At 71.4% G+C, this 55,663-nt stretch carries 52 protein-coding genes and 1 pseudogene (1 of these 53 cut by a window edge); 24 read left to right on the top strand and 29 right to left on the bottom strand.

The window, feature by feature from the left end:
• Positions 1 to 412, top strand: partial view of an alpha/beta fold hydrolase gene (locus Apa02nite_RS41720; RefSeq protein ID WP_203830012.1) — the 3' portion only. 278 nt of this gene lie to the left of the window's left edge; 412 of the gene's 690 nt are visible here — the last part of the coding sequence; its start codon lies off the left edge, out of view; it ends in the stop codon at positions 410 to 412.
• A 6-nt stretch (positions 413 to 418) separates the two neighbouring features.
• On the opposite strand, the gene Apa02nite_RS41715 is transcribed toward Apa02nite_RS41720, so the two are convergent.
• The 5 genes from Apa02nite_RS41715 to Apa02nite_RS41695 form a co-directional block, all read right to left on the bottom strand.
• Complete coding sequence (locus Apa02nite_RS41715; protein ID WP_239164926.1) at positions 419 to 985, bottom strand: SigE family RNA polymerase sigma factor; 567 nt, start codon at positions 983 to 985, stop codon at positions 419 to 421.
• On the bottom strand, positions 982 to 1,602 hold the full coding sequence (locus tag Apa02nite_RS41710; RefSeq protein ID WP_203830011.1) for a permease-like cell division protein FtsX: 621 nt from the start codon (positions 1,600 to 1,602) through the stop codon (positions 982 to 984). The genes Apa02nite_RS41715 and Apa02nite_RS41710 overlap by 4 nt, the downstream gene beginning before the upstream one ends.
• 77 nt (positions 1,603 to 1,679) lie before the next feature.
• Positions 1,680 to 2,948, bottom strand: a complete 1,269-nt coding sequence (locus tag Apa02nite_RS41705) for a vanadium-dependent haloperoxidase (protein ID WP_203830010.1) — start codon at positions 2,946 to 2,948, stop codon at positions 1,680 to 1,682.
• A gap of 109 nt (positions 2,949 to 3,057) precedes the next feature.
• Positions 3,058 to 4,380, bottom strand: coding sequence for an FHA domain-containing protein (locus Apa02nite_RS41700; RefSeq protein ID WP_203830009.1), 1,323 nt, complete (start codon positions 4,378 to 4,380; stop codon positions 3,058 to 3,060).
• A 78-nt stretch (positions 4,381 to 4,458) separates the two neighbouring features.
• Complete coding sequence (locus tag Apa02nite_RS41695) at positions 4,459 to 5,358, bottom strand: hypothetical protein (protein WP_203830008.1); 900 nt, start codon at positions 5,356 to 5,358, stop codon at positions 4,459 to 4,461.
• Positions 5,359 to 5,515: 157 nt separating this feature from the next.
• Here Apa02nite_RS41695 and Apa02nite_RS41690 point away from each other — a divergent pair, with 157 nt between their 5' ends.
• Positions 5,516 to 8,407, top strand: a complete 2,892-nt coding sequence (locus Apa02nite_RS41690; RefSeq protein ID WP_203830007.1) for an ATP-binding protein — start codon at positions 5,516 to 5,518, stop codon at positions 8,405 to 8,407.
• A 5-nt stretch (positions 8,408 to 8,412) separates the two neighbouring features.
• On the opposite strand, the gene Apa02nite_RS41685 is transcribed toward Apa02nite_RS41690, so the two are convergent.
• Complete coding sequence (locus Apa02nite_RS41685; RefSeq protein WP_203830006.1) at positions 8,413 to 8,685, bottom strand: DUF4242 domain-containing protein; 273 nt, start codon at positions 8,683 to 8,685, stop codon at positions 8,413 to 8,415.
• Positions 8,686 to 8,767: 82 nt separating this feature from the next.
• Entirely contained in the window at positions 8,768 to 9,610 is an 843-nt protein-coding gene (locus tag Apa02nite_RS41680; protein ID WP_203830005.1) for an SDR family oxidoreductase, read from the bottom strand.
• Between the two features lie 87 nt (positions 9,611 to 9,697).
• On the opposite strand from Apa02nite_RS41680, the gene Apa02nite_RS41675 reads away from it, so the two are divergent.
• Positions 9,698 to 10,390, top strand: coding sequence for a TetR/AcrR family transcriptional regulator (locus Apa02nite_RS41675; RefSeq protein ID WP_067684639.1), 693 nt, complete (start codon positions 9,698 to 9,700; stop codon positions 10,388 to 10,390).
• A gap of 6 nt (positions 10,391 to 10,396) precedes the next feature.
• On the opposite strand, the gene Apa02nite_RS41670 is transcribed toward Apa02nite_RS41675, so the two are convergent.
• A complete protein-coding gene (locus Apa02nite_RS41670; protein ID WP_203830004.1) occupies positions 10,397 to 12,541 on the bottom strand; it encodes an MMPL family transporter in 2,145 nt (714 codons plus the stop codon).
• A 185-nt stretch (positions 12,542 to 12,726) separates the two neighbouring features.
• Between Apa02nite_RS41670 and Apa02nite_RS41665 the strand changes: the two genes are divergently transcribed.
• Both Apa02nite_RS41665 and Apa02nite_RS41660 read left to right on the top strand, forming a co-directional pair.
• Positions 12,727 to 13,896 carry a sensor histidine kinase gene (locus Apa02nite_RS41665; protein ID WP_203830003.1) on the top strand — a complete coding sequence of 390 codons (1,170 nt, stop codon included), beginning with the start codon at positions 12,727 to 12,729 and terminating at the stop codon, positions 13,894 to 13,896.
• Positions 13,893 to 14,573 (top strand): response regulator, encoded by a 681-nt coding sequence (locus tag Apa02nite_RS41660; RefSeq protein ID WP_203830002.1) that lies wholly within the window; start codon positions 13,893 to 13,895, stop codon positions 14,571 to 14,573. The genes Apa02nite_RS41665 and Apa02nite_RS41660 overlap by 4 nt, the downstream gene beginning before the upstream one ends.
• Here the strand turns inward: Apa02nite_RS41660 and Apa02nite_RS41655 are convergent.
• The 3 genes from Apa02nite_RS41655 to Apa02nite_RS41645 are packed head-to-tail and all read right to left on the bottom strand — an operon-like array spanning position 14,566 to position 16,981.
• Positions 14,566 to 15,420 carry an amino acid ABC transporter permease gene (locus Apa02nite_RS41655; RefSeq protein ID WP_203830001.1) on the bottom strand — a complete coding sequence of 285 codons (855 nt, stop codon included), beginning with the start codon at positions 15,418 to 15,420 and terminating at the stop codon, positions 14,566 to 14,568. The two genes, Apa02nite_RS41660 and Apa02nite_RS41655, sit on opposite strands and share 8 nt — an antisense overlap.
• Positions 15,417 to 16,049, bottom strand: coding sequence for an amino acid ABC transporter permease (locus Apa02nite_RS41650; RefSeq protein WP_203830000.1), 633 nt, complete (start codon positions 16,047 to 16,049; stop codon positions 15,417 to 15,419). The genes Apa02nite_RS41655 and Apa02nite_RS41650 overlap by 4 nt, the downstream gene beginning before the upstream one ends.
• Positions 16,046 to 16,981 carry a glutamate ABC transporter substrate-binding protein gene (locus tag Apa02nite_RS41645; protein ID WP_203829999.1) on the bottom strand — a complete coding sequence of 312 codons (936 nt, stop codon included), beginning with the start codon at positions 16,979 to 16,981 and terminating at the stop codon, positions 16,046 to 16,048. The genes Apa02nite_RS41650 and Apa02nite_RS41645 overlap by 4 nt, the downstream gene beginning before the upstream one ends.
• A gap of 715 nt (positions 16,982 to 17,696) precedes the next feature.
• Here Apa02nite_RS41645 and Apa02nite_RS41640 point away from each other — a divergent pair.
• The 8 genes and pseudogenes from Apa02nite_RS41640 to Apa02nite_RS41605 all read left to right on the top strand — a co-directional run bounded on the left by Apa02nite_RS41640 (position 17,697) and on the right by Apa02nite_RS41605 (position 23,816).
• Positions 17,697 to 18,017 carry a MerR family transcriptional regulator gene (locus Apa02nite_RS41640; RefSeq protein WP_203829998.1) on the top strand — a complete coding sequence of 107 codons (321 nt, stop codon included), beginning with the start codon at positions 17,697 to 17,699 and terminating at the stop codon, positions 18,015 to 18,017.
• Positions 18,018 to 18,159: 142 nt separating this feature from the next.
• A pseudogene (locus Apa02nite_RS41635) lies at positions 18,160 to 18,957 on the top strand (SigB/SigF/SigG family RNA polymerase sigma factor); the annotation flags it as partial.
• 71 nt (positions 18,958 to 19,028) lie between these two features.
• Positions 19,029 to 19,685, top strand: coding sequence for a hypothetical protein (locus tag Apa02nite_RS41630; RefSeq protein WP_203829996.1), 657 nt, complete (start codon positions 19,029 to 19,031; stop codon positions 19,683 to 19,685).
• Between the two features lie 267 nt (positions 19,686 to 19,952).
• A complete protein-coding gene (locus Apa02nite_RS41625) occupies positions 19,953 to 20,723 on the top strand; it encodes an SDR family NAD(P)-dependent oxidoreductase (RefSeq protein ID WP_203829995.1) in 771 nt (256 codons plus the stop codon).
• Between the two features lie 117 nt (positions 20,724 to 20,840).
• A complete protein-coding gene (locus tag Apa02nite_RS41620; RefSeq protein WP_239164925.1) occupies positions 20,841 to 22,004 on the top strand; it encodes a glycosyltransferase family 4 protein in 1,164 nt (387 codons plus the stop codon).
• Positions 22,005 to 22,049: 45 nt separating this feature from the next.
• Positions 22,050 to 22,358 carry a PadR family transcriptional regulator gene (locus Apa02nite_RS41615; RefSeq protein ID WP_203829993.1) on the top strand — a complete coding sequence of 103 codons (309 nt, stop codon included), beginning with the start codon at positions 22,050 to 22,052 and terminating at the stop codon, positions 22,356 to 22,358.
• Between the two features lie 2 nt (positions 22,359 to 22,360).
• Positions 22,361 to 23,338 (top strand): hypothetical protein, encoded by a 978-nt coding sequence (locus Apa02nite_RS41610; RefSeq protein WP_203829992.1) that lies wholly within the window; start codon positions 22,361 to 22,363, stop codon positions 23,336 to 23,338.
• A 46-nt stretch (positions 23,339 to 23,384) separates the two neighbouring features.
• Entirely contained in the window at positions 23,385 to 23,816 is a 432-nt protein-coding gene (locus Apa02nite_RS41605) for an ester cyclase (protein ID WP_203829991.1), read from the top strand.
• Positions 23,817 to 23,829: 13 nt separating this feature from the next.
• Here Apa02nite_RS41605 and Apa02nite_RS41600 read toward each other — a convergent pair whose 3' ends face one another.
• The 6 genes from Apa02nite_RS41600 to Apa02nite_RS41575 all read right to left on the bottom strand — a co-directional run bounded on the left by Apa02nite_RS41600 (position 23,830) and on the right by Apa02nite_RS41575 (position 29,798).
• Complete coding sequence (locus Apa02nite_RS41600) at positions 23,830 to 24,003, bottom strand: hypothetical protein (protein ID WP_203829990.1); 174 nt, start codon at positions 24,001 to 24,003, stop codon at positions 23,830 to 23,832.
• Positions 24,004 to 24,373: 370 nt separating this feature from the next.
• On the bottom strand, positions 24,374 to 24,847 hold the full coding sequence (locus tag Apa02nite_RS41595; protein ID WP_203829989.1) for a DUF3592 domain-containing protein: 474 nt from the start codon (positions 24,845 to 24,847) through the stop codon (positions 24,374 to 24,376).
• A gap of 24 nt (positions 24,848 to 24,871) precedes the next feature.
• Entirely contained in the window at positions 24,872 to 25,429 is a 558-nt protein-coding gene (locus tag Apa02nite_RS41590) for a dihydrofolate reductase family protein (protein ID WP_203829988.1), read from the bottom strand.
• Between the two features lie 271 nt (positions 25,430 to 25,700).
• Positions 25,701 to 26,816, bottom strand: coding sequence for an alpha/beta hydrolase (locus Apa02nite_RS41585; protein ID WP_203829987.1), 1,116 nt, complete (start codon positions 26,814 to 26,816; stop codon positions 25,701 to 25,703).
• 415 nt (positions 26,817 to 27,231) lie between these two features.
• Positions 27,232 to 27,876, bottom strand: a complete 645-nt coding sequence (locus tag Apa02nite_RS41580) for a response regulator transcription factor (protein WP_203829986.1) — start codon at positions 27,874 to 27,876, stop codon at positions 27,232 to 27,234.
• Positions 27,867 to 29,798: a sensor histidine kinase gene (locus Apa02nite_RS41575; RefSeq protein WP_203829985.1), complete on the bottom strand. Its 1,932-nt coding sequence runs from the start codon at positions 29,796 to 29,798 to the stop codon at positions 27,867 to 27,869. Before Apa02nite_RS41575 ends, Apa02nite_RS41580 begins: the two co-directional genes overlap by 10 nt.
• A 107-nt stretch (positions 29,799 to 29,905) precedes the next feature.
• On the opposite strand from Apa02nite_RS41575, the gene Apa02nite_RS41570 reads away from it, so the two are divergent.
• The gene (locus Apa02nite_RS41570) at positions 29,906 to 30,481 is read left to right on the top strand and encodes a hypothetical protein (protein ID WP_203829984.1); all 576 of its coding nucleotides are present in this window, start codon (positions 29,906 to 29,908) and stop codon (positions 30,479 to 30,481) included.
• An 83-nt stretch (positions 30,482 to 30,564) separates the two neighbouring features.
• On the opposite strand, the gene Apa02nite_RS41565 is transcribed toward Apa02nite_RS41570, so the two are convergent.
• Both Apa02nite_RS41565 and Apa02nite_RS41560 read right to left on the bottom strand, forming a co-directional pair.
• Positions 30,565 to 30,780 (bottom strand): mycothiol transferase, encoded by a 216-nt coding sequence (locus Apa02nite_RS41565; protein WP_203829983.1) that lies wholly within the window; start codon positions 30,778 to 30,780, stop codon positions 30,565 to 30,567.
• Positions 30,781 to 30,944: 164 nt separating this feature from the next.
• Entirely contained in the window at positions 30,945 to 31,898 is a 954-nt protein-coding gene (locus Apa02nite_RS41560; RefSeq protein ID WP_203829982.1) for a hypothetical protein, read from the bottom strand.
• Positions 31,899 to 32,029: 131 nt separating this feature from the next.
• Here Apa02nite_RS41560 and Apa02nite_RS41555 point away from each other — a divergent pair, with 131 nt between their 5' ends.
• Positions 32,030 to 34,105, top strand: a complete 2,076-nt coding sequence (locus Apa02nite_RS41555; protein ID WP_203829981.1) for a M14 family zinc carboxypeptidase — start codon at positions 32,030 to 32,032, stop codon at positions 34,103 to 34,105.
• A 62-nt stretch (positions 34,106 to 34,167) separates the two neighbouring features.
• Here Apa02nite_RS41555 and Apa02nite_RS41550 read toward each other — a convergent pair whose 3' ends face one another.
• From Apa02nite_RS41550 to Apa02nite_RS41540, 3 genes are all read right to left on the bottom strand, one after another.
• Positions 34,168 to 35,358 (bottom strand): MFS transporter, encoded by a 1,191-nt coding sequence (locus Apa02nite_RS41550; RefSeq protein ID WP_203829980.1) that lies wholly within the window; start codon positions 35,356 to 35,358, stop codon positions 34,168 to 34,170.
• 153 nt (positions 35,359 to 35,511) lie between these two features.
• The gene (locus tag Apa02nite_RS41545) at positions 35,512 to 37,128 is read right to left on the bottom strand and encodes a xylulokinase (protein WP_239164924.1); all 1,617 of its coding nucleotides are present in this window, start codon (positions 37,126 to 37,128) and stop codon (positions 35,512 to 35,514) included.
• A 45-nt stretch (positions 37,129 to 37,173) separates the two neighbouring features.
• Positions 37,174 to 37,965, bottom strand: a complete 792-nt coding sequence (locus Apa02nite_RS41540; protein WP_203829978.1) for a hypothetical protein — start codon at positions 37,963 to 37,965, stop codon at positions 37,174 to 37,176.
• Between the two features lie 161 nt (positions 37,966 to 38,126).
• On the opposite strand from Apa02nite_RS41540, the gene Apa02nite_RS41535 reads away from it, so the two are divergent.
• Complete coding sequence (locus Apa02nite_RS41535) at positions 38,127 to 38,495, top strand: nuclear transport factor 2 family protein (RefSeq protein WP_203829977.1); 369 nt, start codon at positions 38,127 to 38,129, stop codon at positions 38,493 to 38,495.
• Positions 38,496 to 38,513: 18 nt separating this feature from the next.
• Here the strand turns inward: Apa02nite_RS41535 and Apa02nite_RS41530 are convergent, their stop codons facing one another.
• Entirely contained in the window at positions 38,514 to 40,127 is a 1,614-nt protein-coding gene (locus Apa02nite_RS41530) for an AMP-binding protein (protein ID WP_203829976.1), read from the bottom strand.
• Between the two features lie 136 nt (positions 40,128 to 40,263).
• Between Apa02nite_RS41530 and Apa02nite_RS41525 the strand changes: the two genes are divergently transcribed.
• The gene (locus tag Apa02nite_RS41525) at positions 40,264 to 41,913 is read left to right on the top strand and encodes a methyl-accepting chemotaxis protein (RefSeq protein WP_239164923.1); all 1,650 of its coding nucleotides are present in this window, start codon (positions 40,264 to 40,266) and stop codon (positions 41,911 to 41,913) included.
• A 10-nt stretch (positions 41,914 to 41,923) separates the two neighbouring features.
• Here Apa02nite_RS41525 and Apa02nite_RS41520 read toward each other — a convergent pair whose 3' ends face one another.
• A complete protein-coding gene (locus Apa02nite_RS41520) occupies positions 41,924 to 43,588 on the bottom strand; it encodes a glycoside hydrolase family 99 protein (protein WP_203829975.1) in 1,665 nt (554 codons plus the stop codon).
• Positions 43,589 to 43,818: 230 nt separating this feature from the next.
• Between Apa02nite_RS41520 and Apa02nite_RS41515 the strand changes: the two genes are divergently transcribed.
• From Apa02nite_RS41515 to Apa02nite_RS41505, 3 genes are all read left to right on the top strand, one after another.
• Positions 43,819 to 44,688 carry a hypothetical protein gene (locus tag Apa02nite_RS41515; protein ID WP_203829974.1) on the top strand — a complete coding sequence of 290 codons (870 nt, stop codon included), beginning with the start codon at positions 43,819 to 43,821 and terminating at the stop codon, positions 44,686 to 44,688.
• Between the two features lie 30 nt (positions 44,689 to 44,718).
• Positions 44,719 to 45,369: a hypothetical protein gene (locus Apa02nite_RS41510; protein ID WP_203829973.1), complete on the top strand. Its 651-nt coding sequence runs from the start codon at positions 44,719 to 44,721 to the stop codon at positions 45,367 to 45,369.
• Between the two features lie 150 nt (positions 45,370 to 45,519).
• Positions 45,520 to 46,443, top strand: coding sequence for a S66 peptidase family protein (locus Apa02nite_RS41505; protein ID WP_239164922.1), 924 nt, complete (start codon positions 45,520 to 45,522; stop codon positions 46,441 to 46,443).
• Here Apa02nite_RS41505 and Apa02nite_RS41500 read toward each other — a convergent pair.
• Entirely contained in the window at positions 46,437 to 47,399 is a 963-nt protein-coding gene (locus tag Apa02nite_RS41500) for an endonuclease/exonuclease/phosphatase family protein (RefSeq protein WP_203829971.1), read from the bottom strand. The genes Apa02nite_RS41505 and Apa02nite_RS41500 overlap by 7 nt on opposite strands.
• A gap of 100 nt (positions 47,400 to 47,499) precedes the next feature.
• Here Apa02nite_RS41500 and Apa02nite_RS41495 point away from each other — a divergent pair, with 100 nt between their 5' ends.
• Positions 47,500 to 48,504, top strand: coding sequence for an NADPH:quinone reductase (locus Apa02nite_RS41495; protein WP_203829970.1), 1,005 nt, complete (start codon positions 47,500 to 47,502; stop codon positions 48,502 to 48,504).
• Between the two features lie 304 nt (positions 48,505 to 48,808).
• Here the strand turns inward: Apa02nite_RS41495 and Apa02nite_RS41490 are convergent, their stop codons facing one another.
• The 3 genes from Apa02nite_RS41490 to Apa02nite_RS41480 form a co-directional block, all read right to left on the bottom strand.
• Complete coding sequence (locus Apa02nite_RS41490) at positions 48,809 to 49,648, bottom strand: patatin-like phospholipase family protein (protein ID WP_203829969.1); 840 nt, start codon at positions 49,646 to 49,648, stop codon at positions 48,809 to 48,811.
• Between the two features lie 173 nt (positions 49,649 to 49,821).
• Positions 49,822 to 50,541 carry a glycosyltransferase family 2 protein gene (locus tag Apa02nite_RS41485; protein WP_203829968.1) on the bottom strand — a complete coding sequence of 240 codons (720 nt, stop codon included), beginning with the start codon at positions 50,539 to 50,541 and terminating at the stop codon, positions 49,822 to 49,824.
• A 37-nt stretch (positions 50,542 to 50,578) separates the two neighbouring features.
• A complete protein-coding gene (locus tag Apa02nite_RS41480) occupies positions 50,579 to 51,883 on the bottom strand; it encodes an MFS transporter (RefSeq protein WP_203829967.1) in 1,305 nt (434 codons plus the stop codon).
• A gap of 124 nt (positions 51,884 to 52,007) precedes the next feature.
• Here Apa02nite_RS41480 and Apa02nite_RS41475 point away from each other — a divergent pair, with 124 nt between their 5' ends.
• The 3 genes from Apa02nite_RS41475 to Apa02nite_RS41465 all read left to right on the top strand — a co-directional run bounded on the left by Apa02nite_RS41475 (position 52,008) and on the right by Apa02nite_RS41465 (position 54,867).
• A complete protein-coding gene (locus Apa02nite_RS41475; RefSeq protein WP_203829966.1) occupies positions 52,008 to 52,625 on the top strand; it encodes a 5-oxoprolinase subunit B family protein in 618 nt (205 codons plus the stop codon).
• Positions 52,622 to 53,491: a 5-oxoprolinase subunit C family protein gene (locus tag Apa02nite_RS41470; RefSeq protein ID WP_203829965.1), complete on the top strand. Its 870-nt coding sequence runs from the start codon at positions 52,622 to 52,624 to the stop codon at positions 53,489 to 53,491. The genes Apa02nite_RS41475 and Apa02nite_RS41470 overlap by 4 nt, the downstream gene beginning before the upstream one ends.
• A 119-nt stretch (positions 53,492 to 53,610) precedes the next feature.
• The gene (locus Apa02nite_RS41465) at positions 53,611 to 54,867 is read left to right on the top strand and encodes a L,D-transpeptidase (protein WP_203829964.1); all 1,257 of its coding nucleotides are present in this window, start codon (positions 53,611 to 53,613) and stop codon (positions 54,865 to 54,867) included.
• Positions 54,868 to 54,939: 72 nt separating this feature from the next.
• Here the strand turns inward: Apa02nite_RS41465 and Apa02nite_RS41460 are convergent, their stop codons facing one another.
• Positions 54,940 to 55,422, bottom strand: coding sequence for a hypothetical protein (locus tag Apa02nite_RS41460; RefSeq protein ID WP_067700353.1), 483 nt, complete (start codon positions 55,420 to 55,422; stop codon positions 54,940 to 54,942).
• Between the last annotated feature and the right edge of the window lie 241 nt (positions 55,423 to 55,663).

Raw genomic sequence — 55,663 nt, 5'->3', positions numbered from 1 at the left:
GGACGCCGGTGAGTCGGTGAACACGCTGATCGCCGACCCGCCGCCCGGCGCCCCGGTTCCACCGATCCTGCCGCCGCGCGACGGGTTCCTGCTGCTCGACGCGGGGAAGTTCCACGCCTCGTTCGCCGCCGACCTGGCGCCGGCCGAGGGCCGGTTCCTCGCCGCCGCGCAGATCCCCTGGGGTGTCGAGGCCCTCGCCGGCACGGTGACCGACCCGGCCTGGCGGTCGAAGCCCAGCTGGTATCTCGTCGCGGCCGACGACCGGATGATCCCGCCGCCGGCCCAGCGGGCGATGGCCGAGCGGGCCGGCGCCACGACCAGCGAGACGCCGGGCAGCCACGCGGTCTACATGTCCCGGCCGGACACCGTCGCCGACATCGTCCGGCTCGCCGCCAAGGCGGTCACCGCCTGATCCGGCTCAGTCCTCCAGGGGGTGCCCGTCGAGCAGGGTGCGCAGCCGGGCCAGCGCGCGGGCGTTGCCCATCTTGACCACCGACGCGGACACCCCGAGGATCGCGGCGACCGTCTCCACGCTGTGGTCCTCGGCGTGCCGCAGCACCAGGATCGCCCGGTCCCGCACCGGCAGCCGGGCCAGCGCGTCGACGAGCGTGACCCGCAGCTCCGGCGTGCCCGGCGCGGTCCGGTCGGGGTGCTCGGGCAGCTCGGCGAGGACCACCTCGGAGCCGCTGCGCCGCCGGCGCTGGTCGAAGACGGTGTTCATCAGCACCCGCCTGCTGTACGCCTCGAGGTTGGTGTCCTGCCGGATCCGGCCCCAGACCGCATACATCTTGGCCAGGGTCTGCTGGGTCAGGTCCTGGGCCAGATGCCAGTCGCGGCACATCAGGTAGGCGCTGCGGCGCAGCCGGGTGCCGGCCGCCTCGACGAACGCGGTGAACTCCTCGTCGCGGGCCGCTGTGCCGCGGCGGCGGGCGCCGATCCGGAGCGGGGCGGGATCGGCGGTGGTCACGGTGGGCGCCTCGGTCACTGGATTCCTCCGATCGGGGCGTCCGATGAGCACGTACGACCGACGACCTGCTCGACGCCGGACACGGTGGCGTAGCGCGCCCGGAACGGCGGGTACTGGGTGGCGTCCAGCAGCCGGATCAGGAACGCCTCGGGGAACTTGTCCGGGTCCACCGCGGCGAGCAGCTCCGGCTTGTCCGCCCACCGGAGCTTGAAGCTCTCGTACGCCTGCTCCTTGGTGTCGAAGGCGGTCGCCTGTATCCGGCTGTCGGTGTCGAGCTTCGCCACGAGCGCCATCCGTTGCTTGTCCGTCGTGCCGTCGCGGAGGAACAGGACCACGTCGGTGGCGGTCTGCTGATCCGGCTGCTGGGTGCAGGACGGCGCGGTGGCCGGCGCCATCGCGGCCTCGAGCGTGACCGGCTGGTTCTCCGGCGTGCGCGGGCCGTGCAGCAGGGCCACCCCGGCACCGGCGCCGAGCACCGCGACCAGACCGGCCGCCATGCCCACGCCGGCCAGCCGCTGACGCCGATGGCGGATCCGGCCGCCGTCGGCGATGGCGGCGCGCGCCAGCTCACCGGGGTCAGCCCCGGGGTCACCGCTCACCGCCATGTCGAATCGCTGTCGCAGGTCCTGGTCCACGTCGCTCCTCGCTGTGCCGTCCGGGTCTCTGCCGGTTATGACTGGGCGGAGACCCGATCCGGTCACACGCGAGAGTGTCAGGGCTGGAAGTAGCGGTCGAGAGCCCAGTCGGCGACGGCGACACCGACGTCGCGGGCCGCCACGTCGGCGGTCCGGAAGTGGATGCCGAGCCAGACCCGGGCGTCGACCACCTCGGCACGCAGCACCGCCCCGCTGTCGTAGTGCCGGACCGCGCCGGGCACCGCGGTCGACGTCAGGGTCAGGTCGAGCGGATGCCGGCCGACCACCCGTTCCAGTGCCCGGGACGCGGCCGCCATCACCACGTTGTAGCCGCTGATGTAGTCCGGGTACGGCGGGTTCACCAGCAGCGGCGTCCACGACGGGTCCGCGGCGGTGGCCGGGTTCCCGTCGGTGCCGGCCAGCTGGATCGCCGTGCTGGGCCGCCAGACGCCGTACCCGAGCTTGGCCCGCCAGGCGACGATCAGCGCGTCGGCGACGGACAGGTTCACCGCGGCCGTCATCCGGGCGGCGTCCACGATGTCCCGGTGCCGCACCGCGATCTGGTCCCGCAGCCCGGCGTTCACCTGCACGGCCGCGTTGCCGGAGTAGAACCGCGCGGTGGCGGTCTGCTCGGCGGTACGCCGGGTCGAGGTGGCCGAGCCCATCGCCTTCACCTCGGCGAAGTCCCGGGTGTACCGGCCGGAGGTCAGCGCCGGCGGGGGCGGCGGCGCGAACTGCGCGGCGCGGCGGATCAGCAGCGGTGTCACCGCACCCAGCCAGGGCGCGGCCATCGGCGCGAAGGCGGGCGGGGTCGGCCGCCAGACGCCCGGCGCCGGCGCCTTGGTGTACGTCACCGGGGCGTTGCGCCCGTCGCCGGCCCGCAACCGGATCAGGTGCCGGGCCACCTCGGTGCCGTACGCCACGCCGGCGTCCTCACCCGGCCCGTCCGGGACGGCGGCCAGGGACGTGGCGAGGTTTGCGTCGAGCGCGGTCCGGGCGTACGGGAAATAGGTCTGCAAGATCGTGTGTGCCGCCGCCGCAGTAGCCGCGATGGCCGAGGCGCCGTGCGGAGCACGGCCGTGGAACGCGTAGGGCCGGTAGCGGCCGCGCACCCCGACCACCGCGTCGTAGATCGCGGCGTGCACGAAGCCCAGGTAGAGGAAGGCTTCCGGGGCCGACTTGGTGGTGTCGCCGAGCAGGGTGGTCATCGCGATCGCGTTCCAGTCGGACACCGCCGTCCACGGTTCGGCGGCCGGATGGGCGGCGGTCGGTGCCGGCAGCGCCGAGACCGCCAGGACGCCGGTCAGGGCGGCACCGAGCAGGCGCCGCGGTGGAGACTTCAACATCAGGTCAACTCCTCACGCTCGTCCTCAAACGGGGGCCGCTCCCGACGGTGCTCGCACAACCCATCGAGGCACATCGGTCTACCGCCCCGGAGCGCCTCGATAGATCGGCTCAACCCGTCCGCCGGTCGGCCGCCATCGCGTTGTCCGCCATGGCCTGCTCATGGGCCTGCGGTGTGACGCAGACCTGGTCGTCCGGAACGGCCTCGCGCCGGACGAAACCGCTCAGGCACGCGCCGTCGGCCTGCCGCCGGTCCGCGGACCGGTTGTCCTCGGCGGTCTGGGCGCGGACCGCGGGCGTGACGCAGACGTGGTCGCCGTCGGCCGCTTTGCGCCACACGAACCCGGCCACGCAGGTGTCCGGGTCGGGCCGGCCGCCGGTCACGCCGACCCCGGTCACCAGGGCCCGGGTGCCGCGATCCGGCGCCGGAAGGTCCTGGTGGATCACCAGGGTGGCCTTGCGTTCCGCCGGGGCCGAGGGCCGGAAGCTCAGGGTCATCCGGCACGTGTCGCCGTCGCCGAGCCGGTCGCCGACACACTCGCTGCCCGGGATGAAGTCACCGGCGTCCCGGCCGATCACCTCGACGCCGGTGATGTGCACCCGGCTGCCGCCGCGGTACCTGATCGTGACGTCCGGGCAGGCGGCGGCCATGTCGACGTCGGCGCTGCCGCACTGCACCGGGTCGACCTCGACCACCGGATCCGGCGGCGCCGGTGCGCTGAAGACCCGCGGGAAGGTGGTGGTGCGCTGCTTGGTGGCGGTCTCGGCGACCGAGACCCCGGCCCACGTGATGAACAGGGCGCTCACGCTCAGGATGCCGATCGCGGCGGCCCGCACCCGGCCCTTCTCCCCGGCGTGCCGGGTCGAGAACGTCGTGCTGACCAGCGGCCCGATCGCCGCGCCGGCCAGCGTGCCCCACGGGCCGGTGCCGGCCGCGTCGGTCAGGACCGTGCCGACGACCGAGCCGGCGACCGCCAGCAGCAGGGCGCCGCCGGAGAAACCCCGCGCCTCGTGCAGCTCCTGCCGCAGCGAGGGCGTCGCGCTCCCCTCCCCCGGAGCCGGTGCCTGCCACGGCTCGTCGCCGAGCCGGAACCCGAGCTCGACGTCGGCCAGGGCCAGCCGGTCACCGTCCCGCAGCGGGCGGGGGCCGGCGATCGGCTCACCGTTGACCGTGGTGCCGTTCGCCGAGCCGAGGTCCTCGACCTCGTACCGGTGGTCGCGGAGCCGGATCACGGCGTGCCGCCGGCTGACGTGCTCGTGCGCGACCGTCAGGTCACAGCCGGTGTCCCGGCCGATGACGGTGCCCCGCGGATCGATCGCCACGGACCGTCTTTTGCCGACCGGCGACGCGATCACGGTCAGCGTCGCCCGCGGGTGAAACATCGTGGTGCTGGTGGAGGACGGTCGCGCGCCGCCCGACGTTCTTTCCGACATGACGACTCCTGATTCGTTGTCCCGGCGGCGGCCTCCACCGCGCTGGCGAAGGCCGCCGTGTTCTGCCCGGCCGTACGGTCACGGACCGCAGACCGCGAACGCCCAGAGCTGCCAGACCGCGCCGGTGGGTGTCGTCTCGGCGGCGAACACCTCGACGCTGCGCAGGGTGCTGGACGGGAACACCTTCTGCACGGCCACTCCGCGCGGCGTGCTGGTCAGGCCGGCCGGCGTGCCACTGGTCGCCGCTCCCGCGCTGTGCACGTAGGTGTTCGCCGGGCACGTGACGACCGCGGACTTCTCGTTCTCCGACCTGGTCAGCGGCGAGCCCTTGCCCACCGCGCTGAAGCCGGCCAGCGGGTTCGCGCAGATCGCGTACGCGGTCACGGTCCACGAGCCGGCGTACCCGTTGGCGTCCTCCTTGGCGACGGCGCGCACGATGTCCCGCGGGCCCGACGACCGGTTGGTCTGGAAGGTGACCTGCCCGGCGGCGTTGTCGATCCGGCCACCCGACCCGAGCACCCGCTTCGACCCCGGGCAGACCGCGGCGGTCTGCTGGACCGACGACGAGGACGGGGCGGTGCCACCGCTGACGATCTGGTATCCGCCCGGCGCCGGGGCGCAGAGCGCGTACGCCTCCAGCCACCAGGTGCCGCTCATCCCCGATGCGACCTCCTCACCCGACACCACGTAGTTGCTCACGGTGCCGGCCCGCACCGGCTCCAGCCGGGTGACCATGACCTTGGCCTTGTCGGCCGCCGCGGTGGCGAAGGCCCAGCCGCCACCACCGACCACCCGCTTGCCGGCCGGACACCCGGCGACGGCGGTCTTGAACGACGCCGAGTCGGTGACCGAACGGGCGACTTTCCTCTCCAGCGCCGGCGGCGCCGACGCCGACGCCGACGCCATGGGCGCACCGATCAGTGACGCCGGGATCAGCAGAGCCAAACCGGCGATCAAAGGGAGTGCTTTCCGTTTCATGGAATCCTCTTCGCAAGGCGATGAATTGATGGACAGCCCGACGATAGGAAGCCCGTCCGCCGGCCCGCATGACCGGTTTTGCAGGGTGCGTTCCGGGGCGGGCGGGTAGTCAGATCTGACTATCGACGCACTCCGGGGGCCTGAGTAGCTTGAGGTGGTGACCGGGTGGACACCGCCGGGGTTGCCGGAGCAGTGGGAGCGCGCGGCGGACAGGACGTTGGTCGGCCGCGGCGCCGAGCTCGCGGCCCTGGAGGACGCCTGGGCCGCGACCACCGCCGGCGCCCGGCAGCTGGTCTTCGTCGGTGGTGAGGCGGGCGCCGGGAAGTCCCGGCTGGCCGCCGAGGCCGCCCGGGTGCTGCACCGGGCCGGCGCGACCGTGCTGATCGGCGCGTGCGTCGCCGAGCTGGGCGAGCCGTACCAGCCGTTCGTGGCGCCGCTGCGGGCGCTGCTGGCGAGTCTGCGGGACGCCGAGCCGGGGTTCACTGACCGGCACCAGGTCGAGCTGTTGCGGGTGCTGACCGGCGAGCCCGGCACGCACGGGACGCCGGATGCCGATCGGGCGTTCCAGCGGCAGCTGTGCGCCGCGGTGGTGAAGCTGATCCGGGCGGCCACCGGCCACGCGCCGCTCGTGCTGATCCTGGAGGACCTGCACTGGAGCGGTCCCGCCGGGCAGCAGCTGCTCACCTACGTCGCCCAGCACACCACCGGTGACGCGCTGCTCATCCTGGCCACCCATCGCAACGCCGCGCCGGATCGCTCCGCGGCGCTGGTCCGGACGATCGCCGCCCTGCAGGGCGGCGACGGCGTCCGCCGGGTCGAGGTGGCGCCGCTGCGGGCCGAGGACATCGCCGACTATCTCGTACGCGACGCCGGCGTCCCCCGGTCCCGGGCCACCGCGGCCGCCGAGCCGTTGCGGCGGCGGACCGGCGGGAACCCGTACCTGGTCCGGGAGGTGTGGCGGGACCTGCAGAGCCGGGGCGGTCTGCAGGCGCTGCACGACACGTCGGCCGCCCCGGCCTCGGTACGCGACGCGTTCCAGAGCCGGATGCAGCGGCTGAGCCCCGAACAGGCCGCCATCGCCGGGCTGGCCGCAGTGATCGGCGAGGAGGTCGAACCGGCCCTGCTGTGCGAGGCGGCGGAGAGCACGGCGCCGGCCACGCTCGCGGCCGTCGACGCCGCTGCCGACGCCGGGCTGATGCTCCCCCTCGCCGACGGCGACGACACCGTACGGTTCGCGCACGCCCTGGCCCGGCAGTCCGTCCTGGAGCTGATCCCGGCGTCGACCCGGCTGAGCTACCACGTACGGATCGCCGAGGCCATCGAACGCCGGCCGGGCACCCCGCGCCGCGTGCAACGACTCGCGCACCACTACGCCAGCGCCTGCCCCCTCGGCTACGCCGACGAGGCGGTGCGCTACCTCACCGAGGCCGCGCAGATCGCGGCTCAGGGCCTGGCCCACAGCGACGCGGCCCGGCTGTACGAGCGGGCCGCGGGTCTGATCACCGCGCCGGCGGCCCGGGACGCCGCCCTGCTCGACGCGGTCGAGCAGCACATCTTCGGCGCGGACTTCGTCCGGGCCCGGGAGCTGGCCGAGCAGGTCGCGGCGAAGGGCACCGACACCCAGCGGCTGCTGGCCGCGGTGGCCTTCGAGGCGGCCTCCTGGCGTCCCGGCCTGCCCGGGCACCACGCCGTCCAGCTGCTGCGCGGCGCGATCGAGCGCACCGGCCACGACCCGACCGACGCCGACTACGTCCGGGTGCTCGCCGGGCTCGGCCGGGCGCTCGCCTTCACCGGAGATCGGGAGCAGGCGTCGGACACGCTGCGGAAAGCTGTCGCTCTGGCCCGCGCCGGGCACGACGACCGGCTGCTGATGGACGCGCTGTCGGCGAGCTTGTGGGAGCGGCGCACGCCCCGCTACTCCGTCGCCGTGCGCGACCGGGCGGTGGAGCTGTCCGGGCTGGCCCGCAAACACGGCAACCTGGTGCTGCTCGGGCCGGCCGCACACCACCGGGCGATGGCCGCGTACCTGTTCGGCGAACCGGACGAGCTCGCCGCCGCGCACCGGGAGCTGGCCGCCGTGGCACAGGCCACCGGCCAGACGTATTTCGAGTACTTCGCGGCCGGCGCGGCGTACGCCAAGCAGTTCATCGTCGGTGACTTCGGCGCGGCGGCCCGCACCTGCGACGCCCAGCTCCGGCTGGGCATGTCACTCGGCTCCGATCAGACGACCGGGCCGTTCGGCGTGCAGAGCTTCATGGTGCACCGCGAGTCCGGCACCCTGGACCAGGTCCGCCCGCTGATCACCGGCGAGGAGCCGCCGGACGACTACTGGGCCCCCGGCCTGCTCGCGTTGTACACCGAGTTCGGCATGCGGGCACCGGCCGCCCGTCTGATGCGCTGGGTCCTCGACCAGGCCACGCTGTGCGAGGAGGCGTCCGCCACGTGGCCGATGGTCCTGGCCTTCCTGGTCGAGGCGGCACTGTCGTTGCAGGACACCGGCGTCGCCGCGCAGCTGCGCCCGGCGCTGGACCGCTACGCCGGGCTCAACCTGGTGGCGGAGCCGTTCGTGGCGGTGTTCGGCAGCGCCGACCGGTACATCGGCGCGGTGGACTCCCTGCTGGGGCAGGGTGATCCGCTCGCCTCGCTGGCCACCGCGCTGGAGATGGACACCCGGATCGGCGCCGCGGTGCACGTGGCGCACACCCTGACCGCGACCGTCGCCCATCATCGGCGGACCGGTGCGAGCGAGGCGGACGTCCGGGACCTGGTCGGCCGGGTCCGGACGATCGCCGAGCCGCTGCGGCTGCAGCGGGTGCTGCGCGCGCTCGGCACACCGGGCAGCGGCGCCCGGCCGGCCGGGCTGACCGACCGGGAGGTGCAGGTCCTCCGGCTGCTCGGCGCGGGCCTGGGCAACCGGGAGATCGGCGCCCGGCTGTTCATCACCGAGAACACCGCGGCCAACCACGTCCGGAGCATCCTGGCGAAGACCGGCGCCCGGAACCGGACGCAGGCGGCTCGCTACGCCGCCGAGCACGACCTGCTGGCCTGAGCCGGTCAGGCCGCCGCGACCAGCGTCCCGTTCGCCAGCACCTTGCCGTTGATCTCGACGACGACGTCGGCCGGCAGACCCGCCCGGCTGGCGGCCCGGATGATCGCCTCGGCCGACGGCGCGTCGTAGAGGCAATACGTCTTGCGCAGGTCGGCCGACAGGAACGAGTAGAGCCAGCTGACGCCCTCGTCGTCGTTGATCAGGTTGATCCGTTCGGCGTTCGCCTCGTTGACGTCGAGCATCTCGGCGTAGTTGCGTTCGATCATGAAGAGCGGCATGACGCCCTCCTTCCCTCACTGCATCCACCGTAGAAGCCGCCGGAAGGAGGCGCGCCCGCCCTGACCGAACACCGACAGCGACTCAGGCGAGCAGTTCCCGGGCGGTGCGCGGTGCGCGGCCGAGCAGCTTGCCGAGCAGCGGGTCGACGCCGGCGAAGAAGCCCCGATCCGCCGCCTGGTAGAAGCCGAGCAGGAAGCGCGCCATGAACTCCGGCGTGCCCTGGGCGAGCTGCGCCGCGAGCCACTCGTCCTCGGGCAGCACCTGGCAGGTGATCTCCCGGCCGGTCAGCTCGGAGGCGGCCAGGGCCAGGTCGGCGAAGGTCGGCGTCTCGGCCGCGGTGAGCGTGACCGGGCCGTCGTAGCCGCCGTCCGACGCGAGGACGACCGCGGCCGCCTCGGCCGAGTCCTCCCGGGCCGTCCAGGACACCGGGCCGTCGCCGGGCACCGCGATCACGCCGGTCTCCCGCCACGAGCCGGCCAGCCAGGTGAGGCTGTGCGCGTAGAACCCGTTGCGCAGCGACGTCCAGGCGACCCCGGACGCGGCGAGCAGGGCCTCGGTCTCGGCGTGGTGGCGCCCCGGCACGAACGGGTTGTCCAGGGCCGCGGCCTGGTGACTGGTGTAGAGGATGCGCCCGACGCCGGCGGTGACGGCCGCGTCGATCGCGGCGCGGTGCAGGCTCACCGCGTCGGCCTTCGGGTCGCTCGACGACACCAGCAGCAGCTGGTCGGCGCCCTCGAACGCGCCGGGCAACGAGGCCGGGTCGGCGTAGTCGCCGTGCCGCACGGCCACGCCGCGGCCGGCGAACCGCTGGGCCTTGGTGACGTCGCGGACGGCGACCGCGACGTCGGCGGCCGGGACGAGCTCGAGGAGGTGATCGACGGTCGCGCCGTTGAGCGCGCCGGTGGCGCCGGTAATGACGATCATGGGAGAACTCCAGGTGTTATCGATGGTTGCATCTCGACGCTAACACTGGAATCACGGCGATAACAACTATCCGCTAACATCGGAAACGTGCAGCCCACCACACGATCACGGCTGGTCGATGTCGCCGCCCACCTGCTGGCCACCGAGGGACCCGACGCGGTCACCACCCGCTCGGTCGCGCTCGCCGCCGGCGTGCAGGCGCCGGCCATCTACCGCCTGTTCGGCGACAAGAACGGCCTGCTGGACGCGGTCGCGGAGCACGGTTTCGCCAGCTACGTGGCACAGAAACCCCCGATGGGTACGGATGACGACCCCGTCGAGGGCCTGCACGCCGGGTGGACCCTGCACGTCGGCTTCGGCCTGGCGAACCCGGCCCTGTTCCGCCTGATGCACACCGCCGCGCGCACCCCGGCCGGCCAGGCCACCGTCGACTCCGGCACCGCCGTGTTGCGCCGGCGGGTCCAGTTGGTGGCCCGGGCCGGCCGCCTGCGCGTCCCGGAACGCCGCGCCGTCGACCTGATCCACGCGGCCGGCACCGGCGTGGTCTTCGCCCTGATCGAGCAGCCGCCCGACGAGCGGGACGAGACGCTGGCCGACCTGGCCTGGGAGGCGCTCTGCCGCACCCTGCTGACCGATCCCCCGGCCGCCGAGATCCCCGGCCCGGTCGCGGCGGCGGTCACGTTGCGCGCCGCCGCTCCGGGCCTGGTCGCGCTGACCCCGGCCGAGCGCACCCTGCTCGCCGACTGGCTGGACCGCGTGGCCCGGCACGACGCGCCCTGACCGGGTTCAGCCCTGGGCCGCCGCGAGTTCCGGTGCCGGCGCGGTGGCGGCGAGCCGCTTGGTGAGCCGTTCGCCCTCCACGTCCACGTTCGGCAGGATCCGGTCGAGGGGCCGGGGCAGCCACCACGCCGCCTTGCCCAGCAGGGAGAGCACCGCCGGCACCATCGTCATCCGTACCAGAAAAGCATCGACGGCGACGCCGAAGGCGAGCCCGAAACCGAGCGACTTGATGATGGTGTCGTCGGCCAGGATGAAGCCCGCGAAGACGCTCATCATGATCAGAGCGGCCGCGGTGACCACCCGGGCGCCGTGCCGCATGCCGCTGATCACCGCGTCGTCCGGGGACGCGCCGTGCACGAACTCCTCGCGGGTCCGGGTGACCAGGAAGACCTCGTAGTCCATCGCGAGACCGAAGAGGATCCCGATCAGGAAGATCGGCATGATGCTCACGATCGGCCCGGTGGACTGCAGGCCGAGCAGGTCGGCGAGGTGGCCCTGCTGGAAGATGAAGACCAGCCCGCCGAAGGCCGCGGCGACGCTGAGCAGGAAGCCGGCCGTCGCCTTGAGCGGCACCAGCAGACTGCGGAACACCAGCATGAGCAGGATGAACGCGAGACCGACAACGATCGCCAGATACGGCACCAGCGCCGTGGTCAGTGTGTCGGAGACGTCGATGTTGACCGCGGTGGTGCCGGTGACCGCGACGTCCAGCGGCAGCGCGCGGATCGACTGGACCAGGTCCTTGGTGGCCTCGCTGGTCGGCGCGCTCCTCGGGATCACGGTCAGCATCGCCGTGTCACCGGCCTTGTCCAGCACCGGTGCGGTGACCAGCACGACGTCGTCCAGTGCGCCGATCGCCTGCTTGACCCGGGCGGCCTCGGCGCCGCTGGTCACGATGACGAGGGGGCCGTTGAAGCCGGCGCCGAATCCCGCGGCGAGCCGGTCGTAGGCCTGGCGCTGGGTGGAGTCGACGGCGGCGCTGCTGTCGTCGGGCAGCGCCAGGCGCAGGTCCAGGGCCGGCAGCGCGACCAGGGCGATCACCCCGAGCGGCAGCACCACGGCGAGCACCCGGTGCCGCAGCACGGCCCGCGCCCAGCGCTCCCCGAACGGCACCGCCGCGGCCGTCGCCGGCGACGCCGACCTCGATCGGGGAAGGATCCGGCGGCCGGCGAAGCCGAGCACCGCGGGCACCAGGCTCAGCGTGACCAGGACGGCGACCGCGACCGTGCCGGCCGCCGCCCAGCCCATCGCGGCGAGGAACGGGACGCCGGTCACCGACAGCGCGGCCAGCGCGATGATCACGGTGAGGCCGGCGAAGACGACAGCGGAACCGGCGGTCCCGGTCGCGCGCCCGGCGGCCTCCTCGCCGTCACGGCCGGCCGCGAGCTCGTGGCGGAACCGGGAGACCACGAACAGCGCGTAGTCGATGCCGACGGCCAGGCCCAGCATGGTCGCGAGGGCGGACGTCGAGCCGGACAGGTCGAAGAACCCGGTGGCGATCTTGATGCTGAGCATGCCGATGCCGACCCCGGCCGCCGCGGTGAGCAGCGGCAACCCGGCCGCGACCAGCGAGCCGAACGTGATCAGCAGAACGAACGCGGCGACCAGGATGCCGATCCCCTCGGCGGTGTGGCTCTCCTCGGTGGTCTCGGTGACCTCACCGGAGTACGCCACCTGGATCCCGGCGGACGTCGCGGTGTCCCCGGCCGCTTCCATGGCCGTCCGGTCCGCGACGCTGACCTCGGTCGCGGCCACCGCGTAGGTCACCGTCGCGTATCCGGTGCGCAGGTCCGGCGCGACCGTCTTGGCCGCGAACGGATCGGTCACCGAGGCGACCCCGGGCGCCTTCGCCAGCTGCGCGACCGCCGTCTCGATCGCGGCCCGCTGTGCGGTTCCGGTCAGCTTCGCATCACCGGTGACGGTGAAGACCACCTTGGCCGAGGCGGCGTCCGTCCTGCCGCCGAAATTCTTCTCCAGTACGTCCATGGCCCGCGAGGACTCGGTGCCCGGGATGGAGAAGGCGGCGCTGGTCGGCCCGGACAGCTTATTCGCGCCCAGGGCGAGCACGGCCAGCAGGAGCACCCACGCCGCCAGGGTCAGCCGGCGGCGCCGGAACGAGAACCGGCCCAGCCGGTACAACAGGGTCGCCACGTGACGTCCTCCAACGGTGAATCGGCCCCGATACCGGGGAGACCCGTCAAACGATCGCGACAAACGGCGCGGGCGTCGTCGTGCCCGCGCAGGCGGTCACCTACCGCGAACGCAGTACGTGCGCGGCCGGGCGATACCGCGGGAACACGACGATGCGGGCGCGTACGCCGCCTACCGTCGTGACCATGCAAGACCTGACCGCGCGATGGGTGCCGACCCGGCTGCGCCTGTGGGCGGCCGACCTGCTGCTGATGATCGCGCTGTTCGTGCTGGTGCTGAGGATGGAACCGCGGCCGGTCGACGGCTGGCTGCTGGTGCAGGCGGTGTTCGCGGCCGCCGTGACGCTGCGGCGCCGGCGCTACCCGGAACGTGTGCTCGCGCTGACCACCGTCGTCACGGTGATCGGCATCTTCGCCAAGGCACCGGCCGGCGGGCTGTTCATCACGCTGGGTGTGCTCACCTACTCCGCCGCGCTGTACGGCACCCACCGGCGTCCGTGGATCTACGCGACGCTGGTGTGGACCGCGCTGATCACGGCCGGGTCGCTGGCCTACTTCGCGCAGTGGTGGGAGCCGAGCCAGTTCGGGTTGTTCGCGTTCATCTTCGGCGGAGCCGGCGCCGGCGACTCGGTACGGATGCGCCGCGCGTACATCGCCGAGGTCACCGAGCGGGCCCGGCAGGCCGAGCTGACCCGGGACCAGGAGGCCCGCCGCCGGGTGATGGACGAGCGGCTGCGGATCGCCCGGGAGCTGCACGACGTGGTCGCCCACCACATCGCGGTGATCAGCGTGCACGCCGGCGCCGCCGACCACGTGCTGCGCAACCAGCCGGAGAAGGTGTGGCCGGTGCTGGCGCACATCCGTACCGCGGCCGACACCGTCCTCGAGGAGATCAAGTCGGTGGTCGGTGTGCTGCGTGACCCGAACGAGCTGGCCAGCACCGAGCCCACCCCCGGGCTGGACCGGCTGCCCGACCTGCTCGACAGCCTGCGCGCGATGGACTTCCCGGTGCGGTTCCAGGAGCACGGCACGTCCCGGCCGCTGCCCGCGATGGTCGACCTGGCCGCGTACCGGATCGCGCAGGAGGCGCTGACCAACGCGCACAAGTACGGCGAGGGCGCCGCGCTGCTGGACGTCACGTACACCGAGGAGGCGGTCAGCGTCGAGGTCACCAACCGGGTCGCCTGGCCGCGCGGCCGCCGGCCCGGCTCCGGGTTCGGCGTGCTCGGCATGCGCGAGCGGGCCGCGGCCGCGCAGGGCACGATCACCGCCGGGCCGACCGCGGGTGGCTGGTTCCGGGTGTACGCCGTACTTCCGGCCCATGCCCCCGCCCTGCACGAGGGAGCCCCGGCATGACCATCCGGGTGCTGCTCGCCGACGACCAGGCCCTGATCCGGGCCGGGTTCCGGATGATCATCGACGCCGAGCCGGACTTCGAGGTGGCCGGGGAGGCCGCCGACGGCCGGGAGGCGGTCGACCTGGCGCACACCGCCCGGGTCGACGTGGTGCTGATGGACATCCGGATGCCCACCATGGACGGCATCGAGGCGACCCGGCGGATCGGCGCCGACGACCGGCTCGCCGGGGTGCGCGTGCTCGTGCTGACCACCTTCGACAACGACGACAACGTGGCGCTCGCGCTGCAGGCCGGCGCGAGCGGGTTCCTCGGCAAGAACGTCGCGCCGGCCGAGCTGGTGCACGCCGTCCGGGTGGTCGCCGCCGGTGAGGCGCTGCTGTCCCCGCGGGCCACCCGGGGGCTGATCAGCCGGTTCGTCGAGCAGAACCGGTCACCGGCCGGCCCGGGACTGCCCGCGCTGAGCCTGGTCACCGACCGGGAGCACGAGATCCTGGTGCTCGTCGCGCACGGGCTGTCCAATGACGACATCGCCCGGCGCCTGCACCTCTCGCCGCTGACCGTCAAGACCCACGTCAACCGTACGATGATGAAGGTCGGCGCCCGCGACCGTGCCCAGCTGGTCGTGATCGCCTACCAGAACGCCCTGGTCCGCCCGGGCGACACGTTGCTCACGTGACGAGCGTGACCACCGCCTCGGCCCGGATCGGCGCGGTCCCGCGCCGCCGCTGGCGCTGCTCGAGATGCGCCGCGAGCCGGGACAGCAGCCCGTTGACCACGATGTAGAGCACCGCGACCACGAGATACGTCTGCACCAGCGCCTGGGTGTACTGCGCCAGCGTCCGCCCGCTGTTGAGCAGCTCCGAATAGCTGACCACGTAACCCAGCGTGGTGTCCTTGAGCAGGCTCACCACCGCGGTGACCAGCACCGGGACCAGCCGCCGGACCACCTGCGGCAGGATGATCAGCCGCATCGCCTGCCCCGGGGTGAGCCCGACGCTGTACGCCGCCTCGAACTGCCCGCGCTCCATCGACAGCACGCCGGCCCGGAACAGCTCCGCGACGGTGGCCGTACCGCTGATCACAATCGGTACCACCAGCTGCCAGAAGACCGGCAGGACGATGCCGAACCGGGGCAGGCCGAGCAGGAAGACGTAGACCAGCAGCAGGGCCGGCACCGACCGGAAGAGCTCCACGAAGACCGTTGCGGGCCAGCGCAGCAGCCGGGTGCCGGAGAGCCGGGCCAGCGCGAGCAGCGCACCCAGCGGCAGCGCCAGGACCGTGCAGACCGCGGCCGCCTGCAGCGTCTTGACCAGCCCGGTCAGCAGGAACCGCTGGTAGGGCCACTCCGTGAACATCCGCCATTTGTCCGCCGCCAGCTGCCCGTTGATCGCGAACTGCCGGACCGCGAGCCCGGCCAGGACCAGACCGACGACGATCGAGACCGCGGTCACGATCCGGATGGTGCGCCGGGCCCGCGGTCCCGGTTCGTCGAACAGGATGCGGTAGTCGTCGCCCGAGGTCATCGGTTGATCCGTACGGCACGCTCCAGCCGGCCGGCCAGCACCCCGCTGCCCAGCGTGATCACCACGTAGAACGCCGTCGCCCAGGCGAAGACGATCAGTGGCTCGTCGTAGCGCAGGGTCAGTGCCGACCCCCGGTTGGTCAGGTCGGCGACACCGACCGCGGCCACCAGCGACGTGCCGAGCACCACGCCGATGAACACGTTGGCCAGCGGCTGGACCATGGCCCGGAACGCCTGCGGCAGGATCACGTGGCGCAGCGCCTGGCCGAAGGTGAGCCCGATCGACCGGGCCGCCTCGGCCTGCCCGAGCGGGACGGTCCGGATCCCGGAACGGACCGTCTCGCAGACGAACGCGGCGGCGTACAGCGCCAGGCAGATCACCGCGGAGGTGAACAGCGAGTACGTGACGCCGACGTCCGGCAGCCCGAAGACGAACAGCACGAGCAGCACCAGCAGCGGGACGTTGCGCAGCGCGCCCACGTAGGCGGCGCCGAACGCGCGCAGCGACCGCACCGGCGACACCCGGGCCACGCCGAGCAGGGTGCCCAGCACCAGCGCGCCGAGGAACGACAGCACGGTCAGCTCGAGCGTGACGACCAGGCCGCCGAGCAGGTCGGGGAGGTACCTCATGTGCCCGGGACCCCGCCGATCGCCGGGGGCTTCGGTGACGTGCCGGTCACCACCTTGCCGACCGTGGCGGCGTAGAGCCGGTTCCACAGGCCGCTGGACTCGATCTGCTGCAGCCAGGTGTTGACGAACGCCTTCATCTCCGGGTTCTGCTTGGGAACACCTATGCCGTACGGCTCCGTCGTGAACGGCTGCCCGACCACCTTCACGTCCGGCACCTTCGTCGCGTCGCCGAGCAGGATGCCCTGGTCGAGCACGTACGCGTCGACCCGCCCCTGGCGCACCGCGGCCACGCACGACGCGTCGTCCTGGAACAGGGTCACCGTGGCGCCGGGCGCGAACTTCTTGATCGCCTCGGCGGCCGTCGAGTTGCCCTCGGTCGCCACGTTCTTGCCGTTCAGGTCGCCGACCTCGGTGATCGTGGTGTTGTCCTTCTGCACCATGATCGCGTCACCGGACGAGTAGTACGGCCCGGCGAAGTCCACCTTCTCGGCCCGCCCCGGCGTGATCGTGTACGTCGCGAACACCGCGTCGACGGTGCCGTTCTGCAGCATCGCCTCGCGGGTGTCGACCGTGGTGATCGACAGTTTGGTGCTGGGCTTCCCGATGATGTACTTGGCCAGCATCATCGACAGGTCGGCGTCGAACCCGGTCAGCTTGCCGGTGACCGGGTCCCGGATCGAGAAGACCGGCCCGGCGTCGGTGCCGCCGACGTTCATGGTGCCGCGCTGCTTGATGGACGCCATCAGGGTGCCGGCCGGGATCGCCGAGTCCGGCGCCACCGGCGCGTCGGCCAGGATCTGGTCGATCGCGTCGACGTCGTTGCCGCCGGACGCGCCGTTGCCGGGCAGTGAACCGCTGTCACCGCCGCAGCCCCCGGCGGCCAGCAGGACGGCGGCCGCGACGACCGCCGCTGAGGTGCGAAGTCTTCCCATGGATTGCCTCCTGGCGTGAACTTCCCATCTCTCACCAGGATGGCCCTGCCGGGCGCATACCGCCCGCCGGGAACGGATCGAATCCAATAAATGACCCTGCGTGACTGAGAAAATCTATGCCGAAGAGACTAGACATCCTCTCCGAAGCTGGCTAACGTAGTTCTCGTAGCCAAGAGAGATCAGCAGAAACCGCTGACGAAGCTGACCGAGCGTTACGCAGGGCCCGGATCCACATCGTGGCTCGCTCGGCACAGCGGCTGAGGTGTCGCCGCGTAGTTGTTGGTACCAGCAGTGGGTAAGACCAAAGCCCTGGCGTTCTTCCAGGCCGGGGCAGGCAGGGCCGATGCACGTTCGGGGCCCGGTCTGGCAGGTTGACGCTCGTCGCACGTGTGTGGGGCCATGAGTTTCGCGTGGGGCTCCGACGCCGGCGGGTGGCAGCACAGGAATTTTCGGCAAGCAGAGGAAAGGGAGGGCTTAACACCGTTGGATCGCCCGCTTCCGGGAGTCATTTCCGATCCCGATGCGGACACCGCAGTTTCCATCGAACGAAAGGTGGTCTCCGGTCACGCTTACGCGATCCTCGCACCTCACGCCGACAGTGGCGGCAGGTGCGGAAAAGACAAACCGGCGAACGTGTCGGTAAATGGTGTTTCGACCTGTGATCCCGGGCCCCGGCGCTTCCGCGCCGGGGCCCTCGTCTCGTGGAGAGGTATATATGGCCCAATCTGACGACATGTTCGGTGATGACGACTACCCCGCCTACACGATGGGCCGTGCTGCGGAGATCACCAACTCCTCTCAGGACTTCCTGCGCCGGCTCGACGAGGCGAAACTGATCACCCCGTTCCGCTCTGCCGGTGGCCACCGGCGGTACTCCCGCTACCAGCTGCGCCTCGCCGCACGGGCCCGGGAGATGGTGGATCAGGGCACCGCCCTGGAGGCGGCCTGCCGGATCATCATCCTCGAGGACCAACTCGAGGAAGCCCTCCGGCAGAACGAGGAATACCAGCGCCGGCACCAGGCCGACGCGAGCTGACGATCAACGGTCCTTCTCCACCCCGGGAAGGATCGTTTCATCGTATTCCGGCCGCTCAGGGGGCCTAGAGTCGAAGTACGGCTCCTTCTGGAACCGGTGCCCCAGACCCTGGCACCCGGTACGCCGACCGCCAGGGACGATCATGCTCGGAATCTCCGAAGACTGTGGCGCTTCCGGCGCGGTGCTCGATGCCGAGTCCGATCGCGCCACCGAGTTGCTCGCGGCGATGGAGGCGGTGCCGGTCGGCGATCCGTCCCGGGCGGCGCTGCGGGACCGGGCGATCGAGGCCTGGCTGCCGATGGCCCGGCGCCTCGCCAACCGCTACGGCAACCGCGGCGTGCCGGGCGACGACCTGATGCAGACCGCGACGGTCGGCCTGATCAAGGCTGTGGACCGATTCGACCCCGCGCACGGGTTCGGCTTCGGCGGGTTCGCCGTCCCGACCATCCTCGGCGAGCTGAAGCGCTACTTCCGGGACCGGGTCTGGATGATCCGGGTGCCGCGCCGGCTGCAGGAGATGCGCCCCGCGATCAGCGCGGCGAACATCGAGCTGACCCAGACGCTGCGCCGGTCGCCGTCGCTCGCCGACATCGCCGCGCACCTCGGCCTCACCGAGAACGCCGTCCTGGAGGGGCTCGAGGGCGCCCGCGCCTATCACACCGTGTCGCTGTCGACGCCGCTGCTGACCGACGGCACGCGCGAGCTGAGCGACACGCTGGGCACCGACGACCACGCGTACGCTCTGGCCGAGGACCGGATCGCGCTCCGCCTGGCGCTGGCCCGGCTGAGCGAGCGGGAGCTCAGGATCCTCACGCTGCGCTTCTACGGCAACCTCACCCAGGCCGACATCGCCCGGCAGATCGGCATCTCGCAGATGCACGTCTCCCGGTTGCTGTCGCGATCGCTGCTCAAGCTGCGCCACTGCCTCGAAGCGCCCGGCGATCACGAGTCCCTCCCCGCCGACGTGGTGGCGGGCCTCCACGAGGCCGGGCGGGCGGACATGATGGAACCATGCCGGACATCCGCAACACCGAGAAGTTCCGTCAGTTCGCCGCCGAGCTGCGCAAGCAGTGCGCGGAACAGGATGTGACCCTGATGGCCGGCAAGGCCGCCGACCTGCTCGCGGCCCAGATCGAACAGCTCGCCGAAGAGCACGGCGAGACGGCGCAGGAGGTCCTCGACAAGTACCTCACCCCGACAGCGATCCCCACCTTCGTCGAGGCCATCGTCAAAGCCCTCACGATCAGCCGCGAGGTCGGTGACACCGTCGAGCCGATCACCCTGGACGTCACCGGCGCCGGCCGCACCATCGCCGCCCTCGGCATGATCATGAAGCTGACCACCGAGGAGCTGGGCCGCCCGGGCAACCACTCGGACGCCCTCAGCGTCGCCGCCGACGGGGCGAGCGCGGTCTTCGGCCTCGGCGCCATCCTGCGGGACGCCGAACCCGGCGAGCCGCTGACCCTGGGCGGCCCGGACCTGGTCCGGGCCCGGCGCGTCCTGCACCGCGCCATCGAACACCTCGGCGACGGCACCTGGCGCTGCCCCTGCGACGAACCCCACGTCATCGACGAGTTCTGCCGCCTGCAGACCGGCATCGTCCGCGAACTCGGCATCCTCGGCGGCTGGGCCGGCGGCTTCCACGAACCCCCCGCCGACCAGCGCTGACCCCTTCCGTTCCACCAGCCACTTCTCCGCACCGCCCCCACGCGGCGCCGCTGCCCCGCCGCCGCCCCCACGCGGCGCCGCCACGCCGCCCGCGCCGCGGGCCACCGCGGCGCCGCTGCCACGCCGGGCCGCAGCGCGCCTCGCGGTCCCGGCTGGCTGTCAGGGGTGCCTCACGGCCCCTGACACACCCCTCACGACCAGCCGGGGACAGCGAGCAGCGAGGCCCGCGCGACCGATGTCATTGAGGACTGCCGTTACGGTCGCGGGATGACCACGGATTCACGGCTGGCAGTGGTGTCCGGTGGCGGCACCGGCATCGGCAGGCAGATCGCGCACATGTTCGCCGGCCAGGGCGATCGGGTGGTGATCATCGGGCGGCGCGGGGACGTGCTGGAACGAGCCCAGGCGGAGATCCACGCGGCCACCGGCGCCGATCTCGTGATCCCGGTGGCCGCCGACCTGACCGATCCGGCCCAGGTGCGCGACGCCGCCGCGCGGATCACCCGGTTGGGTGACGTCGACGTGCTGGTCAACAACGCCGGGGCGATCCTCACGCCGCCCGCGGACGACAGCCTCGAGGCGCTCGCCACGTCCTGGCTGCACGACCTGAACGTCAACCTGCTCACCGCGGTGCTGCTGACCAACGCGCTGCTGCCGAGCCTGAGCCGGCCCGGCGGCCGCCTCGTCATGGTGAGTTCGGCCGCCGCCCAGCGCGGCGGCGCCGGACCGCACTCGGCCGGGTCGTACGCCGCGGCGAAGGCGGCCCTGCACGGCTGGGCGCTGGGGCTGGCCCGGCAGCTCGGGCGGGACGGGATCACCGTCAACGTGCTCGCACCCGGCTACGTCGAGGACACCGGCATCTTCCACGGCCGGGAGACCGCGGGCTTCGCGGCCACGAAGATCGCCGACACCCTGGTCGGGCGGGCCGGGAGACCCGACGACGTGGCCGCGGCGATCCGCTACATCACCTCGCCGGACGCCGGCTACCTGACCGGGCAGATCATCGGACTCAACGGCGGTGCCGTCCTCGGCCGCTGACGACGGCGCCCCGGTCCACTGTGGCTGTTGGTCTGGTTTTCATAGGAAATTTCCAGAGAAGCAGCTCAGCGGGGGTTGACGCGGTCTTCTAGGTTGTCGCGAGTGAAGATCAGGTACGTGCTCCACAACGCATACGGGACCGGCGGGACCATCCGCACGGTCGTCAATCAGGCCAATGCGCTGTGTGACATCCACGACGTCGAGATCGCCAGCGTGTACCGGTCGGCCGAGGCTCCGGTGTTCGCGCTCGACCCCCGGGTCCGGCTGGTCTCGCTGACCGATCTGCGCGAGGACGGCTCGCGCTGGACCGACCCGGCGGGCAAGAACTCCCGCTTCTGGCGCAAGACCCGCCGTTTCCCCAGTCCGCTGCCACAGCGGGCAGATTTCCGGTACGGGCGGTGGGACCCGCTGGTGGACCTGAAGGTGCTCCGGTACTTCCGGGAGCAGCGGGACGGGGCGCTGATCACCACCCGGCCGGCGCTGAACCTGATGTCGGCGTGGTTCGCGCCCCGTGAGCTGATCCGGATCGGCCAGGATCACCTGAACTTCGCGAGCTATCCGGCGCCGCTGCAGGCCGCGATCACCCGCGCGTACCCCCGGCTGGACGCGGTGACCGTGCTGACCCGTACCGACCTGACCACGTATCGGGGCGCGCTCGGCGACTCCGTACGCCTGGAGCGGATCCCGAACGGCACCCCGCCGCCGGCTGCGGACGTACCGGAAAATGATCGTGGCGTGGTCCTGGTGGCTGCCGGACGCCTGATCCGGCAGAAGGGTTTCGATCTTCTGATCGAGGCGTTCCGGCTGGTCCACGCGGAGCATCCGGAGTGGCAGTTGCGGATCTTCGGCGAGGGCAAGGCGCGGCGGAAGCTGACCGCCCGGATCGCCGAGCTCGGCCTCGGTGACGTCGTGCACCTGCGCGGGCGCACCCGGGACCTGGAGAGCGAGCTGGGCCGGGCATCGATCTTCGTGCTCAGCTCGCGCAAGGAGGGTCTGCCGATGGTGCTGCTGGAGGCGATGAGCACCGGGCTGCCGGTGGTGTCGTTCGACTGTCCGACCGGGCCGGCCGAGGTGGTCGTGGACGGCGTGAACGGGGTGCTGGTCCCGGCCGAGGACGTGCCGGGGCTGGCCGCCGGGATGTCCCGGCTGATCACGAACGGTCACGAGCGCTCGGCGATGGGCAAGGCCGCCCGGGCGACCGGCGCCGAGTACGCCATGCCGGTCATCGCCGGCCAGTGGGAGAAGCTGTTCGCCGAGCTCAGCCCCGGCCGGCTCGGCTGAACGGACGATGCCCCGGCCGTTCTCTACCTAGATAGAGTTCGCGCCATGGTGCGACCCCGACGCCCGTCCGCGCAGACCGCCCTGGTCCTCGCCGCCCTCGCCGACGACCCTGCCGTGTGGCGCTACGGCTACGAGCTCGGCCGGCAGGTCGGCCTGAAAGCCGGCTCGCTGTACCCGATCCTGATCCGGCTGCGCGACCGCGAGCTGCTCGAGGCGGCCTGGGAGGACGATCCGGCACCGGGCCGGCCGCCACGGCACCTGTACCGGCTGACCACGGACGGCCTGCGCTGGGCCGCCGAGACGGCCGCCCAGCCGGCGCTGGTCCGGGCAGTCACCCGGTTGCGGGAGGCATGATCGTGTCCACTGATCAGGATCGGCCGGCCCGGTTGCTGGCCGCTGCCGTACGGGTGATGCCGGCCGGTCGCCGGGACTGGGGCCGGGCGATGCAGGCGGAACTGTCCGCGATCGACGAGCCGGCCGAGCGGCGCAGCTTCGCCCGGGGCTGCCTGCGCGCCGCGGCGGCCGAGTTCCACCTGCTCCGCGCGGCCGTGCACCTGATCGTGGTGCTCGGCACCCTGGTCACCCTGCTGGCCTGGATCGCCGCCGTCGACTACCCGCCCCTGGTCGCGGTCCTGTCCGTGGTGGTGTCGGCGCTGGCCGTGGTCTGCTGGGCCGGCCGCCGGGCCGGCATGCTGGGCCCGACCGGCGACAGCTGGCTCGCGTGGCTGCTGCGCACCGGCGGCTACCTGCTCGCCGCCGTGATCGTCGCCGCCACGGCCACCGGGCAGGTCACCGACGACAGCATCGGCATCCTGGTGTTCGCCACCATCCCGGCCAGCTTCCTGCTCGGCCTCGTCGCGGTCCTCGCGAAGCGGTCGGCGGCGAGCGCGCGGGTGCTGCTGACCGGAGCCGGCAGCGGACTCGCCGCCACGCTGGCCTGGCTGGCCGTCGTGGTGATGGCCCCACCGATCCCGCCGTCGACCGGCCTGGCGCTCGCGCTTACCGCGGTGGCCGCCGCCGTCGCGGCCCTGGCGAACGCCGCCCCGTCCGACACCAAGCAGGGCCGCCTGCTCGCGGCGCTGCTGGCCACCGCCACCACGATGGTGTCGATCTTCGTGGGGGTGGTGGCGCTGGCGCACTGGGGCCCGGATGCCCTGATCCCGAACATCACCCCGCACGCTCTGGCCGGCAGTGAGATCGCGGAGAGCCGGATCGAAATCATTGATCCGTACGTGCTGGTCCTGGTCCTGAGCGGGGTGGTCTCGGCCGCGCTCGCCCTGGCCGCGGTCCTGACCCGTCGCCCGGTGACCGGCGCGGCCCGCGTCACGTTGTGAGCAGCTGCCTCGTCGGAACGGTGACAACACCGACGAGAGGGGCGACATGCCGACAGTCCGGGAAGCGCTCACCATCGAGACGTACCGGCGGTTCCACGCCGCGGTCAACAGCGGTGACCTCGAGGTCATCGAGACGGCGATCGAGGAGGTCATCCATCCGGACTGCCGGTTCCACACCGCGGAGCCGAGCGGGCTGACCGCGATCGCCCTGCAGAAACGGATCTGGGCGACGCTGCTGCGGGCGTTTCCCGACCTGCACGTGACGGTCGACGACCTGCTCTGCGCCGACGACAAGATCGTGGCGCGGCAGACGGTGACCGGGACGAACACCGGCGAGTACCGGGGCATGCCGCCGACCGGCAGAACGGTCCGCTACCCCGAGATCTTCATCTTCCGCTTCGCTGACGGCCAGATCGTCGACCTGTGGGGTGTGGTGGACGTGCTCTCCCAGCTGCGCCAGCTCGGGCACGTGACGTAGCCCCCGGCGTCGGTCAGCGTGCGCCGGAGCGCGGGGCCGGGGCGTTGATCGCGAACGGGTGCCGCAGCCGCTGCATGGTCTCGGCGTTGCGGCCCTCGGCCTGGCTCTCCACGAGCTGGTCGTCGGAGGCCGGAGCGCGGAAGAGTTCGCTGGTCACGTGCTGCGGAGCGGGGATCATCGTGGTCATGGTCATGGTGTAGCCGACTTTCTTTACGTTCGTGTGAATCGGGCCCGTCGGGCCGACTGGGGAAATCGCCACTGCGGGCGAGGACAGCCGCCGTCACGCGGCTGAAGGAAGTGCCGGAAACGAGTGCATCGCCGTCGGCACTGATCAGAATGCCTGTCGGCGGTCGCTCGGCTGGTGCAACTGAGGTGCGGTCAGGCGGCCGTGATGCGGATGCCTGGTGGCCCGGCGCCGGAGGCCCAGCGACGTGCGCTGCTGCCGTGCCGGCCCGGATCGAGATAGCGCCTGAATCGCGCCGATAACTGATAGTACTCCGCCCCGGACGAACCACCCGCGCGGAGTACCAAGGAGCCGGCCTTCGAGCTGCGGGACCTCAGTCGCCGCCGGACCGCGTCTGCCGGGTACGGCCCCACCGGCCGACGATCGAGATGAACGCCGCGAAGATCGCCAACACGGCGAGCCATCCCGGCGCGGACGTCCACACCGGCGTCGCGTAACCGTCCGCGGTCACGATCCGTTCCGGGTGATCCGGATCGACGTAGACCGTCACTGCCCGTCCCACCGGCATCTTGTCGATCAGCCACGGAGCGCGCAGGTCAGCGCTGCGGGCCTGGCCCAGGACCGTATAGCCCACGGTGTACCAGTGGTCGATCTCAGTGTCGTGATCGGCGGTGATGACCCCCTGGGCCGGAATGCCGTGCTCGATGATCTGCGTCCGCCGGTGCTCACCGATCAGGTAGACACCCGCAGCCGCCAGCCCAAGGCTGAAAGCGATCAGCAAACCTGCCGTCGTACGCTTCCCGCTCATTGCCCTGTCCTCCTCGGAACACCTCGTGGCGACCAGCACCGACCTGCCGGTGCGCTCGCTGATTCAGCGCGCGCGTCGGTAGTGCATGGCCACCACGCCGTTGCGGAACGGCTTCGCTGAGATCAGCTCGAGCTCGCGCGTGGCGGGCAGCCCACCCTGGTGCAGCGTCGGGCCGTGGCCGGTGATCCTGGGCTGGAGGAGCAGCTGGTACTCGTCGATCAGGTCCAGCCGGTCGAGTTCGGTGGCGAGCGCGCCGCTTCCGAGGAGGACCCCGGCCGGGGTCGCGTCCTTGAGACTCTGCACGCTCTCCCGCAGGTCACCGGCGAGGTGGTGGCTGTTGGCCCACGAGAAGTCCTTGCGGGTCGACGACGCGACGTATTTGGGTTTGGCCTGCAGTTTGGCCGCCCACTCGCGCATGGCCGGCCGTGCTTCCACGTCACCGCGGGCGACGGCCGGCCAGTAGCCTTCCATCATCTCGTAGGTGACACGACCCCACAGCATGGCGTCGCACTCGTCCATGAGACGGGTGAAGTGGGCGTGCGTCTCGTCGTCGGCGATCCCCTCCTGGTGGTCGACACAACCATCCAGGGTGACGTTGAGGCTGAAAATGAGCAGTCCCATAGCCGGCGATCCTAACGCCACAACACCGCCCGGCTCAGGCCCGCCGCAGCCACAGCACCGACTCGCCGGGCATCGGCCGCAGCCGTCGCGGCGGTCGCCGGCAAGGTCATGGGCGACGGCAACCGGGTGTGTCTCCTCACTTCTGCGGTGCCGAGTTGCGGCCGGGACTTCATACGAGCGACTGCCGCTTTCCGTCACCTCATGTCCGGCGGCGGAAAGCGGCAGGGTTCCGAGGTCGAGTCAGGCGCGGTAGGCCGCGCCTGACTCGACCTCACTTCTCAAACACGCCCGAGCGGTGGAATGACTCGATCTCGTTGGTGACACCGCTGATGGGGGTTTTGCCAGTGAGTACGGGCAGGCCGCGTTTGTCGTCGTTGAGGGCGTACCTGAAGAAGGCCGTGAGGTAGGTGACGGCCAGGTTCTTCTGTTGTTCGGCGGTAGGCCGGCCGGTGGTCTCAGGGCAGGTGGTGTCGTCCCCGTCGGTCGGGCCGGGCCCCTTGGTCCATGCGGTGTTGAAGTAGTTGTGGTTGGCCGTGGGCATCTTGACCAGGAAGCCACCGACGCCGTGGTGACTCTCGGCGTCGCGGTAGAAGGCCTCGTCCCGGGTGCCGAAGCAGCCTGCCGACAGGACCGCCACCTGCGCCTTGGTGACCGTCATGTCGAACAGGTTGAAGTAGGGCGACGCGACCGCGACGACGCCTCGGATTCGCACGCCGGCCGGTAGCTCCGCCCGGTGGGCGTCGGCCGCCTGGTAGAAGACGCCCTGGCCACCGACCGAGTGGCCCATTGTCCCGACTCTGGTCAGGTCGAGGTGGTTCCGGAAGTCGACGTCGGCCGGACGGCCGGTGGCCGGGTCGGTGAACCGGCCTGCCAGCGGCCCTCCGCCGGTGGTGGTGAGCTGCTGCAGCATCGCCAGGTGCCTGTTGATCAGGTGGGCCCGCTCGGGAGCGGTACCCACGTGGTAATTGATGCCGTTCGCGGCCGGAGAGACGACCACGAAGCCGTCCCGGGACAGCGAACGGGCCAGGTAGTCATAACCGCGGTTGCTCGGGTACGGCTTGACGCCAGGCGGGCACGGCCAGGCCCAGTCGTCCTCGGCGGCCGAGTAGCAGGCCACCTGCTGCCCGTGCAGCAGGACGACGACGGGCAGCTTGCCGGTCAGCTTCTTCGGGTAGTGCACGACGGCTCGCAACTCGGAGACGCCGCCCCAGTCCGGCTTGTCGGTGAACGCCTTGTCGCCCAGGTTGTACTCGACGACACCCACCGGGTCGCCGGCAGTGGGCATGGTGCTCGCATCTGCCGTGGTCCCGTGTGTCGCCATCACGGCGGCCAAGGCCACGGCGGCCGCCGCGAGCACTGCCGCACCCAGGATCGTGCGTCGTTTCATGACATCTCCCGATCTAGCAATTCCCATGATCGGGATCAGACAGTAGGAGCCGGATGTCTGAACATTGTCAGGTCCGCCGAGTCGGCCGGGTTGGGCAAGGCCCGCCGCCGGATCATGGCACTCGAGGCCGACTGGCGATCCATCGCCGGGCCGCCGAGCTGCTAAGGAGGCGGTACCCCCAAAAGCCCGGTTCGCGTTTCCCGGTCTGCTTCTCACTCTGTCTCGCCGACCTCTTCGGTGAGCAGCCGGTGGGTCGCGCGGTAGACCTCGAGGACCTCTGCCTGTCGGCAGCCCGTCCCGGTGCAGAAGTTTTCACACTGGCGACGCCGACACCAAGCACGCGCCGGACGAGCCCACTACGCCCCCACGCCTCGCCCTCGAACTTCAACCATGATCACGAATGGCGGCTACCGTATTAGGCGCGCAGGAAGGTGAGGACAGCCAGCACGCGGCGGTGTTCCCGTTCGTGATGGACCAGTCCGAGCTTGGTGAAGATCGCCGTGACGTGCGCCTCGACGGTCTTGATCGCCAGGTGCAGGTCGGCGGCGACGGCGGCGTTGGACAGGCCCTGGGCCATCAGGGCGAGTACCGCGCGCTCCCGGTCGGTGAGCTTGTCGAGGGGATCCCGCTCCCTCCGCCGGGATACCAGCCGGGCGACGAGTTCGGGGTCGATGACGGTTTCGCCACGGGCTACCCTCCGCACGTCGGTCCCGAACGCGGCGAGGTCGGAGACGCGGTCTTTGAGAAGGTAGCCCACGCCGCCGTCGAACTCGGTCATGAGTCGAAGGGCGTGGTGTACTTCGACGTATTGCGACAGCAGCATCAGGCCGATGCCCGGCGCCGTCGCGCGGATCGCGGCCGCGGTGTCGATGCCCTCGGCCGCGAAGCCGGGCGGCATCCGCAAGTCGATCACGGCGACGTCCGGCGGGTCAGCGCGCACCAGGCCGAGCAGTGTCGCACCGTTCCCGGCCTGCCCGGTCACGGTGAATCCGATGTCGGTAAGAATGCGGGCCATGCCTTCGCGGAACAGCACGGCGTCATCGGCGAGCATCACCCGCACGGGATCACCGTTCTCAGTCGAGTGCCGGCCGGACCGCTTTCGACCGTCAGGCGGGCGTCGAGCGTCACGAGCCGGTCGGCGAGCCCTTCCAGCCCGCCGCCCGCCCGCACCGCGGCGCCGCCGCAGCCGGTGTCGGACACCTCGATGACCAGGCCAACCCCGGCGAGGGCGACCCGGACCGTCACGGCGTCGGCGCCGGAGTGCTTGGCGGCGTTCGTCAGCCCCTCGCTGACCACGAAGTACGCCGTGGACTCGACCTCGGCCGGCAAGCGGCGGGCCACCGACACGGTCAGCCGCACCGGCAGCCGCGACCGGTCGGCGAGGAAGCCGATCGCGGCCTCGAGACCGTCCTGGGTCAGCACGGCCGGGTGCAGGCCTCTCGCCATCTCGCGCAGCTCCGCGGTGGCCTCCAGCAACTGCCGGCGTACGTCGTCGGCCCGGGCCGCGACCTCGGCCGCGCCGAACGTCGTGGCGAGCCTCACCACGCCGCCGAGCTCCATCGCGACGGTCACCAGCCGCTGCTGTGCGCCGTCGTGCAGGTCGCGCTCCAGCCGCCGGCGTGCGGCGTCCCCGGCCGCGACCAGGCGCTGAGCGGTCGCCCGCAGCTCCAGCACGAGCCCGGCCTGGGCGGCCAGGTCGCCGACCAGGCGCCGCTCGCCGATCGACAGGGTGTCACCCGGAGCTTTCGTCACGGTGATCGCGCCGCGGAACCGGCCGTCGTGGCGCACCGGCACGGCCGCCAGATCGGCCAGCAGACGAGAATCGGGGGGAAGGGTGGTCGTGGTGGGCCAGGCGGACACCGCCCGCAGCTCGTCGGCCGGGCCGGTCCAGAGCATCACCTCATGCGCTCCGACGGCGTCGGCGACGGTGGTGCAGATCCCGTCGAGCAATCCACCGGCAGGAGCGGTGAAGTGCGCCGACAGCCGGGCCAGCGCCTCGTAGGGAGTGGCTCGCCGCCCGTAGACGACCCGGTCGGCCAGCCGCTGTACGCGCCGGCGCAGGGGCTCGAAGGCGACCGCCACCAGTCCGGTGGCCAGTAGCGACAGCAGGGTGCCGTACCCGCCGACGAGGCGGCCGATGCCGGTGACGACGACGGCATAGCCTCCGGTCACCAGTGCTGCCATCGCGCCGAAGACCAGCGACTTGTTGATTACCGGGTCGATGTCGTAGAGGTGGTACCGCAGGATCGCGGCGCCGGCCGCCACGGCGAGCAACGGCACCGTCAGCGCGCCGGGAACCGGCGATCCCCACACCGCCAGGCCGAGCACCATCACCGCGGCGGACACCGTCGCCGCGTAGAGGAACCAGCGTAGTTGACGGACCTCGTCGCCGTGTGCCCGCCACATCCGCACTACCACGCAGGCTACCCAGGTCAGCTGGAACAGCAGGTAGCCGACCGGGCGGGCGATGCCGTAGAAGACCTCCGCGGTCGGTGACCCGGGAACGTGGAACGGATGACCAGCGACCAGACCGGTGCGGCCGTACTCGACCGGCCACAGCGCCGAGACCGCGGAAAGGACGAGCCCCACTGCGGTGAGGACGCCGACGACCGGCACCCAACCGCGAGACGGCAACCGACCGGTCGGGAAGCACATCACCGCCACGCCGACCAGGACCAGCACCAGCGGGAGCGGGCAGACCCCGAGCCAGCCGATCCAGGAGGCACCCGGCAGCGAGCCCGTGTGCAGGCCGTACTGCCGCCCGGCGAACATCAGCGCGTGGGCAGCGCCGACGGCGACGAACAGCCAACCCTCCCGGCTGCAAGGATGGCGGCGGACCACGTACAGCCCGACCGCGCTGAACGACGCGGCGGTCAGACCGTTGTGCAGGTTGCCGATATGCAGCCCGAGCGCGAAGCCTCCGGCGACGAGTACGGCGGTTACCGCGCCCACCGCCCAGCGCAGCGCCCCTGCCCGGATCACGTCTGTATCGTGCCAGCACAGGAGTGTCATGTGATCAGGGTTAACCCTGCGAATGTCGAGGGCCGGCCCGGATGCCGGGCGGCGTCGGCACACCGACGGTAGAAGCTATGACTTCCACGCCTCTGGGGCGCCTGCTCACTGCGTCGCTTGTCGTCGCGCCTGCCATCTATCTGATCGCCGACCTGCTCTACGCGACTCGCGGCTGGGACGATCCCACCGCAGCCGTAGTCCACGTCCTCGGCGCGGTCGGCTACACCCTTGTCATGGTTCGCCTCGTGACCCTCGGCAACGGCATGTTGGCTGCGGTGCTGCTTGTGGTCGGCGCGTTCGGCGCGGCCGGCGACGTCGCGTACGGGTTCAACACCATCCACGTTTCGCTGGGCGACACCGATCTGGTCGACGCCACCGGCGCCGCCGTGCTGATCAAGCCGCTCGGCCTGTGCTTCCCCCTCACGCTGCTGCTCGGCGCCGCCGTACTGCGCGGGATCGCGCCGACCTGGACCGTCGCGCTCCTCGCGGTGTCCGCGATCACCTGGCCGATAGCCCACATCGCCAACATCGGCTGGGTCGCCGTGGCAGTCAACGCCACACTCGTCGCCGTGTTCAGCACCGTTGCCGTCGTCCTCCACCGCGCCCCAGAACCGGTCCCAGCCCCAGCCGGCCAGAGCGTGTTTCATGAGTAGGTCAGAGCCACCCGCAGATGATGGTGATGGTTAGGGCTGCCTGGTAGCGGGGCTTGACAGGGACACGGCACGAGGCACTCCTGTCACATGCCAGTGACGCCGTCTGCCATCTCTCGGAGGATGTCGAGGTGGCCGTTGTGGCGGGCTGTCTCCTCGATGAGGTGCAAGAGTACGAAGCGCAAGGTCATGGTCTGCCCATTACTCATCGTCTTCTGCGAGCGGCTGTCGAGATCCAGGCCGGCAACGAGGGCGCGGTAGCGCTCGGACTGGGCTTCGTAGTCGTCGAGAAGTTGACCCATTTGGCTCGGACGGTGCCCCGGGCGTAGTCAAGCATCGCCACCAGGGTGCTTCGCTCGTCCCAGGTCGCCGGCATGTCTGTTCGCTTCACCCGGCGATCCTGCCGGACTCCGCCCGAGCTGTCGCCTGATTTGATGATCGGCTCGAAGGCCACTCCCGGCCCGGATCAGCCGTCGATGCAGCGGGACAGGCCGGAGATGCTGACCACCAGGGCGGTGATGTACGCGTCGACCCGCCACGCGGTGACCACCACGGCGGCCAGCCGGGCGGTCAGCACCGGCAGCGGGACCACCACCGGGTCGGCGACCCAGACGAGCACCCGGGCGACAAGGTCACCGATCAGGCCGCGGACGATGTCCCGGGCCAGCAGGATCAGGTCACCGGCCGCCCGGGTCACCACGGTCATGCCGTTCGCCGCCGCGGCCAGGCCCCGCAGGGCGACCACGTTGTTCGCCATGATGGCCAGGTAGGCCCGCACGTCCGGCCGGTCCCGCGCGGCGAAGTCCCGGTCCAGGTAGCCCTGCAGGTCGGCGGCGATCCGGCCCAGCTCGGTGGCCATCACGTCCCAGTGCCCGGCCTGCTCGGCGACCACCGCGGGCGCCCCGGTCAGGTCGTCGAGCATCTGCCGCAGCGGCGGGATGCCGGCCATCGCGCCGTCCAGCCCGCCGGCCCGCAGCACGCCGATCCCCTCGCCGACCGGCACCGCGAACTCGGCCACCGGCGCCGCCTCGGCCAGCATCGGCGCCACCCAGTCCCGGCGCGCCACCATGTGCAGCACGTCGTCGATGGCTTCGGCCGCGGCACCTTCGGACGAGGGATGTTCGACGGCGGAGGACGACGCGGGCATCCCGATCATGTCGGAGAGCAGCTCGCGGCCGTCGGCCACCCGGGCGAAACCCTGCACGAACAGGACCAGGGTCTCCTCGATGTAGGCGATCAGCTCGCCCTGCCGGACCGTACGGTCGCCCAGCCCGGTCAGGATCCACCCGCAGCGCACCCCGAACGCGGCCTGGTCCTGCTCGAAGCGCTGCACGTTCGTCCCGAGCCGGCCGAGCCGGGCCCGGAGCAGGTCGAGATGGCCGGCGTGCACGCGGACCAGCTTCGCGTCGATCGGGACCATAGCCCGGCAGGTTAGCGCCCGGCGCCATCCGAACTTCCGTGCGCATCATCCCGTACGGAATCTGTGATGTTGACATTCGTCGATTGACCCGATGGGGTGAAGTTACGTCCTTCAATACCTCAGGAGGCTGGATGTCATCCCGAGCCCGCTGGGCGGCCACCGCCGCCGCCCTCACCCTGGGTGCCGCGCTCGCCGCACCCCCGGCGAACGCGGAACCCGCCGCCACCGCGGCACCCGCGATCTCGCTCAGCGCCGGCGAGCACGCGCTGATCCGGTTCCGGTTACCCGATCAGGCCACCCTGGACCGCCTGGTGGCCTCCGGCGCGGACCTGGCCGCCCGGCCCCGGACCGACTCCGGCGCCGTGCTGGCCGACCTGGTCGTCGACGACGCGCAGCTTCGCACGCTGACCGCGAGCGGGGCCGTGCCGGTCCAGCTGATCGAGCGCGAATCCGACGCGGCCGCCCGGAAACCGGCCGGGATCACCCGGCTGCAGGCCGACACGCTGCAGTTCCTGCAGGCGTACTGGTGGACCACCAACGGGAAGACGTTCCTGCAGACGCAGGTCGCGACGACCGCGACCGACGATCCGGACGTCGAGATCACCGTGACCTGGAAGACCGCCGACGGTACGACCGGCACGTACCCGCTGGTGCGGTTCGAGGACTCCGGCGAGTACCAGTACCACTACGCGCTGCCGCAGCCGCTGCCCGGCAAGCCGGTGACGGTCACCGCGTCGTCGAGCCTCGGCGGGACGTCCCGCGCGGTCACCCCGGCGACCTGGCCCGGTGCGACGCCGCCGCCCACGCCGGCCGGGTACCAGAAGGACTTCATCGCGGCGTACATGACGCCGGCCGACATCGCCGCGCGGATCAAGCGGCTGGCCCGGCAGTACCCGAAGCTCGTCGACGTGATCAACCTGCCGAACAAGACCCAGGGCTACCGGCGGAACGCTGTCGCCTATCTGGGTGACCCCGCCGTGGCCGCGGTCGTGGTGGAGTCGGTCAAGTTCGGTGACCAGAGCATGAACGGCGTGCAGGTGCGCACCGTCGATCCCGGTGCGCCGAATCGGGCGCTCTCCGCGTCGTACGCTGATCGGGTCCTGACGGTCCGGCTCGCCACCGACGGTGCCGGCAAGACGATCAGCACCACCGATGACGTCGCGGCCTTCATTTCCGCGAAATACCCGCAACGGTTCCGCGCGGTCGTGGAAACCGGCTCGGCCGGACTGCCGATGCCGGCGGTCGCGCCGGTCCGCCTCGACGACGGGCTCAAGGGCACCGAGGTGTCGCAGAAGCCGTGGACGGTGCAGGCGCTGCGGATCGGCAAGGTCCGCGACGGTTCCAAGATCGGTGTGCTGGCCTACTCGCAGGAGCACGCGCGGGAGTGGGCGACGCCGCTGGTGACCTTGGAGCTGGCCGAGCGGCTGCTGGCCAACTACGCGACCGATCCGGCCACCCGCGAGTTGGTCGACAACGTGGACGTCTTCGTGGTTCCGACGGTCAACCCGGACGGCGCGAACTACTCGTTCAACGACTTCAACTTCCAGCGCAAGAACCTGGTCAACCACTGCACCGGGGCGAACCGCGATCCGCGGTACCGCGACTCGTGGGGCGTCGACGTGAACCGCAACTACACGGTCGGTTCGTATTTCGACGGGTATGTCGGTGGCAGCGCGAACTGCCTGTCCGGGACGTATGCCGGTACCGCGGAACTTTCCGAGGCGGAGAGCAGCAACGTGATCGCGCTGGCGTCCGCGCATCCGAACATCCGGTTCGCGATGAACGTGCACTCCTACGGCGGCTACTTCATGTGGCCGCCCGGGTCGTACAAGGCCGAGGGACGGGTCACGCTGCCCCGCCCGACCATCGACGAGTCCAAGTTCTTCCTGGACAGTGCCCGGCGGATCGTCGGTGCGATCGCCGCCGAGCGCGGGACGGTGACCTGGCCGGCGTACACCGGGCCGGTCGCCGACGTGCTCTACTCGGCCGCCGGGAACTCCGCTGACCAGCTCTATTACGAGCTGGGCATCGACGCCTGGGACTTCGAGGTGGGCAACGACCGCTGGAACGAGGCCACGCAGGAGTGGGAGGGCGTCGGCTTCCAGCCGCCGTTCGACGAGGCGCACGCCGAGGCCCAGGAGTATGCGGGCGGCCTGGTGGAGCTGGTCCGGGTCGCGAAGAACGCGCAGGACCAAGCCGGGTCCTGACCGAGAGCGTGTGAAGTAATGGTGCGCTCCGCACCATTACTTCACACGCTCCTCGCCTCGCCTCAGGCCGGCCGGGGTGGGAACGCCAGCCGGCTGCCGGACACGACGATGGCCAGCGCGGCGGCGGCCAGGAGCGCGCCCGCCACCGGCAGGCCCGGCACCCCGGCCATCCCGATGGTGGCCGAGCCCAGCAGCGCTCCCCCGCCGATGCCGACGTTGAACGCCGCCGCGGTCAGCCCGGACGCCGCGTCCGGTGCGGCGGGGGCCACACGCAGCGCGGCGGCCTGCAGGAACACCGGCATGGTGCCGCCCGCGAGCCCGCACACGGCCAGCGCCAGCAGGGCCGGCACGCTGCTGCCCGCGACACTCGCCAGGACCAGCGCGGCGATCAGCAGGCTCACCGAGGTGACGATGCCGGAGCGCGGACGGCGGTCGACGATGACGCCGGCCAGGAACAGGCCGACGCCGTTGGCCACGCCGTACACCAGAAGGGCCGGACCGATAGCGGTCTCGGACACGCCCGCCTGCCGCAGGAACGGCGCGACATACGTGTAGAACGTGTAGAAACCCAGGTTGATCACGACGGTGGTGGCCACCACGGTGGCGATGCCGGGCAGCCGCAGCACCGTGCGCAGCCGCACCACCGAGCCGGCCTGGGCGCCCGGCAGCGCCGGCAGCAGCCACCGGACCGCGACCGCGAGCAGCGCGAACAGCACGGCGAACACCCCGAACGCGGTGCGCCAGCCGACCAGCTCACCGAGCGAGGTGCCGGCCGGGACACCGGCCACGAACGCGACCGTGCCACCGGCGAAGACGAACGTGGCCGCCCGGCCGATCCGGTCCGGCGGGACCAGCCGCGCCGCGTAACCGGCCGCGATCGCCCAGAACAGCCCGTGCACGATGCCACCGGCCACCCGGGCGGCGAGCGCGACACCGAAGGTGCCGGCGATCGCGGTGACCCCGTTGGTGATCGCGTAGCCCACCAGCGCCAGGGTGAGCAGCCGGCGCCGCGGAATTCTTACGGTCGCGGCTCCGATCGAGGCCGCGAAAACAGCGACCATCACCGCGTACGCGGTGACCAGCAACCCCACCCGGGAGACCGGCACGTCGAAGCTCTCACCGATCGCGGGCAGCAGCCCGGTCGGCAACATCTCGGTGGTCACCGACAGGAACGCGGCAGCGGTCAGGGTCAGCAACCCGACGCGCGGCCGGCGCACGTGTCCGGGAGTGGTCAGACCTGTCGCGGTCGTCATGTCACGCCTCCTCTGGTCAGGAGGCGCCCTCGCATCGGGAACCGGATGAGCGTGGCGGACCATCGCCCGTCGCAGCGCCTCTCACCCGGCACCCGACGGTAAACACCGGCCGTCTCCGCTGGCAAGCCGGATACGGCCGGTGTCACCCACGACTCAGCTGTGGTCGACCGCCGCCTGCTGCACCGGCAGCGCGGCCACGTAGCGCTGCATGAACGCGTCGAAGCCGGCCACGTCGACGGCGGCCGGGGCGGCCGTGTCCAGCCGCGCGCCGGCGAAGACCGTGCCGGTCAGGAAGTCGTCGAGGCTCTGGCCCGGCTGCCGGTCGGTGAGGAACGCGGCCAGGATCGCGATGCCCCACGCGCCACCCTCGGCGGCCAGGTCACCGACCGAGACCGGGGTGTTGATCGCCGCGGCGAGCAGCTTCTGCGCCACGCCCTCGGTCTTGAACAGCCCGCCGTGCGCGAACATCCGGTCCAGCTGGACCGACTCGGCCTTCTGCAGCACGTCCATGCCGATCCGCAGGGTGGCCAGCGCGGCGTACAGCTGGGTCCGCATGAACGTGGCCAGGTCGAGCGAGCTGCCCGGCACCCGCAGGAACAGCGGCCGGCCCTCGTGCAGCTTGGTGATCGGCTCACCGGACAGGTTGTTGAACGCCATCAGGCCGCCGCCGTCCGGCGCCCCGTCCAGCGCGGCCCGGAACAGCGTCTCGAAGACCGTGTTGGTGTCCGCCTTCGCGCCGAGCGCGGTGGCGAACTCGGCGAACAGCCCGGCCCACGCGTTGAGCTCGCTGGCGCCGTTGTTGCAGTGCACCATCGCGACCAGGTCGCCGGCCGGGGTGGTGACCAGGTCGACCTCGGGGTGCATCCGGCTCAGCGGCCCGTCCAGCACGATCATCGCGAAGATGCTGGTGCCGGCGCTGACGTTGCCGGTACGCCGGGCCACCGAGTTGGTGGCCACCATGCCGGTGCCGGCGTCGCCCTCCGGCGGGCACAGCGCGGCGCCCGGCTGCAGGGTGCCGCTCGGGTCGAGCAGGCGCGCGCCGTCCGCGGTGAGCGTGCCGGCCGCCTCGCCGGCGGGCAGCACCGCGGGCAGCAGCTCGGCCAGCGGCGACGCCAGGCCGCGACCGGCCACCAGCTGGTCGAACTGGGCGAGCATGCCGGCGTCGTAGCCACCGGTGGCGGTGTCGATCGGGAACACGCCGCTGGCGTCGCCGACACCCAGCACCTGCTGGCCGGTGAGCTTCCAGTGTACGTACCCGGCCAGGGTGGTCAGGTGGGCGAGCCGGCCGACGTGCTCCTCGCGATTGAGCACCGCCTGGTAGAGGTGCGCGATGCTCCAGCGGTGCGGGATGTTGTACCCGAACAGCTCGCTGAGCTGCTCGGACGCGTCGCCGGTGTTGGTGTTGCGCCAGGTGCGGAACGGGGTCAGCAGCTCACCCTCGGCGTCGAAGGCCAGGTAGCCGTGCATCATCGCGGAGACGCCGAGCGCGCCGGTGCCGCGCAGCTCGACGCCGTACTGCTCGCGCACGTCGGCGGCGAGCGCGGCGAAGCACGCCTGCAGGCCGGACCAGACCGCGTCGAGCGAGTACGTCCAGGTGCGGTCGACGAACTGGTTCTCCCAGTCGTGACTGCCGACCGCGATCGCCTCGTGGCCGGGCCCGATCAGCACCGCCTTGATCCGGGTGGAGCCCAGTTCGATCCCGAGCGCGGTACGGCCCTGTTCGATCGCCTCGCGCGTGCCGGCCAGTGGCCGTTCAACCGTCTCCGTCATGGTCATGTTCTACCGCAGTCGTGAAAACCTTTACCGCGCGACCCGTTACACCGACGCGAATCGGGCGGCGAAGGCCACCGCGCCCATGTCACCCTCGCGCAGCCGGGCCGCGATCTCGATCTCGCCGATGGTCTCCAGGGTCCGTGCCGCGTTGTTGATCGCCTCCGGTTCCTGGCGCAGCAGCTGCCGGGCCAGGCGCGCCTGGGTGGAGCGCAGCGTGGCGAACGCGCACAGGTCGAGCGCGGCCACGAACTCGTCGGTCAGGGTGCCGGCCATGGCGTGCTCGACGACCAGGTTGTGCAGCCAGTCCGGCCAGTAGCCGTACTTCCCGAGGATCTTTCCGGCGTAGATGGACTCGGCCGGGGTGCGTCCGCCGTTCAGCAGTTGCGCGGTGACGTTGACGTCCAGGTGCGCGACGCGCAGCGCGGCGACGAACACGCGCAGCAGCACGACCGTGCCGACCCGGGCCTCGATCTCGGCGGCCGCGTGCGCGAAGTCGCCGTCGATGACCCAGGAGACCGCCTCGGCCTCGAGCAGGGTGGTCCGTTCGATGTCCCGGTCGGCGAGCCGGCCGATCGTCTCGCGGAGCCGGTGCGCGGCGGCGTCGTAGCGGTCGCGCAGCCCCTCGCTGTTCGGCTTGTTCCGGTACATGATCGCGATGTCGGCCGCGATGATCGCCTCCCGCTGCAGCAGCTGCGAGGTGATCTTCGGGAGCAGCAGCTCGGTCAGCCCGGTGGTGAGGATCGCCGCGTCGAACCGGCCGGAGGCGCTCTCGAACTGCTCCCACCAGCCGACGTCGTGGGTGCCGGGGTGCGCCTCGGGTGCCTGGGCGGACATCCGACCTCCCTCTGCTCGGCCGTCGGCTGACACCGCTGGACACCTGCTGATCGACCAGCGGGCGCGAGTGCTGCGGCTTCTCCAGGATATTTTTCCGCCGCCGGGCGCGCCGGTGTCTAGAATATTTGATCTTGTACGGAACGAGAGCCGGGAGACCGCTGATGCCCACCGTGACCGACCTGCTGACCGCGAACCTGATCGACGTGTTCGGCAACCGGGACGCCGTGACCCGCCGCGCGGCGATCGAGCGGATCTACACCGAGGACGTGGTGTTCACCGACCCCGAGGGTGCGGTGCACGGCTGGGACGCGCTGGAGGCGAAGGCGGGCGGGCTGCTGGCCGAGGTGCCGCCGACGTTCGTGTTCGCCGAGGACGGCAAGCGCTACGCCAGCGCGGACACCGGCGCGGACACCGGCGCGCTCGGCTGGACGTTCGGCCCGGCCGGCGGCGAGCCGGCCGCCCGGGGCATCGACATCATCACCGTCCGGGACGGACGCATCGCCGCGCTGCACACCATCTTCGCGGCCTGACCCCGCCGCCGCGCATCCTCAGCGCCACTGATCGGCGGCGCCGAGGAGCCGGATCGCCTCCTCGCGCATCTCGACCTTGCGGACCTTGCCGGTGACGGTGAGCGGGAACTCCGCGACGACGTGGACGTACCGCGGGATCTTGTAGTGGGCCAGGCGGCCGGCGCAGAACTCGCGCAGCGCCTCGGCGGTCAGCGGTGCGGCGCCGTCGCGCAGCCGGACCCAGGCCATCAGCTCCTCGCCGTACTTCTCGTCGGGCACCCCGATCACCTGGGCGTCCAGGATGTCCGGATGGGCGTACAGGAACTCCTCGACCTCGCGGGGGTAGATGTTCTCGCCGCCGCGGATGACCAGGTCCTTGATCCGGCCGACGATGGCCAGGTAACCCTCGTCGTCCATGGTGGCCAGGTCACCGGTGTGCATCCAGCCGTCGCGGATCACCTCGGCGGTCCGGTCCGGCTGCTCCCAGTACCCGAGCATCACCGAGTACCCGCGGGTGCACAGCTCCCCCGGCGTACCGACCGGCACCGGGCGGCCGGTCTTGGGGTCGGCGACCTTCACCTCCAGGTGCGGATGCACCCGGCCGACCGTGCCGGTACGCCGGTCCAGCGTGTCGTCGCTGCGGGTCTGGGTCGAGACCGGTGACGTCTCGGTCATGCCGTACGCGATGGTCACGTCGCGCATGTTCATCTCGCCGATCACCCGCTTCATCACCTCGACCGGGCAGGGCGAGCCGGCCATGCACCCGGTACGCAGCGACGACAGGTCGTAGGTGCGGAACTCGGGCAGCCCGAGCTCGGCGATGAACATCGTCGGTACGCCGTACAACGACGTGCATCTCTCGTCCTGGACGGCCCGCAGCGTCGCCGCCGGGTCGAAACCGGGCGCCGGGATGACGACGCAGGCGCCGTGCGAGGTGGCGGCGAGGTTACCCATCACCATCCCGAAGCAGTGGTAGAACGGCACCGGCACGCAGACCCGGTCCTGCTCCGTGTAGCCCATCGCCTCGCCGACGAAAAAGCCGTTGTTGAGGATGTTGTGGTGGCTCAGCGTGGCGCCCTTGGGGAAGCCGGTGGTGCCCGACGTGTACTGGATGTTGATCGGGTCGTCGAAGGACAGGTCCGCGCAGACCTGTGCGCTGCCCGCGCCGGCGATCAGGTCCGCCCACGACTCGTCGCCGATCAGCACGACCCGGCGCAGGGCCGCCAGCCCCGGCCGGGCTTCGTGGATCATCGCGCGGTAGTCGCTGCCCTTGTGCTCGACCGCCGCGATCAGCGTGCTGATCGACGCCTGCTCCAGCACGTACCGCAGCTCGTGGGTGCGGTAGGCCGGGTTGATGGTGACCAGGACGGCGCCGATCCGCGCGGTCGCGTACTGCACGAGGAACCACTCGGCGCAGTTCGGCGCCCAGATGCCGACCCGGTCGCCGGTGGTGACACCGGCCGCGAGCAGGCCACGGGCGAGTTCGTCGACGGCGGTGTCCAGTTGTGTGTAGGTGAGGCGCCGGCCGGTGGGCAGGTCGACCAGGGCTTCCCGGTCGCCGTGCCGGGCCACCGTGCGGCGCAGGTTGGCATCGATGGTCTCGCCGAGCAGCGGTGTGCCGGCCAGACCGTTGGCGTAGGACGAGGGTCGCATCCATCGATGGAACTACACCGCGCCGGGGATGGCAGTCGCCATTGCGCCACGATCGTGGATTTTTCTCACTTAGTCTCATCTCCGGCCGAATGTGAAGATGTCGGGCGGTACTGCGCACACCGAGGGGGAACAGCCGATGAGCATGGGTGTGCGACCGACGATGGAACAGGTCACCGCGGAACGGAACGCGCTGGCGGGGCGGCTCGCCGACTTCCGGGTGGGTACGAAGATCTTCGCCTCGGTGCTGGCCGTGGCGGCCGCGGCGCTCGCGATCGGCGTCCTGGGCATCAACCGGATGAACGGCCTCAGCGACGACGTCAAACAGATGAAGGACGGGCACGTCGACGCACTGGTCCAGCTCAGCACGCTGCGGGGCGCGTCGAGCGACGCCTGGCAGGCCACGTTCGGCTGGATGGCGGTCCCGGCGGCACAGAAGCCCACGTCCCGCGGGATGGTCAAGGACGCGGACGACGCGTTCGCCGCGGCGCTCACGTCGTACCAGACACTGGCGGCCGGATCGGCCGACCGCCTGGCGGCGGCGCAGCAGGTCGGGGAGTCGTTCACCTACTTCCAGAACCTGCGCGACGTGGTGCTGTTCCAGGAGGCCCCGGCCAGCGGCTTCGAGACACCGGCCGCCGACCAGATCACGGCCGCCTGGACCGACACCCAGACGAAGCTGACGGACGCGATCACCAAGCTGCAGGAGACCGAGGCCGCCGAGGCCGCCGCGGCGACCACGCAAGCCGAGGACTCGGCGGGCGGCGCCCGCAACCAGATGCTGCTCTTCATGGGGATGGCGCTGGCCCTCGCGGTCGGGCTCGGCGCGTTCGTCTGCCGGGTCATCGTCCGGCAGCTCGGCAGCGTCTCGGACTCGCTCGCCGCGGTGTCGCACGGCGACCTCACCGTGCCGGCCGAGGTCCAGGTCCGCGACGAACTCGGCGCGATGGCCGTCGCGGTCAACGTGGCCCGGGACGCGCTGCGGGAGATGGTCGGGCGGCTGACCGCCAGCTCGCGGGTCCTCGGGCAGAGCACGCAGCGGCTGACCAGCGCCACCGACCGGATCGGCGAGTCGGCCCGGGACGCCGCGACCCAGGCGGACACCGTCGCGGCCGCCGCCGGAACGGTGTCGATGAACGTGCAGACGGTCGCGGCCGGCAGCGAGGAGATGGGTGTCTCGATCCGGGAGATCGCCGAGAGCGCCAACCAGGCCGCCCGGGTCGCCGCCGAGGCGGTGACGGTCGCCGCGACCACCAACACCACCGTCTCCAAGCTCGGCGACTCCAGCGCCGAGATCGGCAACGTGGTCAAGACGATCACCGCGATCGCCGAGCAGACGAATCTGCTCGCGCTGAACGCCACCATCGAGGCGGCCCGGGCCGGCGAGATGGGCAAGGGCTTCGCCGTCGTGGCCAGCGAGGTCAAGGATCTCGCCCAGGAGACCGCGCGGGCCACCGACGACATCTCCAAGCGGGTCGCCGCGATCCAGTCCGACACCGTCGACGCGGTCGCCGCGATCGGGGAGATCTCGCAGATCATCGCCCGGATCAACGACTACCAGCTGACCATCGCGTCGGCCGTCGAGGAGCAGACCGCGACCACCGGCGAGATGAGCCGCAGCGTCAGCGACGCGGCACAGGGCAGCACCGAGATCGCCGGAACGATCACCGGGGTGGCCAGCGCGGCGCAGACGACCACGGCGTCGCTGGGCGAGGCGACCGCGACGGTGCAGGAGCTGACCGGGATCAGCGCGGAGTTGCAGCAGGTGATCAGCGGCTTCCGCATCTGACCGGGAGCGATCACCCGGCGTAGACCTCCAGCGCGGAGAGTTGCCCGGCCGGCCAGCCGGTGTTCGCGGTCGCGGTGACCCGCAGGTACCGGGCCGTCGCCGCCGGGAACACCACGGTCACCGTGTTGCCGGCGGCCGGGTCGAACACCCGCCCGGCCGCTGCCGCGAGCGTCCCGAACGAGGAACCGTCGGTGCTGCCCGTCACCGCCAGGGTCTGGCTGCGCGCACCCCACGACGGCGGGAGCCTGAGCACCACCCGGGCGACCGGGTTCGCGGCGCCCAGGTCGACCTGGATCCACTGCGGGAAGGCGCCGTTGGCGCTCTCCCAGTAACTGCCGGCGTCGCCGTCGACCGCGTTGGCCGCGACGTACTGGTCCTTGGTGCTGCTCGCGGACATCGATTTCCGGGCCGCGAGATCGCCGCCCGGTTGCGGCGGCGGCGTGGTCAGGGTGGGCGGAGTCGGGCGTACGACGGTGAGCGCGATCTGGCCCTTCAACATCCGGCCGGCATCCGTGGTGATCCGCAGGTAGTAGTCGGCGGAGCAGTACGTGCCGTCCTCGTCGAGCGCGCGGACGCCGGTCCCGGCGGGAACCGAGGCGGCCGTCTCCGCGGTCTTGGCGATCTGGTTCCCCTCGTTGAACTCGTCGAACATCGACACGTAGAGACCCTGTGCCCCGAGCCGGACCATGTTGTACACGCTGCGCCAGTAGAAGTCGCCGTGCCGCCGATGCCCGGCCGACAGGTCACCGGGCAGCACACACGGCTGGTAGTCGATGCCGTGCGCGGCGCAGTCGGCCTGGTCGGCGGTGTTCACGTTGGCGTAGAACCAGTCCAGCCCGGCCAGGTCACCGGTGCGGCCGACCATCCACGGCGAGAGCATGTGGAACGCGCGGTAGACGTCGAGGAACCCGGTGCGGCTGTCGTTCCTGCCCTCCCGCCAGTAGGTGGGCACCCCGCCGATCACGTAACAGCCCTGCGCCTTGAACCAGGTGATCACGTCCAGGCAGGCGGCCGGGGTGAACGCGTGGTTCTCGTCGTTGAAGCCGAAACCCCAGATGCAGACGACCGGTTTGCCGTTCTGCCGGGCGTAGGCACCCGACGCGGCGTGCGACGACATCGTCGCCGTCCAGTCGGCTTTGATCTCGGACTGCATGCTCGACCAGCCGCTCACGTCGTACATCACATAGAACTTGCGGCCGGAACGCTCGGCCGCGCCGCGGACCTTGAGTGCCATGGCGTCGCGTGTCGGGCCCTCGTCGCCGACCGGGTTGAACCGCTGCAGGGCCGCGGTGTCGATGCCGTAGGTGCGCATCCAGTCGAAGTGCGTGTCGACGGTCTGCTGGTCGTAGGAGGAGAACAGGGCGGCCGGCTGGCCGCTGCCGAGATTCGGGTACGCGGTCGGGTAGGTGTGCGCGTAGTCGCGGACGTCGGGCCAGGACACGATCGTGGTGTTGGCCGGCGACGGCGGCTGGAAACGGTCACGGCTCCAGTGCCACCAGCCGCCGATCGGCGCGCCGTCACCGGGGGCCGCGAACCAGCCCTGGTAGCCGACGGTGACCTTGCCGACGACGTCACCGGCGGGGGACGCGGCGGCGGCTCGCTCGGTGCCGCTCAGCAGCGCGGCGGCGGGGGCGAGGGCGGCGGAGGACAGCAGGGTACGCCGGGACACAGCCATGGGAACTCCTGTCGAGCCGAGACGGGGGACGGCGACGGATATCGATGGCCATCGTGGCAGTGCCGGTCACACGTACGCAATAGTTAGACGATTCTTTGCAACATCTTGGACTCGTGGCGGAAATTCCGGAGCTCAAGGATTGCGGTCACCCGATGTCCGGAATTCCGGACAGGCGGCCGCGCTCCCGGCGGGCGCCGTGACCACCCGGGTCTCCGGACCGTTGAACCGCCATGAGACGGCGATTGATGGCGGTGGCGTCGTGGGTCGCGGTGCTGGCCGCGGTGAGCTCCCCCGCGGTGCCGGCGGCCGAGGCTGGACCCCGGTTCGACCTGGCCAGGACCGTAGCGCGGTGGGACGCGCTCGCCCGCAGCATCACCGGGGACGTGGCGGAGTTGCGAGCCTCGGAGCGGCTCAACTATCGACGCGCTGAGGGTGGGATCGCGGAGTGCATGCGGGCGCACGGCCGTCCGTACCAAAAAGCGCCTTTCATCAGTTTGTATCGTGACTTCACTGATGCCGATGTCGGGTACGGGAACGGAAGCGCGACGATCGTCGACTCGCTGACGGCCGGGACCAGCCGCTTCGAACTCAACGAGTACGCCTGGCTGCGCGCCCGACGCGCCGATGTTCTCAAGAGGCGGGCACGGCCCGCGGACATGGGTGTCGCCAACAGGTGTGCGCTGGTGTATCAGTACCGGTCCTACCTCGACATCGTTCCACCCGCCAACGCCTACCGGCTCATCGCCTTCCAGGATCTGGTGCCGCCGCTCTACCGGGACCCCACGGTCGCCAAGGCCTGGCGGACCTACGACGGGTGCATGAACGGCCGGCACGGCTACGTGCCCGGTATGGATCGTTCCGATTTCCTCTTCATCGCGCTGAGGGGCGTCCCCGGCAGCCCGGAGTGGCAGAGCAAGCTCACCGAGCTGAAGGCCGTCCTCGCCACCGACGTGGAGTGCCGGCGGCCCGCCTACCTCGCCGCCATGCGCCTGCTCGACGAACGCCTCGACGGGTGGGAGCAGAAGCACCGCGCGGAACTGCTCGCCATCCGCCGCGAGTGGCGGGAACGGGTCGCCGCCGCCGCGAGGCTGCCGCGATAGGGCCTGATCTTGGTCGGCTATCGTGCCCGGGTGGAGATCCAGGTGGTGGAGGGTGCGCTGGTCGAGGTGCCCACAGCGGACGTGACCGGGATGGATCGGCGAGCGTTCGGGGAGTTCGTCTCGCCGCGCGGGGAGATGGCCTCGTACGCGTTCGGCTGGACCACCGGCGCCGACCCGCACGTCGGCCACCTGACGATCGGGATCGGCGTCGGCAACCCCGGTGGCGGCTCGTTCCACGCGGTCATCTTCGTCAACGACGACGGCATCGCGTACGCGCTCACCGACGAACCGTTCGAGCGGGTCCCCGAGGGCGGCCCGGATCTGACCGCGGACCAGGCGCGCGCCCACGACACCCTGCCGTTCATCTGGTGGGTCACCGACCTGGTGATGGAACGCGACCGGCGCGCCCACTGGATGCGCCACTGGCTGCTGGGCACCCTCGCCGTGCAGTCCACCGAGGTCTTCGAGCAGCGCGAGCCGGCCCTGCGGGTCAGTCACCACGCCGAGGACGGCGTGTGGCACCTGGTCGGCGCGTCCGGCGCGGACGGTGACACCGGCCGGGTCGGGCACCTGCACCACGCCGTCGACGAGGACCAGAGCCTGATCGATGTCCTGAACCTGCAGCCGGGGCACACCCTGGTACGCGATGATGGAGGACGGCCCTGGCACGAAGAACGGTGACGCACGATTCCATCGACATACTTGACTGCGGCGACGAGTGGCGGCAACGTTCCGCGGGTGACGATCTCCCGCCGTACCCTCATCGCAGCGACAGCCGCGGGTGCCGCCGCTGCCGCGACCGGAACACCCGCACAGGCAGGAGCACGAGCCGTGATCCGCGCTCCCGCACTGCGCCCCGGTGACCGGGTCCGGGTGGTCGCACCGGCCGGCATCCCGGACACCCGGGTGGCCCGCGGCATCCAGATCTTGGAGAGTTTCGGTCTGGTGGTCGAGACCGGGACCCATCTGTACGACCGGTACGGCTACCTGGCCGGCACCGACGAGGACCGGCTCGCCGACCTGAACGCGGCGTTCCGCGACCCCGGCGTCCGAGGCGTCTTCGCCGCCCGGGGCGGGTACGGCACCCAGCGCATCATCGACCGGCTCGACCTCGCCGCGATCAAGCGGGACCCGCGCGTCTTCGTCGGGTTCAGCGACCTGACCGTGCTCAGCGGCCGGCTGTGGACCGCGGCGCGACTGGTCAGCTTCTACGGCCCGATGATCAACTGGACCGACTCCCGTACCGGCCCCACCGAGATCGAGTCGCTGCGCCGGGCGGTGATGACCACCGACCCGATCGTGCTGACCCGCGACCCGGCCGAGCCCAGCGCCGCGGTGATCGTCCCCGGCACGGCCACCGGCACCCTGCTCGGCGGCAACCTGACCATGGTGCAGACCAGTGTGAACACCCGGGACCTGCCCGACCTGCGCGGGGCGATCCTGCTGCTCGAGGACACCGACGAGTCCGCGTACAGCTACGACCGGATGCTGACCCACCTGATCCGGGCGGGTGCGCTGCGGCGGCTGGCCGGGGTGGCGCTGGGCCAGTTCACCAACGCGCCGGTGACCGGTGGGCAGTGGACGGCGGCTGAGGCCGTACAAGATCGGTTGGGAAGTTTGGGGGTTCCGGTGCTCGGCGGGTTGCGGGTCGGGCATGGCACCGGCCAGCTGACCGTGCCGCTCGGCAGCCGCGCCACCATCGACACCGCCGCCGGCACGCTCACCGTGGAAGCCGGCGTGCAGGCCGTTTACTGACCAGTTCCGGACGGCTCGGCGGCGGGCGGCGGCGCGGTGGTGTCCACGTCGGCCAGCACCGCGCGGTGATCACTGCCCGGCACCCGCAGCACCCACGAACGGCGGGTGGCCAGGCCGCGCACCAGGATGTGGTCCGGGCGGACCACCGGCAACGCCGCCGGCCAGGTGAACCCGAAGCCCGCACCGGCCTCCTGCTGGCTGTCCCGCAGCGGGGTGAACGCGGCGAACTGCCGGTCGGTGGTCGCGGTGTTCAGGTCGCCGGCCAGGACCAGGCGCGGGCTCGGGTCGGCGTGCGCGGCGGCGGCCAGGGCAGCGAGCGTACGGTCCCGGTCCGCGGTCATGTCGGCCCGGATCGAGGCCAGGTGAGCGGCGTAAACGCGAACCGGGCCACCGGCCGTGGCCACCGTGGTCGCGATCGCCCGGGTCCAGCCGATCCGGATGTCGACCGGCTCGGTCGCCGACAGCGGGAACCGGCTGAGGATCGCCACCGTCCCGGTCTCGGTGCGGTACGGAAAGGCCGCCGCCACCGTCGCCGTCACGGCATCCCGGTTGTCCAGAGTGATCTCCTGGAGCACCAGCACGTCGGGCTGCGCGGCCAGCAGCGGCGGCAGCGCCTCACCCGGCGTGGCCTTGCCGAGGTTGAGCGACGCGACCCGCAGATCCCGCTCCCCGGACTGGGCGTGATCGGTCAGCGTCGGGGCGAACAACACCGCCCAGATCACCGTCGGCACCAGCGACGCCGCGAGCACACCGGCCCGCCGCGCCGGGATCGTGACCAGCAGCAGGAGCACGCTCGGCGCGGCCAGCCAGGGCAGCGCACTGTCCAGCAGGGAACCCGCCGAGCCGGGCAGCGCCCGATGCCCGAGCAGCAGCAGGCTCAGCGCCGCGGCGAGAACGCCGGCCAGGATCGGTACGACCGCTCTCGATCCACGACGGCTGTCGTCGAACTCGCCCATGGTGACCTCCTCCAACGACGGTGCTGGTCAACCGTAGGGAGCCTACGTTGATCATGAATGCGCTATGCCCGCCGGTTCCCCCGGTCGTAGGGTCACTTCCATGAGGGCGATCGTGTTCAGCCGCGACAGTTCCGAGCTCCGCCTCGCCGAGCGGGACGTTCCCGAGCCGGGTGACGGCCAGATCCGGGTCCGGGTGATGCGCTCCGGCGTCAACCCGACCGACTGGAAACGCCGCTCGGCCGGTGATCCGGGCTTCCCCGAGGCCACGCCGAACATGGACGGTGCCGGCCTGGTCGACGCGGTCGGTCCCGGCGTGCTGTCCCACCGGGTCGGCGATCGCGTCTGGCTCATGCTCGCCGCGCACGGCAGCGCCTTCGGCACCGCCGCCGACTACACGATCATCGCCGCCGGGCACGCTTTTCCCCTGCCCGACACCATTTCGTACGACCTGGGAGCCGCCCTGGGCGTCCCCGCCGTCACCGCTCACCGCGCGCTGACCGTCGCCGAGGGCGGCCCGGACCGCCTCCACCCGGGCGCCCTGCTCGGCCGCACCGTGCTGGTCGCGGGCGGCGCCGGCGCGGTCGGGCACGCCGCGATCCAGCTCGCCCGCTGGGCCGGCGCCACCGTGGTGACCACGGTCAGCAGCCCGGAGAAGGCCGCCCTGGCCACCGCGGCCGGCGCCCACCACGTCGTCGACTACCGGCACGCCGAGGCGGCCAAGGAGATCCGCGCGGTCGCGCCCGACGGCGTGAACCTGGTCGTCGAGGTCTCCCCCGGCCCGAACGCCCCGCTCAACCAGGCCGTCATCGCCAACCACGCCACCATCGCGATCTACGCCAACAACGGCGGCGACACGGCGTCGTTCGACATCCGCCCGCTGATGATGCTCAACACCCGCATCCAGTTCCTGATCCTCTACTCGGTCGGCGAACGCGCCCTGCAGGCTGCGGCCGAGGACATCGGAGCGGCCCTGCGCGACGGCGCCCTCCCGATCGGCGCGGCACACGGCCTGCCGGTGCACCATTTCCCGCTCGACCAGACAGCCGAAGCCCACAACGCCGTCGAACACAACGCCGTCGGCAAGGTCCTGATCGCCGTCGCTTAATACGCCCACAGCCCCCGGCTGGCTCCCAGGGGTGTATCCGAAGCGTCGAGACACCCCCCGCAACCAGCCACCACCAGAACCCCCGACGCTCACGCACCCCGGCTGGCTCCCAGGGGTGCCTCAACAACCCGGACACACCTCCAGGAGCCAGCTCACGCTGCTCGGCTGGCCGTGAGGGGTCCCTCAAGAGCCCGCACACACCCCTGCGAGCCAGCCGGGGCCGGGGCCGCGCGGCGGCCGGGGTGGCTGCGGTGTCGCGCGGGCACAACGCGGGCGGGTGCGGGCGAGACGCGAGCGGGGTGGGTCAGGTCCAGAGGGTGCGGAGGTGGGGGGCTTCGGTGGCGGCCTGGGCTCGGCCGGCTTCGGCGGCGGGGCGGCGGCGGGCCGGGTCCAGCGGGTTGGTGCCGATCGCCGAGCGGGCGGCCGCGGACGGTGACACCACCGCGCCGCGCACCGACGGGCCGAGGGCCGCTACCTGGGCGCTCGGGCGACCCGACGGGCGGACCGACTGGGTGGCCGGGGCCAGGACCACCACCTGCCGGCTGCCGGCGGCCAGGTCGGCGTTGGCGATCGAGCGGATGCCGCCGTCGATGTAGCGGACGCCGTCGATCGTGACCGGGGGCCAGACCAGCGGGACCGCGCAGCTGGCGGCTACCGCGTCGATCAGCGGGACACCGGCGGCCGCGTCGAAGATCCGGGCCGCGCCGGTCGTGGCGTCGACGGCCGGGATCAGCAGGCGGGTCGCGGGCCAGCCACCGTCGCCGATGCGGCGGGCGATCACCGCGCGGCGCTCCGCCTCCGGGACGGTGTCGGCGCGGAGCGCTCGGCGGCCCAGCCAGGCGCGGCCGCGTGCCGGGTCGCCCGGCCAGATCCCGGCGACCAGGTACTGCAGCAGGCCGCCGAGGCCGAGCCGGGCCGGGATCTCGGTGCCCGGGCCGGCGAGCTGCGCCTCGTAGAGGTCGGCGAGGGGCACACCGGAGAGCACCTGCGCGGCGGTGGAGGACCCGGCCGACGTGCCGACGAACAGACCGGCGTCGGTCAGGTCGACGCCGTGCTCGGCCAGGCCGTGCAGCAGGCCGATCTCCCAGGCGACCCCGGTGACGCCGCCACCACCGAGCACCAGAGCCTTGCCATCGATACCCATGCCTGGCATTCAAGCACCCCACCGGCACAGCCGGCGCTCAGACGCCCCGGCCGAGAGGCCCGGCAGTCACCTCAGCGGCAGATCGACGGCGATCCCCACGCCTCAGCGCTCACCCGGCACGCCACCGGCAGCGGCGAAACGAAGACGGTCCGCCCACCAGCGGCGGCGAGCGGTCAGCGAGCGCGCCGCGTCAGCAACGACGTGAACGCGTAGCGTAGGAGCGGCCGGTAGATCCGGATCGAGTCCACCACGCCGCCGAAGTGTGAGGCGGCGTTGCCGTTGAGGTAGCGGGCCGGGATCGCCACCTCCTCCATCGGCCGGGACGCCGCCGCCGCGTCCAGCAGGACGTTCATCTCGTACTCGAAGCGCTCCCCCTCGATCGCGCCGAACCGCTCGAGCAGGTCGGCGGGATAGGCCCGCAGCCCGGTCTGCGTGTCCGTCACGGCCCGGCCGGTGACCGCCCGGAACAGCAGCTGCGTCACCGTGTTGCCGAAGCGGCTGCGCAACGGCATCGGCGCGAACGGGCGGGTGCCGAGCACGATCAGGCCCCGGCCGGTGCGCTCGGCGATCCGGCGTACGTCCTGCGGGTGGTGCTGGCCGTCGGCGTCCGCGCTGATCACGTCGAGGCCCGGGAGTTCGGTCACGGCGTACCGGAAACCGGTTTTGAGGGCGATGCCCTTGCCCTGGTTGGTCGGGTGGATCAGGACCGGGCAGCCGAGGGATCGGATCGCCGACAGCTCGGGTTCGGCGGACGGGCCGCTGCCGTCGTCGACGACCACGATCCGGGTGGGATCGAGGCCGTCGGCGATCGTGCCGGTGATCAGGTCTTTCAGGTGCGGTCCGGGATTGTGGACCGCGAGCAGCAGGGCGACGTCCGGGTACGAGGTGTTCACCGGCCGGTTCCTACCCTGCGGGCCACCGGCCGAATCCCTACCGTCCGGTAGGAGACAGACCGGGCCGGATCACGCCGGGAGCGGACGGGGCGCCGGACGTCTCCGGGGCGAAGGCCAACGCCACCAGCGTGAGCAGCAGCGCGGCCGCCACGTAGACCGACACCGCGAACGCGCTGCCGGTCGCCGCGACCAGCTTGATCGCGATGATCGGGGCGAGCGCGCCACCGAAGATGCCGGCGATCTGGTAGCCCATCGAGGCGCCCGAGTAGCGCAGCCGGGTGGAGAACATCTCGGCGACGAACGCGGCCTGCGGGCCGTACATCGCGGCGTGTGCGGCCAGCGCGACCACCACGGTGAGCACGATGACCAGGGTGTTGCCGGTGTCCAGCAGCGGGAAGAACGCGAAGCTCCAGACCGCGGCCGCGATCGCACCGGCCGCGTAGACGGGACGCCGGCCGACCCGGTCAGACAGGCCGCCGAAGAACGGGATGAGCAGCAGTTGCAGGCCGGAGGCGACCAGCACCCCGGTGAGCGCGACGGTGCGCGGCAGGCCGACGGTTCCGGTCACGTACGTCAGGACGTACAAGGAGAAGGTGTAAAAAGCGACGTCGGTGCCGATCCGTGCGGCCATCGCGACCAGCAGCCCGCGCGGGTGTTCGCGGAGCACCTCGAGCAGCGGCAGCTTGGCCTTCACGCCCTGGGCCGCAACCTCCGCAAACGCCGGCGACTCCGTGACCGCGACCCGAATCCAGAGGCCCACCAGCACAAGCACGCCAGACAGCAGGAACGGTACACGCCATCCCCAGCTGAGAAAGGAACTCTCCGAAAGGGTCGCGGAGAGCACCCAGAGCACCCCGGACGCGAGCAGGTTGCCGGCCGGGACACCGACCTGCGGCCACGAGGCGGACAGTCCGCGCCGCTGCGGGTCGCCGTGCTCGAGCGACATCACCACCGCGCCGCCCCACTCGCCGCCGAGGCCGAGGCCCTGCACGAAGCGCAGCGTGACCAGCAGGATCGGTGCGGCCGCGCCGATCGTCGCGTAGGTGGGCAGCACGCCGATCAGGAACGTGGCGCCGCCCATCAGCAGCAGCGTCACGACGAGCACGCCTTTGCGGCCGACCCGGTCGCCGAAGTGACCGAAAATGATGCCGCCGAGCGGGCGGGCCACGAACCCCACGGCGTAGGTGGTGAACGCCAGCAGCGTGCCGGTGACCGGCTCGAAGCTCGGGAAGAACAGCTTGCCGAAGACCAGGGCGGCGGCCGAGGCGTAGAGGAAGAAGTCGTACCACTCGAGGGACGTGCCGACCAGGCTGGCGATGATCACGCGACGACTTGCAGTCATGGCTTGCTCCTACGGGGGGGTGATCGTGGGATGCGTGGTGCCGTATGCCACACTCTAGAAATCGTTCAACAATCCGGCAATACCTCAATATGAAGCTTGTGTTACTCCTCGGGAGCGGAGAGTCATGCGCGCACACCGGGCCGGCCCGTCGGCCGTTCTCCTCGAACTGGACGACACCGAGGCCGTCTTCGCCGCCTACCACCTGCTCACGGCGGCGCGGGCGGCGGGCACGCTGACCGCGACGGAGATCGTCCCGGCGGCGCGCACCGTGCTGGTCGACGGCATCACCGACCCCGCCCGGATCACCACACTGCTGAAAACCACGCGTCCCGCCAGACCGCGATCCACCGCCGGCTCCGCGCCGACGATCACCATCCCGGTTTGGTACGACGGGGAAGACCTCGATGACGTCGCCCGGCTGTGGCACACCGACCGGGCCGGCGTGGTGGCCGTGCACACCGGCACCGAGTTCCGGGTGGCATTCTGCGGGTTCGCGCCCGGGTTCGCGTACCTGACCGGGCTGGACGAGCGGCATCACGTGCCCCGGCGGGCGACACCGCGGACCCGGGTGCCGGTGGGTACGGTGGCACTGGCCGGGCCGTACAGCGGGGTGTACCCGACCGCGTCACCGGGTGGGTGGCAGTGCATCGGTCGTACCGAAGCGGTGCTCTTTGATCTTGAACGTGATCCGCCGACGCTGCTCACGCCCGGGACCGCCGTGCGGTTCGTGGACGCCGGATGAGCGCGGCGTTGGAGGTGGTCCGCGCCGGGGTGCGCACCACCGTGCAGGATCTCGGCCGGCCCGGTCTCGCCCACCTCGGCGTGCCCCGCTCCGGCGCGGCCGACGCCGGGGCGCTGCGGCTGGCGAACCGCCTGGCCGGCAACCCACCGGAGGCCGCCGGGCTGGAGATCCTGCTCGGCGGCGCGCGGCTGCGGGCCACCCGGTCGGCCACGCTCGCGGTCACCGGCGCGCCGTGCACGGTGACCGTCGACGGCCGCCCAGCGGACCCGGGCTTCCCGCTCGCGGTGCCGGCCGGTGCGCTGATCGTTCTCGGCCGGGCGACCGCGGGACTGCGGGTCTACCTGGCGGCCGCCGGCGGGATCGCGGTGCCGCCGGTGCTGGGCAGCCGGGCCACCGACACACTCTCCGGGCTCGGCCCCGGCCAGGTCCGCGACGGCGACGTGCTCCCGCTCGGCCCGGTGACCGGCCCGCCGCCCGCGGTCGACCTCGCGCCCTACCCGCGGCCCGCCGGCGCCCTGCGGCTGCGGGTGTGGCCCGGGCCACGCGACGACTGGTTCACCCCGGCCGCGCTGGCGACCCTGTTCACCGCGGAATACCGGGTCTCCGCCGCGACCGACCGGGTCGGCGCCCGGCTGACCGGGCCGGAGCTGACCCGCGCCGTCGGCGGCGAGCTGCCCAGCGAAGGCCTCGTGCTGGGCGCGATCCAGGTGCCGGCGAACGGCCAGCCATTGATCTTCCTGGCCGATCACCCCACCACCGGCGGCTACCCGGTGATCGGCGTGGTCGACCCGGCCGACGTCGATCTGATCGGCCAGGCCCGTCCGGGGACCGAGATCCGCTTCTCACCGACGGCCGGATACACGTAACATTCTCGGGTCTCGCCAAAATCAATCGACGCGGCAGGCAACTTTTCGGGCCTCAGCACCGTCTTGACCTATACGGCCATGATGGGCAACGGCCGGGACCCCCCTCGATTGCGAGAGCCATGATTCAGCGACGTAAGGTCATTATCGGTTCACTGGGCGTGGCTGCCGCCGCCGCGACCGCTGGCACCGCCGCCGGTTGCTCGTCGACCAAGGCGAGCGCGGGCACCAACCCGGTGTTCACCACGCCCGAGGCCGAGACGGAGGCCCTGGCGACCACGCCGGTGGCCGCGCCGGCCAAGGTCACCGTGACGCCCGCGCACGGCGCCAAGGAGTGGTCGCCGGCGAAGCCGATCGTGGTCACCGTCGCGGACGGATCGTTGAAATCGGTCACCGTGACCTCCGGCAAGACGAAGATCGACGGCGAGATCCAGTCCGACGGCACCTGGCAGTCGACCGAGGATCTCGACTACAGCAAGAAATACAAGGTCGTCGCGACGGCCGCCGACAGCCTCGGCGCGTCCAGCACCACGACCGCCACGTTCGCCACGCTGAAGCCGGACAACATCGCCCGGGTGACGTTCCAGGCGAACGGGCTGGCCTCGCTGAAGACCGGCAAGAACTACGGCGCCGGCCAGCCGGTGATCGTCGCGTTCAGCCACTCGGTCAACAAGGCCGCTGCCGAGAAGGCCATCGAGATCACCACGTCGCCGCAGGTCGAGGGCAAGTTCTACTGGTCGAGCGACTCGACGGTGCACTGGCGGCCGGCGAAGTACTGGGCGCGCGGCACCACCGTCAAGGTCAAGGTCAACGCGTTCGGCACCAAGCTCGGCAAGACCACGTACGGCGGCAAGAACGCCTCGACGCACTTCACCGTCAACCGCCAGTTGATCGCGATCAGCGACAACCGGACGCACATGACGAAGGTCTACATCGACGGCAAGCTGGTCCGCACCATGAAGAGCAGCCTCGGCCGCGGCGGTGGCACCACCGGCGCGAACGGCCAGGCGATCAGCTTCTGGACGGCCGGCGGCCCGCACGTGGTGCTCTCCAAGGAGCGGTACCACACGATGACCTCGTCGAGTTACGGCGTCCAGGACAAGAATGACCCTAACTATTACGTCAGTGAGAACGTCGAGTACTGCACCCGGATCACCTATTCGGGTGAGTTCCTGCACGCCGCCCCGTGGAACGGTCAGCTCGGCGAGGCCAACAAGTCGCACGGCTGCATCAACCTGAGCATGAAAGACGCCAAGTGGGTCTACGAGAACTTCATCCTCGGTGACGTCGTCGACGTGACGCACAGCCCCCGCAAGCTCCCGATCTACAACGGCCTGGGCGACTGGACCGTCTCGTTCGACAAGTACGGCCGGGACTAGTCACCATCCGGGCGGTGCCAGCCTCGCCGATCATGGGGGCATGACGGCGAGGCGGGTACATCGTGCCGCCCTTCAGTGCTCCTGGCGCTCGCCGCGGCGCGCCAGGACGTAGAACTCCCGCGACACCTCAGCCGGATCGGCGTGCGGGTCGGTGCGCTGCACCACGATCAGATTCTTCCCGATCGGCAGCTCCACCGGCACGGTCACCGAATCGCTCAGCCTTCCGTTACGGTCGGCCTGCAGTTGAACGGTGCCCTCCCGCGCGCTCGCCGGTACGTTCTCCGCCGCCTGGAATGCGGTGAAGAACAGGATCACCACCTCGAAACGGTGGAAACCGGCGGCGGTGAACGGGATGCTCTCGCCGCATCGGGCGTTGTCCAGCGGCATCGTGATCTTCGGCGTCCGCCGACGGTGCGACCTGCGGGCCTGCTGGACGGAGAGCAGCGTCGCCAGGACCCCGGCCATCGCGAGCACCATCATGATCAGGTTGTAGTCCGAGCCTTCGAACGGGCCCTTGGCGAATTCCATGGCGATTGCCGAACCGTGCTCCTTCATTCCGGTCTCCTCGGATTTTCATATGCGTGGTGAGGCCGTCCCCCAGGAACTGAGCGGCCGATCGTGAAGTGCAGGGTTCGTCCGATAGAGCCCTTTCGCATCCCGGGAGCCGTTCGGGCGCCACGGCGTGCAAACCATTCTTTTCTGCGACCTCGCTGACTGCCTGGTTGCCATCAGCGAGGTCGCCGAACGTAGTTCTTGTCCTATCAGAACGAGGGATGCCAGGCCGGGTTCGCACCCC

This window comes from Actinoplanes palleronii (assembly GCF_016862315.1).
Lineage (GTDB): Bacteria > Actinomycetota > Actinomycetes > Mycobacteriales > Micromonosporaceae > Actinoplanes > Actinoplanes palleronii.
This window is presented reverse-complemented; position numbering and strand designations above follow the sequence as displayed.

What these genes read in the sequence shown, in the direction of transcription:
- Apa02nite_RS41705 (WP_203830010.1), bottom strand. Translation starts at nt 2,948, where the DNA reads ATGTTGAAGTCTCCACCGCGGCGCCTGCTCGGTGCCGCCCTGACCGGC.
- Apa02nite_RS41700 (WP_203830009.1), bottom strand. Translation starts at nt 4,380, where the DNA reads ATGTCGGAAAGAACGTCGGGCGGCGCGCGACCGTCCTCCACCAGCACC.
- Apa02nite_RS41695 (WP_203830008.1), bottom strand. Translation starts at nt 5,358, where the DNA reads ATGAAACGGAAAGCACTCCCTTTGATCGCCGGTTTGGCTCTGCTGATC.
- Apa02nite_RS41685 (WP_203830006.1), bottom strand. Translation starts at nt 8,685, where the DNA reads ATGCCGCTCTTCATGATCGAACGCAACTACGCCGAGATGCTCGACGTC.
- Apa02nite_RS41680 (WP_203830005.1), bottom strand. Translation starts at nt 9,610, where the DNA reads ATGATCGTCATTACCGGCGCCACCGGCGCGCTCAACGGCGCGACCGTC.
- Apa02nite_RS41665 (WP_203830003.1), top strand. Translation starts at nt 12,727, where the DNA reads ATGCAAGACCTGACCGCGCGATGGGTGCCGACCCGGCTGCGCCTGTGG.
- Apa02nite_RS41660 (WP_203830002.1), top strand. Translation starts at nt 13,893, where the DNA reads ATGACCATCCGGGTGCTGCTCGCCGACGACCAGGCCCTGATCCGGGCC.
- Apa02nite_RS41655 (WP_203830001.1), bottom strand. Translation starts at nt 15,420, where the DNA reads ATGACCTCGGGCGACGACTACCGCATCCTGTTCGACGAACCGGGACCG.
- Apa02nite_RS41650 (WP_203830000.1), bottom strand. Translation starts at nt 16,049, where the DNA reads ATGAGGTACCTCCCCGACCTGCTCGGCGGCCTGGTCGTCACGCTCGAG.
- Apa02nite_RS41645 (WP_203829999.1), bottom strand. Translation starts at nt 16,981, where the DNA reads ATGGGAAGACTTCGCACCTCAGCGGCGGTCGTCGCGGCCGCCGTCCTG.
- Apa02nite_RS41640 (WP_203829998.1), top strand. Translation starts at nt 17,697, where the DNA reads ATGGCCCAATCTGACGACATGTTCGGTGATGACGACTACCCCGCCTAC.
- Apa02nite_RS41630 (WP_203829996.1), top strand. Translation starts at nt 19,029, where the DNA reads ATGCCGGACATCCGCAACACCGAGAAGTTCCGTCAGTTCGCCGCCGAG.
- Apa02nite_RS41625 (WP_203829995.1), top strand. Translation starts at nt 19,953, where the DNA reads ATGACCACGGATTCACGGCTGGCAGTGGTGTCCGGTGGCGGCACCGGC.
- Apa02nite_RS41615 (WP_203829993.1), top strand. Translation starts at nt 22,050, where the DNA reads ATGGTGCGACCCCGACGCCCGTCCGCGCAGACCGCCCTGGTCCTCGCC.
- Apa02nite_RS41605 (WP_203829991.1), top strand. Translation starts at nt 23,385, where the DNA reads ATGCCGACAGTCCGGGAAGCGCTCACCATCGAGACGTACCGGCGGTTC.
- Apa02nite_RS41600 (WP_203829990.1), bottom strand. Translation starts at nt 24,003, where the DNA reads ATGACCACGATGATCCCCGCTCCGCAGCACGTGACCAGCGAACTCTTC.
- Apa02nite_RS41590 (WP_203829988.1), bottom strand. Translation starts at nt 25,429, where the DNA reads ATGGGACTGCTCATTTTCAGCCTCAACGTCACCCTGGATGGTTGTGTC.
- Apa02nite_RS41585 (WP_203829987.1), bottom strand. Translation starts at nt 26,816, where the DNA reads ATGAAACGACGCACGATCCTGGGTGCGGCAGTGCTCGCGGCGGCCGCC.
- Apa02nite_RS41570 (WP_203829984.1), top strand. Translation starts at nt 29,906, where the DNA reads ATGACTTCCACGCCTCTGGGGCGCCTGCTCACTGCGTCGCTTGTCGTC.
- Apa02nite_RS41565 (WP_203829983.1), bottom strand. Translation starts at nt 30,780, where the DNA reads ATGGGTCAACTTCTCGACGACTACGAAGCCCAGTCCGAGCGCTACCGC.
- Apa02nite_RS41560 (WP_203829982.1), bottom strand. Translation starts at nt 31,898, where the DNA reads ATGGTCCCGATCGACGCGAAGCTGGTCCGCGTGCACGCCGGCCATCTC.
- Apa02nite_RS41555 (WP_203829981.1), top strand. Translation starts at nt 32,030, where the DNA reads ATGTCATCCCGAGCCCGCTGGGCGGCCACCGCCGCCGCCCTCACCCTG.
- Apa02nite_RS41550 (WP_203829980.1), bottom strand. Translation starts at nt 35,358, where the DNA reads ATGACGACCGCGACAGGTCTGACCACTCCCGGACACGTGCGCCGGCCG.
- Apa02nite_RS41545 (WP_239164924.1), bottom strand. Translation starts at nt 37,128, where the DNA reads ATGACGGAGACGGTTGAACGGCCACTGGCCGGCACGCGCGAGGCGATC.
- Apa02nite_RS41540 (WP_203829978.1), bottom strand. Translation starts at nt 37,965, where the DNA reads ATGTCCGCCCAGGCACCCGAGGCGCACCCCGGCACCCACGACGTCGGC.
- Apa02nite_RS41535 (WP_203829977.1), top strand. Translation starts at nt 38,127, where the DNA reads ATGCCCACCGTGACCGACCTGCTGACCGCGAACCTGATCGACGTGTTC.
- Apa02nite_RS41530 (WP_203829976.1), bottom strand. Translation starts at nt 40,127, where the DNA reads ATGCGACCCTCGTCCTACGCCAACGGTCTGGCCGGCACACCGCTGCTC.
- Apa02nite_RS41525 (WP_239164923.1), top strand. Translation starts at nt 40,264, where the DNA reads ATGAGCATGGGTGTGCGACCGACGATGGAACAGGTCACCGCGGAACGG.
- Apa02nite_RS41520 (WP_203829975.1), bottom strand. Translation starts at nt 43,588, where the DNA reads ATGGCTGTGTCCCGGCGTACCCTGCTGTCCTCCGCCGCCCTCGCCCCC.
- Apa02nite_RS41515 (WP_203829974.1), top strand. Translation starts at nt 43,819, where the DNA reads ATGAGACGGCGATTGATGGCGGTGGCGTCGTGGGTCGCGGTGCTGGCC.
- Apa02nite_RS41500 (WP_203829971.1), bottom strand. Translation starts at nt 47,399, where the DNA reads ATGGGCGAGTTCGACGACAGCCGTCGTGGATCGAGAGCGGTCGTACCG.
- Apa02nite_RS41495 (WP_203829970.1), top strand. Translation starts at nt 47,500, where the DNA reads ATGAGGGCGATCGTGTTCAGCCGCGACAGTTCCGAGCTCCGCCTCGCC.
- Apa02nite_RS41490 (WP_203829969.1), bottom strand. Translation starts at nt 49,648, where the DNA reads ATGGGTATCGATGGCAAGGCTCTGGTGCTCGGTGGTGGCGGCGTCACC.
- Apa02nite_RS41480 (WP_203829967.1), bottom strand. Translation starts at nt 51,883, where the DNA reads ATGACTGCAAGTCGTCGCGTGATCATCGCCAGCCTGGTCGGCACGTCC.
- Apa02nite_RS41475 (WP_203829966.1), top strand. Translation starts at nt 52,008, where the DNA reads ATGCGCGCACACCGGGCCGGCCCGTCGGCCGTTCTCCTCGAACTGGAC.
- Apa02nite_RS41470 (WP_203829965.1), top strand. Translation starts at nt 52,622, where the DNA reads ATGAGCGCGGCGTTGGAGGTGGTCCGCGCCGGGGTGCGCACCACCGTG.
- Apa02nite_RS41465 (WP_203829964.1), top strand. Translation starts at nt 53,611, where the DNA reads ATGATTCAGCGACGTAAGGTCATTATCGGTTCACTGGGCGTGGCTGCC.
- Apa02nite_RS41460 (WP_067700353.1), bottom strand. Translation starts at nt 55,422, where the DNA reads ATGAAGGAGCACGGTTCGGCAATCGCCATGGAATTCGCCAAGGGCCCG.